This is a genomic window from Pseudomonadota bacterium (assembly GCA_016719885.1).
Taxonomy (GTDB): Bacteria; Pseudomonadota; Gammaproteobacteria.
In genome coordinates this window covers 57,672-113,085 of record JADJYF010000026.1, presented here as the reverse complement: position 1 = coordinate 113,085, position 55,414 = coordinate 57,672, and the positions used below count along the sequence as shown (strand labels likewise).

The 55,414-nt window shown below is 65.8% G+C and carries 58 protein-coding genes (2 of these 58 only partly in view); 22 read left to right on the top strand and 36 right to left on the bottom strand.

Annotation, left to right across the window (positions count from 1 at the left end; translation table 11 throughout):
* From IPM80_21195 to IPM80_21185, 3 genes are all read right to left on the bottom strand, one after another.
* Window positions 1-350 carry the 5' portion of a peroxidase-related enzyme gene (locus tag IPM80_21195; GenBank protein ID MBK8960864.1) on the bottom strand. 223 nt of this gene lie to the left of the window's left edge, so only the first 350 of its 573 coding nucleotides appear in the window; it begins with the start codon at window positions 348-350; its stop codon lies beyond the left edge, outside the window.
* Window positions 351-486: 136 nt separating this feature from the next.
* A complete protein-coding gene (locus IPM80_21190) occupies window positions 487-2,121 on the bottom strand; it encodes an acyl-CoA mutase large subunit family protein (GenBank protein ID MBK8960863.1) in 1,635 nt (544 codons plus the stop codon).
* A gap of 37 nt (window positions 2,122-2,158) precedes the next feature.
* Window positions 2,159-2,587, bottom strand: a complete 429-nt coding sequence (locus tag IPM80_21185; protein MBK8960862.1) for a cobalamin-dependent protein — start codon at window positions 2,585-2,587, stop codon at window positions 2,159-2,161.
* A gap of 348 nt (window positions 2,588-2,935) precedes the next feature.
* Here IPM80_21185 and IPM80_21180 point away from each other — a divergent pair, with 348 nt between their 5' ends.
* Entirely contained in the window at window positions 2,936-3,685 is a 750-nt protein-coding gene (locus tag IPM80_21180) for a type IV pili methyl-accepting chemotaxis transducer N-terminal domain-containing protein (GenBank protein ID MBK8960861.1), read from the top strand.
* Window positions 3,686-3,788: 103 nt separating this feature from the next.
* Here the strand turns inward: IPM80_21180 and IPM80_21175 are convergent, their stop codons facing one another.
* From IPM80_21175 to IPM80_21165, 3 genes are all read right to left on the bottom strand, one after another.
* Window positions 3,789-5,066: an acyl-CoA dehydrogenase gene (locus IPM80_21175; GenBank protein ID MBK8960860.1), complete on the bottom strand. Its 1,278-nt coding sequence runs from the start codon at window positions 5,064-5,066 to the stop codon at window positions 3,789-3,791.
* Window positions 5,067-5,179: 113 nt separating this feature from the next.
* Window positions 5,180-6,532 (bottom strand): phenylacetate--CoA ligase family protein, encoded by a 1,353-nt coding sequence (locus IPM80_21170; GenBank protein MBK8960859.1) that lies wholly within the window; start codon window positions 6,530-6,532, stop codon window positions 5,180-5,182.
* 90 nt (window positions 6,533-6,622) lie between these two features.
* Window positions 6,623-7,468 (bottom strand): nitroreductase family protein, encoded by an 846-nt coding sequence (locus tag IPM80_21165; protein ID MBK8960858.1) that lies wholly within the window; start codon window positions 7,466-7,468, stop codon window positions 6,623-6,625.
* A 244-nt stretch (window positions 7,469-7,712) separates the two neighbouring features.
* Here IPM80_21165 and IPM80_21160 point away from each other — a divergent pair, with 244 nt between their 5' ends.
* Window positions 7,713-8,969: an acyl-CoA/acyl-ACP dehydrogenase gene (locus IPM80_21160; protein MBK8960857.1), complete on the top strand. Its 1,257-nt coding sequence runs from the start codon at window positions 7,713-7,715 to the stop codon at window positions 8,967-8,969.
* 60 nt (window positions 8,970-9,029) lie between these two features.
* Here IPM80_21160 and mog read toward each other — a convergent pair whose 3' ends face one another.
* On the bottom strand, window positions 9,030-9,635 hold the full coding sequence (gene mog / locus IPM80_21155) for a molybdopterin adenylyltransferase (GenBank protein MBK8960856.1): 606 nt from the start codon (window positions 9,633-9,635) through the stop codon (window positions 9,030-9,032).
* 88 nt (window positions 9,636-9,723) lie between these two features.
* Window positions 9,724-10,203 carry a cyclic pyranopterin monophosphate synthase MoaC gene (gene moaC / locus IPM80_21150; protein ID MBK8960855.1) on the bottom strand — a complete coding sequence of 160 codons (480 nt, stop codon included), beginning with the start codon at window positions 10,201-10,203 and terminating at the stop codon, window positions 9,724-9,726.
* A gap of 78 nt (window positions 10,204-10,281) precedes the next feature.
* Here moaC and IPM80_21145 point away from each other — a divergent pair, with 78 nt between their 5' ends.
* From IPM80_21145 to pqqB, 3 genes are read left to right on the top strand one after another with little or no spacing between them, the layout of a single operon-like run.
* Complete coding sequence (locus tag IPM80_21145) at window positions 10,282-10,515, top strand: MoaD/ThiS family protein (GenBank protein MBK8960854.1); 234 nt, start codon at window positions 10,282-10,284, stop codon at window positions 10,513-10,515.
* Window positions 10,516-10,989: a molybdenum cofactor biosynthesis protein MoaE gene (locus tag IPM80_21140; GenBank protein ID MBK8960853.1), complete on the top strand. Its 474-nt coding sequence runs from the start codon at window positions 10,516-10,518 to the stop codon at window positions 10,987-10,989.
* Window positions 10,990-11,001: 12 nt separating this feature from the next.
* A complete protein-coding gene (gene pqqB / locus IPM80_21135) occupies window positions 11,002-11,928 on the top strand; it encodes a pyrroloquinoline quinone biosynthesis protein PqqB (GenBank protein MBK8960852.1) in 927 nt (308 codons plus the stop codon).
* Between the two features lie 73 nt (window positions 11,929-12,001).
* Here the strand turns inward: pqqB and IPM80_21130 are convergent, their stop codons facing one another.
* From IPM80_21130 to IPM80_21110, 5 genes are all read right to left on the bottom strand, one after another.
* Window positions 12,002-13,258: a molybdopterin molybdenumtransferase MoeA gene (locus IPM80_21130; GenBank protein MBK8960851.1), complete on the bottom strand. Its 1,257-nt coding sequence runs from the start codon at window positions 13,256-13,258 to the stop codon at window positions 12,002-12,004.
* Window positions 13,259-13,267: 9 nt separating this feature from the next.
* Window positions 13,268-13,825: a molybdopterin-guanine dinucleotide biosynthesis protein B gene (mobB, locus tag IPM80_21125; GenBank protein MBK8960850.1), complete on the bottom strand. Its 558-nt coding sequence runs from the start codon at window positions 13,823-13,825 to the stop codon at window positions 13,268-13,270.
* Window positions 13,822-14,424 carry a molybdenum cofactor guanylyltransferase gene (gene mobA, locus IPM80_21120; protein ID MBK8960849.1) on the bottom strand — a complete coding sequence of 201 codons (603 nt, stop codon included), beginning with the start codon at window positions 14,422-14,424 and terminating at the stop codon, window positions 13,822-13,824. The genes mobB and mobA overlap by 4 nt, the downstream gene beginning before the upstream one ends.
* Before the next feature lie 191 nt (window positions 14,425-14,615).
* Window positions 14,616-15,626, bottom strand: coding sequence for a GTP 3',8-cyclase MoaA (moaA, locus tag IPM80_21115; protein ID MBK8960848.1), 1,011 nt, complete (start codon window positions 15,624-15,626; stop codon window positions 14,616-14,618).
* Between the two features lie 71 nt (window positions 15,627-15,697).
* Entirely contained in the window at window positions 15,698-16,195 is a 498-nt protein-coding gene (locus IPM80_21110; GenBank protein MBK8960847.1) for a CYTH domain-containing protein, read from the bottom strand.
* Between the two features lie 95 nt (window positions 16,196-16,290).
* On the opposite strand from IPM80_21110, the gene IPM80_21105 reads away from it, so the two are divergent.
* Window positions 16,291-17,529, top strand: coding sequence for an MFS transporter (locus tag IPM80_21105; GenBank protein ID MBK8960846.1), 1,239 nt, complete (start codon window positions 16,291-16,293; stop codon window positions 17,527-17,529).
* On the top strand, window positions 17,526-18,050 hold the full coding sequence (locus IPM80_21100; GenBank protein ID MBK8960845.1) for a metallophosphoesterase family protein: 525 nt from the start codon (window positions 17,526-17,528) through the stop codon (window positions 18,048-18,050). Before IPM80_21105 ends, IPM80_21100 begins: the two co-directional genes overlap by 4 nt.
* 46 nt (window positions 18,051-18,096) lie before the next feature.
* Here the strand turns inward: IPM80_21100 and IPM80_21095 are convergent, their stop codons facing one another.
* The 4 genes from IPM80_21095 to IPM80_21080 form a co-directional block, all read right to left on the bottom strand.
* Window positions 18,097-18,567: a hypothetical protein gene (locus tag IPM80_21095; protein ID MBK8960844.1), complete on the bottom strand. Its 471-nt coding sequence runs from the start codon at window positions 18,565-18,567 to the stop codon at window positions 18,097-18,099.
* Window positions 18,554-19,795, bottom strand: coding sequence for a DUF3300 domain-containing protein (locus tag IPM80_21090; GenBank protein MBK8960843.1), 1,242 nt, complete (start codon window positions 19,793-19,795; stop codon window positions 18,554-18,556). The genes IPM80_21095 and IPM80_21090 overlap by 14 nt, the downstream gene beginning before the upstream one ends.
* Window positions 19,796-19,970: 175 nt before the next feature.
* Window positions 19,971-20,729 carry an acetoacetate decarboxylase family protein gene (locus IPM80_21085; GenBank protein ID MBK8960842.1) on the bottom strand — a complete coding sequence of 253 codons (759 nt, stop codon included), beginning with the start codon at window positions 20,727-20,729 and terminating at the stop codon, window positions 19,971-19,973.
* A 69-nt stretch (window positions 20,730-20,798) separates the two neighbouring features.
* Window positions 20,799-21,827 carry an alpha/beta hydrolase gene (locus IPM80_21080; protein ID MBK8960841.1) on the bottom strand — a complete coding sequence of 343 codons (1,029 nt, stop codon included), beginning with the start codon at window positions 21,825-21,827 and terminating at the stop codon, window positions 20,799-20,801.
* Between the two features lie 221 nt (window positions 21,828-22,048).
* On the opposite strand from IPM80_21080, the gene IPM80_21075 reads away from it, so the two are divergent.
* The 4 genes from IPM80_21075 (at window position 22,049) to IPM80_21060 (ending at window position 25,670) form a co-directional block, all read left to right on the top strand.
* Complete coding sequence (locus IPM80_21075) at window positions 22,049-23,530, top strand: MBOAT family protein (protein MBK8960840.1); 1,482 nt, start codon at window positions 22,049-22,051, stop codon at window positions 23,528-23,530.
* 1 nt (window position 23,531) lies between these two features.
* A complete protein-coding gene (locus tag IPM80_21070; protein ID MBK8960839.1) occupies window positions 23,532-24,560 on the top strand; it encodes a hypothetical protein in 1,029 nt (342 codons plus the stop codon).
* 128 nt (window positions 24,561-24,688) lie between these two features.
* Window positions 24,689-25,183 carry an AmiS/UreI transporter gene (locus IPM80_21065; GenBank protein MBK8960838.1) on the top strand — a complete coding sequence of 165 codons (495 nt, stop codon included), beginning with the start codon at window positions 24,689-24,691 and terminating at the stop codon, window positions 25,181-25,183.
* Between the two features lie 13 nt (window positions 25,184-25,196).
* Window positions 25,197-25,670: a DUF1499 domain-containing protein gene (locus tag IPM80_21060; protein MBK8960837.1), complete on the top strand. Its 474-nt coding sequence runs from the start codon at window positions 25,197-25,199 to the stop codon at window positions 25,668-25,670.
* A gap of 9 nt (window positions 25,671-25,679) precedes the next feature.
* Here the strand turns inward: IPM80_21060 and IPM80_21055 are convergent, their stop codons facing one another.
* The 5 genes from IPM80_21055 to IPM80_21035 form a co-directional block, all read right to left on the bottom strand.
* On the bottom strand, window positions 25,680-26,267 hold the full coding sequence (locus IPM80_21055) for a carbon monoxide dehydrogenase subunit G (GenBank protein MBK8960836.1): 588 nt from the start codon (window positions 26,265-26,267) through the stop codon (window positions 25,680-25,682).
* A 112-nt stretch (window positions 26,268-26,379) separates the two neighbouring features.
* Entirely contained in the window at window positions 26,380-27,312 is a 933-nt protein-coding gene (locus IPM80_21050) for a 3-keto-5-aminohexanoate cleavage protein (protein ID MBK8960835.1), read from the bottom strand.
* 12 nt (window positions 27,313-27,324) lie between these two features.
* Window positions 27,325-29,715 (bottom strand): xanthine dehydrogenase family protein molybdopterin-binding subunit, encoded by a 2,391-nt coding sequence (locus IPM80_21045; protein MBK8960834.1) that lies wholly within the window; start codon window positions 29,713-29,715, stop codon window positions 27,325-27,327.
* Between the two features lie 9 nt (window positions 29,716-29,724).
* Window positions 29,725-30,198, bottom strand: a complete 474-nt coding sequence (locus IPM80_21040) for a (2Fe-2S)-binding protein (protein MBK8960833.1) — start codon at window positions 30,196-30,198, stop codon at window positions 29,725-29,727.
* Window positions 30,199-30,208: 10 nt separating this feature from the next.
* The gene (locus IPM80_21035) at window positions 30,209-31,084 is read right to left on the bottom strand and encodes an FAD binding domain-containing protein (protein ID MBK8960832.1); all 876 of its coding nucleotides are present in this window, start codon (window positions 31,082-31,084) and stop codon (window positions 30,209-30,211) included.
* 175 nt (window positions 31,085-31,259) lie between these two features.
* Here IPM80_21035 and IPM80_21030 point away from each other — a divergent pair, with 175 nt between their 5' ends.
* A complete protein-coding gene (locus tag IPM80_21030) occupies window positions 31,260-32,162 on the top strand; it encodes an SMP-30/gluconolactonase/LRE family protein (GenBank protein ID MBK8960831.1) in 903 nt (300 codons plus the stop codon).
* A gap of 13 nt (window positions 32,163-32,175) precedes the next feature.
* Here the strand turns inward: IPM80_21030 and IPM80_21025 are convergent, their stop codons facing one another.
* From IPM80_21025 to IPM80_21010, 4 genes are read right to left on the bottom strand one after another with little or no spacing between them, the layout of a single operon-like run.
* On the bottom strand, window positions 32,176-33,213 hold the full coding sequence (locus IPM80_21025) for a threonine aldolase (protein MBK8960830.1): 1,038 nt from the start codon (window positions 33,211-33,213) through the stop codon (window positions 32,176-32,178).
* Window positions 33,210-33,656, bottom strand: coding sequence for a hypothetical protein (locus IPM80_21020; GenBank protein MBK8960829.1), 447 nt, complete (start codon window positions 33,654-33,656; stop codon window positions 33,210-33,212). The genes IPM80_21025 and IPM80_21020 overlap by 4 nt, the downstream gene beginning before the upstream one ends.
* 39 nt (window positions 33,657-33,695) lie before the next feature.
* Entirely contained in the window at window positions 33,696-34,346 is a 651-nt protein-coding gene (locus IPM80_21015) for an SUMF1/EgtB/PvdO family nonheme iron enzyme (GenBank protein ID MBK8960828.1), read from the bottom strand.
* Window positions 34,264-35,463: a serine/threonine-protein phosphatase gene (locus tag IPM80_21010; GenBank protein MBK8960827.1), complete on the bottom strand. Its 1,200-nt coding sequence runs from the start codon at window positions 35,461-35,463 to the stop codon at window positions 34,264-34,266. Before IPM80_21010 ends, IPM80_21015 begins: the two co-directional genes overlap by 83 nt.
* A gap of 349 nt (window positions 35,464-35,812) precedes the next feature.
* Here IPM80_21010 and hrpA point away from each other — a divergent pair, with 349 nt between their 5' ends.
* From hrpA to IPM80_20995, 3 genes are all read left to right on the top strand, one after another.
* The gene (hrpA, locus tag IPM80_21005) at window positions 35,813-39,718 is read left to right on the top strand and encodes an ATP-dependent RNA helicase HrpA (protein MBK8960826.1); all 3,906 of its coding nucleotides are present in this window, start codon (window positions 35,813-35,815) and stop codon (window positions 39,716-39,718) included.
* Between the two features lie 105 nt (window positions 39,719-39,823).
* Window positions 39,824-40,483, top strand: coding sequence for a Rieske 2Fe-2S domain-containing protein (locus IPM80_21000; GenBank protein MBK8960825.1), 660 nt, complete (start codon window positions 39,824-39,826; stop codon window positions 40,481-40,483).
* Between the two features lie 12 nt (window positions 40,484-40,495).
* A complete protein-coding gene (locus IPM80_20995; GenBank protein ID MBK8960824.1) occupies window positions 40,496-41,221 on the top strand; it encodes a hypothetical protein in 726 nt (241 codons plus the stop codon).
* Here IPM80_20995 and IPM80_20990 read toward each other — a convergent pair.
* The 4 genes from IPM80_20990 to IPM80_20975 are packed head-to-tail and all read right to left on the bottom strand — an operon-like array spanning window position 41,210 to window position 45,940.
* Window positions 41,210-43,168: a transglutaminase domain-containing protein gene (locus IPM80_20990; GenBank protein MBK8960823.1), complete on the bottom strand. Its 1,959-nt coding sequence runs from the start codon at window positions 43,166-43,168 to the stop codon at window positions 41,210-41,212. The two genes, IPM80_20995 and IPM80_20990, sit on opposite strands and share 12 nt — an antisense overlap.
* Window positions 43,165-44,502 (bottom strand): DUF58 domain-containing protein, encoded by a 1,338-nt coding sequence (locus tag IPM80_20985; GenBank protein MBK8960822.1) that lies wholly within the window; start codon window positions 44,500-44,502, stop codon window positions 43,165-43,167. The genes IPM80_20990 and IPM80_20985 overlap by 4 nt, the downstream gene beginning before the upstream one ends.
* A gap of 17 nt (window positions 44,503-44,519) precedes the next feature.
* Window positions 44,520-45,482 carry a MoxR family ATPase gene (locus tag IPM80_20980; protein ID MBK8960821.1) on the bottom strand — a complete coding sequence of 321 codons (963 nt, stop codon included), beginning with the start codon at window positions 45,480-45,482 and terminating at the stop codon, window positions 44,520-44,522.
* Window positions 45,483-45,502: 20 nt separating this feature from the next.
* Complete coding sequence (locus tag IPM80_20975) at window positions 45,503-45,940, bottom strand: RNA-binding S4 domain-containing protein (GenBank protein MBK8960820.1); 438 nt, start codon at window positions 45,938-45,940, stop codon at window positions 45,503-45,505.
* Between the two features lie 60 nt (window positions 45,941-46,000).
* On the opposite strand from IPM80_20975, the gene moaB reads away from it, so the two are divergent.
* Entirely contained in the window at window positions 46,001-46,522 is a 522-nt protein-coding gene (gene moaB, locus IPM80_20970; protein MBK8960819.1) for a molybdenum cofactor biosynthesis protein B, read from the top strand.
* Between the two features lie 9 nt (window positions 46,523-46,531).
* Here moaB and IPM80_20965 read toward each other — a convergent pair whose 3' ends face one another.
* Entirely contained in the window at window positions 46,532-47,353 is an 822-nt protein-coding gene (locus IPM80_20965; protein ID MBK8960818.1) for an esterase-like activity of phytase family protein, read from the bottom strand.
* A gap of 30 nt (window positions 47,354-47,383) precedes the next feature.
* Here IPM80_20965 and IPM80_20960 point away from each other — a divergent pair, with 30 nt between their 5' ends.
* Together IPM80_20960 and IPM80_20955 are read left to right on the top strand one after the other, a co-directional pair.
* Complete coding sequence (locus IPM80_20960; protein ID MBK8960817.1) at window positions 47,384-48,079, top strand: DUF423 domain-containing protein; 696 nt, start codon at window positions 47,384-47,386, stop codon at window positions 48,077-48,079.
* 19 nt (window positions 48,080-48,098) lie between these two features.
* Window positions 48,099-49,103, top strand: a complete 1,005-nt coding sequence (locus tag IPM80_20955) for a L,D-transpeptidase family protein (GenBank protein MBK8960816.1) — start codon at window positions 48,099-48,101, stop codon at window positions 49,101-49,103.
* A 159-nt stretch (window positions 49,104-49,262) separates the two neighbouring features.
* Here IPM80_20955 and IPM80_20950 read toward each other — a convergent pair whose 3' ends face one another.
* From IPM80_20950 to IPM80_20940, 3 genes are all read right to left on the bottom strand, one after another.
* A complete protein-coding gene (locus IPM80_20950; protein ID MBK8960815.1) occupies window positions 49,263-49,568 on the bottom strand; it encodes a hypothetical protein in 306 nt (101 codons plus the stop codon).
* A gap of 132 nt (window positions 49,569-49,700) precedes the next feature.
* Window positions 49,701-50,186: a hypothetical protein gene (locus IPM80_20945; GenBank protein ID MBK8960814.1), complete on the bottom strand. Its 486-nt coding sequence runs from the start codon at window positions 50,184-50,186 to the stop codon at window positions 49,701-49,703.
* Complete coding sequence (locus IPM80_20940; GenBank protein ID MBK8960813.1) at window positions 50,183-50,758, bottom strand: HNH endonuclease; 576 nt, start codon at window positions 50,756-50,758, stop codon at window positions 50,183-50,185. Before IPM80_20940 ends, IPM80_20945 begins: the two co-directional genes overlap by 4 nt.
* 136 nt (window positions 50,759-50,894) lie before the next feature.
* On the opposite strand from IPM80_20940, the gene mazG reads away from it, so the two are divergent.
* Entirely contained in the window at window positions 50,895-51,674 is a 780-nt protein-coding gene (gene mazG / locus IPM80_20935) for a nucleoside triphosphate pyrophosphohydrolase (protein ID MBK8960812.1), read from the top strand.
* 272 nt (window positions 51,675-51,946) lie between these two features.
* Here mazG and ispA read toward each other — a convergent pair whose 3' ends face one another.
* Together ispA and IPM80_20925 are read right to left on the bottom strand one after the other, a co-directional pair.
* Entirely contained in the window at window positions 51,947-52,840 is an 894-nt protein-coding gene (gene ispA, locus IPM80_20930; protein MBK8960811.1) for a (2E,6E)-farnesyl diphosphate synthase, read from the bottom strand.
* 8 nt (window positions 52,841-52,848) lie between these two features.
* Window positions 52,849-53,052: an exodeoxyribonuclease VII small subunit gene (locus IPM80_20925; GenBank protein MBK8960810.1), complete on the bottom strand. Its 204-nt coding sequence runs from the start codon at window positions 53,050-53,052 to the stop codon at window positions 52,849-52,851.
* A gap of 258 nt (window positions 53,053-53,310) precedes the next feature.
* On the opposite strand from IPM80_20925, the gene IPM80_20920 reads away from it, so the two are divergent.
* From IPM80_20920 to IPM80_20910, 3 genes are all read left to right on the top strand, one after another.
* Complete coding sequence (locus IPM80_20920; protein MBK8960809.1) at window positions 53,311-53,727, top strand: rubrerythrin; 417 nt, start codon at window positions 53,311-53,313, stop codon at window positions 53,725-53,727.
* Window positions 53,728-53,809: 82 nt separating this feature from the next.
* Complete coding sequence (locus IPM80_20915) at window positions 53,810-55,135, top strand: Fe-S oxidoreductase (protein ID MBK8960808.1); 1,326 nt, start codon at window positions 53,810-53,812, stop codon at window positions 55,133-55,135.
* A 9-nt stretch (window positions 55,136-55,144) separates the two neighbouring features.
* Window positions 55,145-55,414 carry the beginning of a DUF3501 family protein gene (locus IPM80_20910; protein ID MBK8960807.1) on the top strand. 312 nt of this gene lie beyond the right edge of the window, so 270 of the gene's 582 nt are visible here — the first part of the coding sequence; the start codon lies at window positions 55,145-55,147; its stop codon lies beyond the right edge, outside the window.

Sequence of the window (55,414 nt, the reverse complement as noted above, 5' to 3'; positions counted from 1 at the left end):
TCGGCCACGCGGTAATTAATCATCAGCAGCTCGCCCAGCATCGGGTCGCCCGACAGTTCGCGCACGCGCGCACCGTGGGTGACCAGGCAGTAGTAACAGCGGTTCACCGATGACACCGCCACCGCGATCATTTCACGCTCGAGCTCGCTCAAGTTCGATGGCTCAAGCATCAGCGCGTGATACATGTCGACGAAAGGCTTCATCTTGCGCGCGTCGCTGGCGTAGGCGCGGAAAACATTCGGGGTGAAGCCAAAGCGCTCCTGGTAGAAGGCGAGGTAGTCGCGCATCTCCTCGCTGAGATCGTCGGCCTGTGGCAGGTCCAGCGCGGAAACATAGGTGGGCTGAGTCATGGTTGCACTCCTTGATGGTGGTTGCGTGTAGTGTCCTGTGCTGCGCGGCCCGCTCACGTCCACAATGGCGCCGCGTAGCGAGTCGAATATTCCGTGCGCGAATGCCGATCCCCGTGGCGCGACCCATAGCGCTCTGTCAGACCGCCAGCACCGGTACGCCCGCGCCCATTTCCTGCTGCAGGGTGGCCACCACTTCGCCATGAGTCATGTCGGCGCTGACCGCCGCCAGCACTTCGGCGTACAGATTGGCGGTCGGGTCGCGCGCCGCGCGCAGCAGCGCCGCTTGCGTGGCAGCGAGCCCGGTCCGCGGGCGCCGCGCCTTCCAGGCGCGGAAAGCCGCCACCCGCGCCACTATGGCGTCGAGGTCCGGGCTATCGCTGGTGGCGGGATGGGGCGGCGCGGTGTCGTCGTCGAGCGCCAGGTTGACACCCACCACCTTGCGCTCACCGCTATCGATGGCGTTCTGAAGGCGTAGCGCCGATGCGCCGATCATGGACTGTACGAGGCCATCCGCAACGGCTTGATGCATGCCGCCGGCAGCCTCGATGCGTGCCATCACAGCGATGATGGCTTCTTCCATCTGGTCGGTCAGACACTCGACATAGTAGGAGCCACCGAGCGGGTCGATGACTTGGTCAAAATGCGCTTCGTCCCTGAGGATGGTTTGCGTATTGAGCGCGAGGCGCGCGCTGCTCGAAGTCGGCGCCTGGAATGCCTCGTCGTAGGCATCGGTGTGCAGCGACTGGCAGCCGCCGAAGATCGCGGCGATCGCTTGCACGGTGACCCGCGTCAGGTTGTTCAAGGGCTGCTCGCGGGTGAGTTCGACACCCGCGGTCTGGGCGTGGAAGCGCATGCGCCAGGAGGCCGGCTGCCGTGCGCCCAGTTGTTCGCGCGTGATACGTGCCCACAGGCGCCGGCCAGCACGGAACTTGGCAATCTCCTCGAAGAAACTCAAGGAGACATCAAAGAAGAACGAGAAACGTGGCAGAAAGCTGTCCGGCACCAGGCCGGCGCTGGCCAGGTCTCGCGCATACTGAATCGCCGAGCTGAGCGCGAACGCCATTGCCTCGGCCGGCGTCGCGCCCGCTTCCTGCATGTGCTGACCGACCACCGACAGCGGGTTCCAACGCGGCGCGCGCGCGTTCATGAACTTGATGTGATCGATCAGCAGACGCCGCGACGCGTCCAGCGACAGACGAAAGAACATGTGATTGGCCGCCGCCAGCGACAGGTAATCGCTTTGATTGGTGGTGCCGGACAGCCGTGCCCAATCGACACCTTGTCGTCGCGCCAGTTCGAGGAGCATGGCCGACAAGGTGAACGGCGCATTGTCGCCGAGACTCAACGAGGTGCGGTCCAGGGCCATGCCCTGCAGGCATTCAGCCAGATCGTCGACGGTGTTCACCGGTGTGCCCGAGCGTCCGATCAGTGGTGCGGGGACCTGGTCGATATCGTAGCCGCGCATGAATGAGTTGCACGGTGACAGGTAGGCGCCAGTGCTGCCGGCGGCGAGCATGGCGTGTTCGCGGCGGTTGTAGTCGGCCGGCAGGCCGAGCCCGACGATTTGCCGCTGACTCCACGGCCGGCCGCGGTACATGCTGGCATGAATGCCGCGGGTCAGTGGAAACTGTCCAGGAAATCCAAGCGAATCGTCGTACCCCGCACGAGGCCCGTCCCGCGGTCCGTACAGCGGTTTGATGGCAATGCCCGACTGGTTGAGACGCGGCGCCTGCGTGCCCGATTGCGCGGCGTAGTCGCGTTCCCAGGCCAGGCGCGCGGCATCAACATCGTCATCGACGACGGCGTGCTCATGCGGTCAGTTCGCCGCGCAGTGGGCGTGCCGCCGCGGCTTGCGCGGCGAGGCGCTGCACGGCATCGACTATCGTCTGGCGAGTGGCCCCCGGATGAAACACCTGGCGGACGCCGAGTTCCAGCAACCGGCGTTCATCCTCCAGTGGCACGATGCCGCCGACGATGACCGGAATATCGGCGGCGCCGGCCGCGGCCAGCGCCTCCAGCAGTTCGGGGATCAGTACGTAGTCGTTGGCAAGCGTCGAAATCCCGATGACATCGATATCTTCATCGATGCTGGCGCGCACCACCTGTTCAATGCGCTGCCACGGACCGGTGTAAACCACTTCCATGCCGGCATCACGCAGGTAAGTGGCGACGATACGGCTGCCGCGGTCATGCCCGTCGAGCCCGATCTTGGCGATGAGGATACGCGCTCGTTGCATGGCCGGCACTCCTGAGTCACCAGTGCCGCGCGTCGGTGACACCCTGGTCAGTCCAAGGGGGCGCGGCGCACACGGCATCGAAACCGATGAGCCATCTTGGGACAGCAAAACGCGCCGCGGCTTGATCCAGTTCAGGGTTGTGTTCTGCGCGCGCTGCGCGCGGCGGCTTGATCTGCGGCAAGTTCTGCCGCCAAGGCGGTCACTAGTCTTGGTCGACAATGCAGAGTCCCACGTCGCGGACGAACGTGGGGACCATCCGCGTCGGAGTTGAGGTGCGCTATGGCTCGAATCTGTCCAGCTGTGCTGTGTATCGCGTTTAGCGTTCTTCTGTGGGCGGCAGGCGACGCCGTGGCCGCGACGCCGGCATCGACCGTCAGCATTCCCGAAGCAGTCAATCTCGCCGGTCGCGAACGCATGCTGTCGCAACGGATGGCCAAGGCTTACCTCATGCGCGGCCAGGGCATCGCAGCGCGCGACGCCGAGACGATACTCGCCGATTCGCTGGCCGTGTTCGAAGCGCAGCTCGCGCGCTTGCAGGCCGGGATGCCCAATGCCGAGATAGCGCGTTCGCTGGCGGCGTTGGACACCGAGTGGCGCCGTATGAAGCCGTTGCTCGTCGTAGCGCCGACTCCAAGCGCTGCCGCGGCGCTCTACGATGCGAATGAAGCGGTGCAAACGGCTGCACACCATTTGACCTTGGCTTACGAGCGCGAGTCGGCCCAACCGCTCGACCATCTCATCAATCTCGCCGGCCGTCAGCGCATGCTTTCGCAGCGCCTCGCGAAGTTCTATTTCTACCGCACCTGGGAGCTGAGTGCCGACGCTGCCGCGATGGAAATGCACCTGTCCCGCGCCCACTTCACGTCGGTCTTGCGGCAGCTTGAGGTATCATCCTTGCTCGGTGCGCCTGTGAAGCAGGCATTGGCGACGCTGCGCGAGGCCTGGGCGCCCTACGAAGCACTGCTCATGGCCGACGCCGGGCTGGTCAGTCTGCGCACCAATGCCACGCGCGTCGCCGAACTGAGCGAGCAGGTACTCGAGGCGACCGAGCAGGTGGTGGCTGCACTCAACGCGCAGCGCGAGTCATCGAACCGCTGACGCGAGCAGCGCATGCCGCGGGGCGAACTCGGTGCGGACCGGGCACGCGCACGCGGCCGGCGCGGGCGCGGCGGCGACCGCCACCCGCACGGCTGCGCGCCGCTCAATCGGTCGACCAGCCGCGTTGCTGAAGATCCGACAGCACACTGCCCAGACGCAGGGTCAACAGATAGTTCTCACCGTCCTCGATCATCGCCGCACGCGCGTCCCGCGTCAGCTTCTCGACCGGATATTCCTTGGTCAGGCCATTGCCGCCAAATAGCTGCAAGGCCTCATGCGCGACTTCGAACGCGATCTGGGTAACGAAGGCTTTGCTGGTCGAGGAAACGGTCGGGTGAGGGCTGGGCGCGGCCCGCAGGTAATGGGCGGCGCGGCGGGTCATGGCGCGCGCCGCTTCGATTTTCTTGTACATCTCCCCCAGTCGATAGCGGACCAGTTGATGTTCGATCAACGGTGCGCCGCCTTGGCGGCGTTCATGGGCATAGTTGAGTGCAAGCTCGAATGCGGCTCGCGCGAGGCCGGTGAAGACCTGCGACATGAACACGCCTGCGACCGACAGTATGGACAGGAATCCGGGCGCACCCGCTTCGCCCTCGCTCACCGCATGATGGCGCGGCACGCGTACCTGGTCGAAGAAGATCGCACCCTGCGGCAGGCTGATCTGTCCGAGTTTCTCCAGCGGCTTGCCGCGCGAAACGCCGGCCAGGTCGAGCGGCACCATCACCACGCACTGGTTGCGCGTGCCGTCCGCACGCAGCACGCCCTGGCCATAGTCGGCCGGACAGCACAACACCGCCAGTTGAGCGATGCTGCCATTGGACACCCAGGCCGAGCTCTGGCCGTCGATGGTGATCTCGTCGGCGCCGAAACGCGCGACGACATTGCCCGCGCCGGGCACGGAGCCGGGATGGCGCTCGACACCGTAGATGTCGACCATATCGCTGCCGTGATCGGGCTGGGTGACCGGCCAGCAGCCGATACGTCCGCTGGCAAGTTCGATGAGCTCCGGGCGACCGACGGCCCGCGCGACCTGCAAGGGAAAGCCCGCCACGCCGAGAGACAGCGCAAGCCCGGCATCGCCCCACGCCAATTCTTCAATCAACAGACATTCCAGCCGCGCCGCCTCGGCCGGAGGCATGTCATCGAGAGTGCCCAGGTCGAGGCCCAGCGTTGCGTACTCACTGTAGACCGTCCACAGGGGCGAGTCGCGGGCGATCACTTGAGCGGCACCCAGGCGGTCGAGTGCACGGCCATGTGGTCGAAGTACATCGCGGGCAAAGCGATGCACACTGTCGACCAGCGCGCGCTCATCGCCTTCAAGCGGTGCGTCGAAGCCGCTGCGTTCCACGTGCGGCGGGCCATAGCTGGTGAGTATTCGCATGGTATTTGCTGCCCTGTCAGGGACGATCGGAGGAGTTCGGCAGGGAATGCACGGTCACGTACGCCTGGTCGCGGTGTGACGGCCGGCGCACGTGCGATGGCAGGCGCATGTGCTCACTGGCCGGCAAGCTCGATGAAGCGCGTCTTGTGCTCGCTGCGTGGCAGTGAATACGGCGCCACCCATTCGATGGCCGGCGTGATCTTCAAGCGCTCTTTCAAGGCCAGCAGCAGCGCGCGTTCAAGCGCGGTGGCGTCGGCCTCGTTACTCGATGCTCCACGCTCGATGCGTAACTTGAGTGGTGGCACCACGCGTGGCGGCGGTTCGTCGAGCAAGATGCGAAATTCGCCGGTCAGGTGTGGAATGAAGCTTGCGATCACCGCATCAATCGCGGCCGGGTAGACGATCACGCCCTTGACCTTGAGCATGTCGTCCACGCGGCCGATGATGCGGTAGCGCAAACCACTGCGACCGCATGGGCAAGTAGAGACCTCGACGCGGTGAATATCGCCAAGGCTCAGGCGCGTCCAACCGAAGCCGCCGCCGATCAAGGTTGTGAACACCGCCTCGCCTTCGGCGCCATCGCGCAGCGTCAGCGGCTCGTGACTGGCGGGGTCGACAAGTTCATAGATCGCCAGGTCGTCACCCACCCAGTGCATGCCTTGATAATCGGGATGCTCGCAGGACACTCCGAGCCCCGCGCCGACATCAAACAGTCGTGCGCCATAGGCGCTCTCGATACGTCGGCGCACCTCGGGGATGCCGGCGCCCGGTTCGCCTCCGCACATCAGTATGCGAATGCCAAGCGCGTCGATACCCGCGCCGAGCACCTCGGGGGCGCGCTCGATCAGATGCTCGGCCAGCGAGGGCGTGCAAGACAGCACATTGCCGCGGAAGAAGCGTGTGGTCTTGAGGATGCGCGCGGCGCCGGGCTCGGCGCCGATCGGGATCTGCATGGTGCCGTCATCGCGGCTGCATTGCAGGATCGGAACGCCGGCAAGAAACATCGAAAGCGCAAAAGCGTGCACCAGGCGGTCGCCCGGGCGCACGCCGCAGCGCCAGCGCACGCGCAGCAGGAACTCACCCCATAGTTGATCGATGTCGACGCGCGTCAATGGATAGGGCTGAGGATCACCGGTGGTGCCCGAGGTCGCCGCCATGGTCACCAGCGCATCGAGCGGCACCGGCAGGGTTTCGTCGAGAAAGCGATAAATGTCGCCATCGCAGTCCGCGACCGCGTCGCGATAGGCGGTCTTGGTGAACGGCGGCAGCGCACGCGCCCAGTCGTCGAGATTGCGGATGTCGGCGCCGCCGCGCACCCCGCGTGCTTCGAGCTGACGCCGAAAATACGGCGCGTGCTCAAACAGTGCATCGACCCGCTGCCGCAGACGCTCGACCTGCAAGACACGCATGCGCTCGCTACCCAGCAGCGGCTCGATGTCCATGTTCCAATAGGGACGGGTGTTCATGGCCAACTTCCTCGCACGAGAACGTCAGTGGATGCGATCGAGCGCTGTGTCATTGCGAGCGCCGCGTCGGCGCGTGCGGCGTGCCTCGCGCTACTCGTCCTGGGCTTCTGCTTCGGCGGCTTTGATCAAGCCGGGGATTTCATCGCCGAACACATCGCTCAAGCCGTATTGCTGCTGCAGATAGCGCAGCTCTTCGCGCCGGAATGCCAGCGGCGCGGTGTCGCACAGCATGCCGGCCGCGCGCAGCTCGTCGACCACGGCGGGACTACGCGGAAACGGGTTGCCGACACGATTGAGCGAGAATTTCTCTTCGAACGGCAGCTTGGGACGTTGACCCCCGGCCAGCGGGTCTTCGGCCGGATAGCCGACGGTCTGCAGCAGGAGGATTTCCATGTTCTCGGTCAGACCCAGCGCCTTGCGCAGTTTCTTGCCGGCGAACGCCGCCAGTACGCAGGTGCCCAGTCCTTCTTCATAGGCGACCAGCGTGGCCTGTGCGATGCCTTGGCCACAATCGGCTTCCGTTATGCCGCGATCGCGGATGCCCTCCATGGCCTTGTCGAAAAACGGGATCAGCACATCGTCGAGATACTTGTGGCTCTTTTCCGGATGAACGCCCAAGGCGCCGGCGTCCACCAGTTCGTGCAGGCGCTGGCCCTGGGCGGGGATGCGATCCCAATTGACCAACCACACGATGATGACCGGCGCGGTACGGAACTGGAAACCGCCGATCGCGGTGCCGACCGGCAGGGCGTCAATCAGGTCCTGTGGGGCGGTGGCGCGTTCAATCACGACCGCATCGAGCGCCTGCACGTTGCCCCAGAACGATGCCAGGCGCGCCGCTTCGAGCATCTTCTGGATCTTCGCGCGTTCGACAGGACGATAGGGCCGCAGGAATCGTACCGAGCGACGGCGGCCGATGACTTCTTTGAGTTCCATGGCGTTCCCTCCAGGGAGATGAGTAAGGATGGCGTGGCACCAATGACGAACCGTCGGCGCCTGACGCTGGTGTCCACCCCGACGGGACCTGCGGAACGCGCGACAATGGCTTCGAGGCTAGGCAGTGCGGCGCTCGATATCATTGACTTTCATCAAGGGCGGGGAGAGCACGACTTCCTAGCATGCAGAGGTTTATCGCCAGTCCGCTCCACTCAACTAGCCTTGGCCGGCTGCAGGAGGCGAGATGACCTACCTAGACTTGAACCTCGATCTAAGCAGCGAAGACCAGGCGGTGCGCGACGCCGCCCATGACTTTGCCGCCGGAGTCATTCGGCCCGCCGGCATCGCGCTTGACCGTCTGTCAGCCGACGCCGTGGTGGCGCCCGATTCACCGCTGTGGCCGGTGCTGCGCCAGGCCTATGAACTCGGCTATCACAAGGCCATGTTTCCCGAAGAAGTTGGCGGGCTCGGCTTGACGCCTTTGCAAGGCCATCTGTTGATGGAAGAACTGTGCTGGGGTAGCGCGGGCCTGGCCGCGGTGCTGCTGCTGGCGGCGTGGCCGTTCGCGAAGCTCATGCATACTGGCAATCAGGACCTGATCAACGAGTTCGTAATACCGTTCTGCGCGTGCAGCGATGCAAGCATGGCGGGCGCCTGGGCGATTACCGAACCCGATCATGGCTCCGATACGCTCAACGTCGGCTCGGCGTCATGGCGGGATCCCGCCATTCGCATGCAATTGCAGGCGCGGCTGGATGGCGACGAATGGGTGCTTGACGGGCAGAAATCCGCGTGGGTGTCGTGCGGACCGACCGCCACCCATGCAATGGTCAATGTCCAGTTGGATGCGGCGCGCGGACCGGACGGCGGTGGGTGCATGCTGCCCCTCGATCTCGTCGGGGTCAGCCGCGGGCGACCGCTGGACAAGCACGGTGCGCGCGATCTGCCGCAGGGCGAATTGTTCTTCGACCAGGTGCGCATTCCTCAGCACTGGATGTTCGTCGGAACGGACACCTATGGCGAATGGGTGGTGGGCAATCTCGGCTTTGGCAATACGGCGGTGGCGGTGCTTGCCTTGGGGCTGGCACGTGCCGGCTTTGAAGAGGCACTCGCCTATGTGAAAAGCCGGGTGCAGGGCGGCAAACCTCTGGCCGAGCATCATGCGGTGCAGGTCCGCATCCATCGCATGTTCACGCAGGTCGAAGCGATTCGCGCCTTCACGCGCGCGGTGTGGATGACCAATGCGCGGGTCTATCCGGCGTTGGCGGAGTACGCCTATGCGGCAAAGACTTTCGCCACGGAAACCGCCAAGCAGGTAATCGACGAGAGCGTGCAACTGCATGGCGCGAACGGCGTGACGCGCGCCTATCTTGTCGAGAAACTGTGGCGCGATGCGCGCACCATGACCATTGCCGATGGAGAAAACTCGATACTCAATCGTATCGGTGGCCAGATCTTGAACGACAGTTTTCCGCGCTCGGTGGTGAATCGCATCGCCTAGCGGGTCAGTGAACAACGCGGCGCGCACCGGCCATCGACGCACGCAAGCGCCGTCCGTGCATCAGCGCGCGGCTTTGTCTCCGGCGTGGCGCTGGGCGGATTTGGGGCGGAACGCAGCACAGATTTCCGCGTCAGTCTCGAGATAGGGGCCATCGAGCAGATCCAGGCAGTAGGGCACCGCGGCGAAGATGCCGGGCAGCGCCGGCGTGCGCTGTGGCAGACCGCCGAGCGTTTCGGCAATGGATTTGGGCTGTCCCGGCAGGTTGATGATGAGCGTACGACCGCGGATCACCGCGACCTGGCGCGAGAGAATGGCGGTCGGTACGAAAGCGAGGCTGATCTGCCGCATCTGCTCACCAAAGCCCGGCATGATGCGATCAGCCACCGCCAAGGTGGCCTCCGGTGTCACGTCGCGCGCGGCGGGGCCGGTTCCGCCAGTGGTGAAGATCAGATCACAGCGTTCCACGTCGCACAGTTCGCGCAACGCGGCGCTGATCTCGAACTGCTCGTCCGGCACCAGGCGCCGGTGCCACACCAGCGGGTTCTTCAGTGCTCGACCGAGCCAGTCTTCCAGGGCCGGGATGCCCAGATCGGTATAAACGCCGTGGGCGGCGCGATCGCTCGCGGACACCAGGCCTATGAGAACTTGGTCGTAAGTCTCGATCATCAGTCGCCAAACCGGGTGCGGAAAATCGCCGCCAAGGTCGTCCACGGAGCGGCGTGGAATTCCTTTCGCGAACGCAGCCGCCAGCGTCTCACGCGTCGCGCACCCAGTTCCCCGAGCGTCCTCCGGACTTGGCATCCAGCCCGACGTCGGTGATCAGCATTCCGCGGTCCACCGCCTTGCACATGTCGTAGATGGTCAAGAGCGCGACCTGGACGGCATTCAGGGCTTCGATTTCCACACCGGTCGGGCCGACGGTTTCAGCCGTGCCTCGGCAGTGCACGGCCGGCGGTTCGTGCTCCAGTCGCAGATCGATCTCGACCTTGCTCAGTTGGATTGGGTGACACAGCGGGATGAGGTCAGGTGTGCGTTTGGCGGCCATGATGCCGGCCACCCGGGCGACCGCCAGCACGTCGCCTTTCTTGTGGGTGCCGGCGGCAATCCGGGCAAGGGTGTCGGCCTGCATGAGGATGCGGCCGCTGGCTGTCGCCTGGCGGCGCGTGGCGGGCTTGTCGCCGACATCGACCATGCGCGCGTGGCCCTGCTGATCGAGGTGGGTCAGTTCGGCCATCGGTCAAGCTCCATGACGCGGCCGGGCACTGGTGTAGAATCCAGTTTCCAGAAATGAGTGCTGTCCGCGGGTTTCAAGATGTCTATCAGAGTTCGATTTTTCGCCAGTCTAGCCGAGTCGGTCGGGCGTCGCGAGGTGGAGTGTCCGTTCGTGCCGGGCATGACGGTCGAGAGCGTGTGGCGCGACGTCAATGGCGACACGCCTTTGCCGGTCGGCGCGCTGGTTGCCATCAATCACGATTACTGCACGCTCGACCAGGCGCTCAACGACCAGGACGAAGTGGCCTATTTCCCGCCGGTCACGGGGGGCTGAATGAGCGTCCGCATCCTGGCCGAGGCCTTCGACCCGCTGGTCGAATTGCGCGCGTTCCAGGATGCCTTGGGCGAGCGCGCGCGCAGCATCGGCGCGCTCGCGACCTTCACCGGTTCGATGCGCGATTTCAACGACGGCGCGCCGGTGGAATCGATGCTGCTCGAACACTATCCCGGCATGACCGATGCCCATCTCGAGCGACTCGCCGACGAGGCGCGGCGCAAATGGCAGCTCGACGATATTCTCATCGTGCATCGCGTCGGTGAAGTGCGACCAGGCGATGCCATCGTGCTGGTCGCGACCTGGTCGGCGCATCGCGCCCACGCGTTCGAGTCCTGTCGCGCGGTGATGGAAGATCTGAAATCCAGCGCACCGTTTTGGAAAAAGGAACAGACCACCGCGGGCGCGCGCTGGGTGGAAACCAATACGCCGGGCAGCAGCGCCGACTTCGCGTCGTCGCCGGCCCACAAGTAGGAGAGCGCCGCCGTGCAGGTCAGGGTCTTGGGTTCGGCGGCGGGCGGCGGCTACCCACAGTGGAATTGCAACCATCCCAACAGCCGTCGCGCGCGCGCCGGTGATGCCGCCGCGCCGCGCCGTACGCAATCCTCGATCGCGGTGAGCGCCGATGGCGTCGACTGGGTGTTGTTCAATGCTTCGCCCGATCTGCGCCAGCAGATCAACGACACCCCTGCGTTGCATCCGCGCGATGCACTGCGCGCCAGCCCGCTCAAGGCGGCGGTGCTGACCAATGCCGATGTCGATCACGTGGCGGGACTGTTGAACCTGCGTGAATCACAACCGCTGCGCATCTATGCCACCGCGCGCGTGCTGTCGGTGCTCGCGGCCAACTCGATTTTCAACGTGCTCAATCCTGCTTTCGTCAGCCGTGAGGCCATGGCGCTCGAGCAGGAATGCGTCCTGACGCGCCCGGACGGCAGCCCGCTCGGTTTCAGCGTGGTGCCATTTTCGGTGCCGGGCAAGGTTGCGCTGTGGCTGGAGGACGTCAATCGCGGCGCCAACTTCGGTACCGTCGAGGAAGACACCATCGCGCTCGAAGTACGCAGCGCCGGGCGTTCGCGCTTCTTCTACGTGCCGGGATGCGCGCACATGACCGACGCCCTCGCGGCGCGTCTGCGCGGCGCGCCGCTGGTGTTCTTCGACGGCACGCTGTTCCGCGATGACGAGATGATTCGCGACGGCGTGGGCGTCAAGACCGGCGCACGCATGGGGCACATGAGCGTGTCAGGTGAGGACGGCACCATTGCCGCGTTCGCGGGGCTCGATGTGAAGCGCAAGGTTTTCATCCACATCAACACCACCAACCCCATCCTGATTGCCGACACCCCGGAGCGCGCGGTGGTCACGGCGGCGGGCTGGGAAGTCGCCTACGACGGCATGCAGCTCACCGTGTAGGTGCGAATTCATTCGCAGCAACACGCACAGCAAGGCAACTCGGCCACGGTTCAGTGTGCGAATGAATTCGCACCTACAACAATCCCTGGAAGGGCTGCACGTCGACCAGGGTTCCGGCTTCCACGCGCGCGGTCTCGACGCCGAGGATGATGAAGCAATCACCGCTCGCCATGGAATTGAGAATGCCCGAGCCCTGGTCGCCGGTCGCCGTCACGCACAATTCGCCGTGTTCGTCACGGCTCAGAATGCCGCGTTGGAATTCCATGCGTCCCGGGCGTTTTTTCAACACGCCGCTGGTGCGCGCCTTGATCAGGAACGGCGGCGTGGGCGTGGTGCCCGCCATCTTGTCCAGCGCCGGCTGCACGAACTGGTAGAACGTGACCATCACCGACACCGGGTTGCCCGGCAAGCCGAAGAAGCGCGCCGCGCCGAGTGCGCCGAAAGCCAGCGGGCGGCCGGGCTTCATGGCGACTTTCCAGAAACGCACTTCGCCGATCGAGGCCAGCACTTCCTTGATGTAGTCGGCTTCGCCCACCGACACGCCGCCGGAGGTAATCACCACGTCGGCCAACTCGGAGGCATCGCGTAGCGCCGCTTCCACCGCCTCGCGCCTGTCGCGCACCACGCCCATGTCGATGATGTCGACTTCGCTGCGCTTCAGCATCGCGTACAGGGTGTAGCGGTTGCTGTCGAAAATCTCGCCCGGCCCGAGCTGCTCGCCGATGGAACGCAGTTCGTCGCCGGTGGAAAAATACGCCACGCGCACGCGCCGCCGCACCGTCACCTCGCCGATGCCGAGCGACGCGATCACGCCGAGATCCGGTGCCTGCAGGCGGCGTCCGCAGGTGAACACTGCTTGTCCGCGTTTCAGATCTTCGCCGGCCTGCCGGACGTTCTGCCAGCGTTTGTGTTGGCCGTCGAGTTCGACACGGTCGCCATCGAGCGCGACATGTTCCTGCATCACCACCGTGTCGGTGCCTGCCGGCATGGCGGCGCCGGTCATGATGCGCACCGCCTGGCCAGCCTGCACGTCGCCGGCGTAGGGGCGTCCGGCGAACGCGCTGCCGATGATGACGAGCTTGGCCGTGCCTTGGGCGGGCAGACTGTCGGCATTGAGCGCGTAGCCGTCCATCGCCGAGTTGGTATGGGCCGGCACGTCGAAGGGCGAGTGCAGGTCTTCGGCCAGTACACGGCCGAGGGCGGCGCGCAGGTTGACCCGCTCATAGCCCGTCACCGGGTTCACATGCGCGAGGATGTGCGCGAGCGCTGCTTCGCAGCTCAGGGAATTCGGATCGAAGTCGTCGTCACAACTGGCGTCGCGTATGACCATGGTCGCACTCTATGTCCTGGCAATGTCGGCGCGCGCAGCCTTGAGGCGCGCGCAATGGTGGCTGATGAAGTTCGCAATCGACGCAACGTCGTCGAGCGCGAATATCGGTGTGGCGGCAACCGGCAACGGCTGCTGGTTGCTGGCCATCGCGATCACGCCGCTGTCGTCGGGCAGCTGCAAGGGGCCGCTCAGATCGTAGCGATGCAGCGCAAGCTTGGGGAAGTCTTCGAATTTGAATCCTTCCACCAGCACCAGGTCGAGGGTGCTGAGCTGCAGATGTCGCACCAGCGACGTGAAATCGTCGCCAGCGGCGGCCGGCGTATCGACCATCAAGGCCCAGCCACCCGGGTAGGCGAGCAGCATCTGCTCGGCGCCGGCCGCGCGCAAGCTATGGCTGTCCTTGCCGGGCTTGTCGATTTCGATGCTGTGATGGGTGTGCTTCACGCAGGCGACGCGCAGGCCGGCCGCGCGCAGTAGAGGCAGCAGCGCGCGCAACAGGGTGGTCTTGCCGGTGCCGCTGCTTGCCATCACGCCGATCACCGGCACGTTATCGATGGTGGTCCTCATGCCGCTTCCAGCCGCTGCGTCGCGGCGGCCAGGTCGGCCGGCGTGTTGATGTTCATGAACGCCGCGCGTTCGGCTTCGTAATCGATTTCGAGCAAGGCGTGGCGCGCGTACCAGGCATCGGTCTTGCGGCCGCCGTCGGCAAGAAAGTCCTCCAGCGACGCTGCCAGCCGGCGCGCGATCACGGCGAACACCGGCTGCAGGCCGTCGGCCGTGCGCGCCACCGCGATGTCCGCGCCCGCGGCGATGACTGCTTGGCCAAGGCGCGTGACGAATTGCGCAGGCAGAAACGGGCTGTCGCAGGGCGCGATGGCCAGCCACGGCGTGTCGATGACCCGCATGGCCGCGGCGATGCCCGCCAACGGACCGGCGGCATCGCCGATGGAATCGTCGACCAGCCGCGCGCAGTGGCGGCGGTAGATGTCGTGATTGCGGTTGACGCTCAACAGCAGGCCGTCGACCTGCGGCGCGAAGCGCGCGATGACGTGGGCCACCAGTGGCCGTCCGGTCAATTCCACCAAGCCCTTGTCGACACCGCCCAGGCGCCGCCCGACGCCGCCCGCCAGGATGCAGCCGCTGATGGCCTCGCCCGCTATGCTCATGCGCCATGCCGCGCAGCGTCGCGCGTGACTTCACGGCTCAATGGCCGCGTCGATTTCGACGCGAAACCGAAGGCGCGCTGCCGGCGCCCACCGCCGGGCAACAACCCCCACGCATCGTGGGTGGCGCCGCGAATGTCGTGCATGGCCGGCCTTGGGTTGCGTGGCGGGCGGGCTGACCGCGGGCGCGGCGCTCAACCGCCGGTGTGGCTCATGTGACGGAAGATCAAGGGCTGTTCGTGCAGATTGAAATCGTGGCCCTTGGGTTTGATGGCCATGCTGTCGACGATGGCCTGTTTGAGTGCGTCAAGATTGCCGGGCTGGCTGCGCAGCACGTGCTTGAGATCCACCGAATGCTCCTGGCCCAGGCACAGCAACAGCCGGCCTTCGGCCGTGAGCCTTACGCGGTTGCAGGTGTCGCAGAAGTTGTGACTGTGGGGCGAAATGAAACCAACCCGCGTGCCGGTCTCGGCCACGCGGTAATACTTGGATGGACCACCGGTGGTGTCGGTGGTGGGCATGAGCGTGAAGCGCTGTTCGAGATCGGCGCGGATCTCGTCGCTGGAATAATAGGCCTCGGCGCGATCGTGATCGCCAATGGTGCCGAGCGGCATCTCCTCGATGAAAGAGATATCCATGCCGCGCGCGGACGCGAACTCGACCAGCGGAATGACTTCGTCGTCGTTGCGGTGCTTGAGAATGACGGCGTTCAACTTGATGTTGTCGAAGCCGGCGGCGAGCGCGGCATCGATACCGCGCAACACCTGGCCAAGATCGCCCACCCGCGTCAGGCGCCGGAAGCGTTCGGCATCCAGTGAATCGAGGCTGATATTGATGCGGCGCACGCCGGCCGCGCGTATGTCGCCGGCCATCGCTTCGAGCTGGGAACCGTTGGTGGTCAAGACCAGCTCCGCGAGGTGCGGCAAGGCGCCCAGGTCGCGAATGAGCTTGATGACGTTGTTGCGTACCAGCGGCTCGCCGCCGGTGAGCCGGATCTTGCGCACGCCGAGTTCAGCGAAGGCGCGTCCGACCAGCGCCAGTTCTTCCAGCGTCAGGATGCGCGCGCGCGGCAGGAACTCCATTTTCTCGTCCATGCAGTACACGCAACGGAAATCGCAGCGGTCGGTCACCGACATGCGTACGTAGTCCACCGTGCGGCCGAAACGGTCGATGAGCTGGCTGGGAAACTGGCTGGGACTGTTCATCGCGATCCGCTGTCACTCTCGATCCTGAGCGATTGTAGCACGCACTTTTGCCGGTAAATTCCGCAAAAAAATCAAGAATTCCGGCGGCCCGAGCAGGCGCCCGACCAAGTGTGATACGGCGCCTCTACGAGGCGCGAGTTGTAGTAGCGCGGGTCGTCCGACACTTCCTCGCCCAGCCATGCGGGCGTCACGAATGCCTCGTCGATGGCGCCGAGTTCGAGCTCGGCCACCACCAGCCCGGCATTGGCGCCATGGAACTCGTCGATCTCCCATTCGTGGCCCGCGTGCGGAACATAGTGCCGGGTCTTTTCCAGGGTGCGGGCGCCGCACAGCGAATTCAACATGATCTCGGCATCGGCGGTCGGCACCAGGTATTCGAACTCGCTGCGGGTGATGCCGAGCGTTGCGCTCTTGATGTTGATGCGCGCGTCGATAGCGGTCATGCGTATGCGTATGGAGCAGTGCTCGGAGCCCGCGAGATAGCCTTGGCGCATGGGCTCGCTGTGGGTGACCGCGTCGCGCCAGCTGGCGTCTCGCAGCAGGAATTTACGTTCGATTTCGACGGCCACCGGTGGTCTCGGCTGGGAAACGGGGCTGGAGATATACAATGGCCACCCATGGGCGGCAAGTCACAACATCGTCATTTTCGGAGCCGCCCACGGCGATGATTGCATCTCTGTTCAATCGGCGCGTGGCGACCGTCGCCGCGTTGGGCTTCTCGTCGGGGCTGCCGCTTGCCCTGAGCGCTGGCACCCTGCAAGCCTGGCTGACGGTGCAGGGCGTCGAGGTCAGTCGCATCGGCGTGTTTTCGCTGGTCGGTTTGCCCTACGTGCTCAAGTTCCTGTGGGCGCCGCTGCTCGATCGTTACCAGCCTGGTTGGCCTGGGCGGCGGCGCGATTGGATGGTGCTGGCGCAACTGTTGCTGGCGGCGCTGCTGTTCATGGCGGGCGCTGGCAACCTCGCGGCAGGCGCGCTGCCGACCCTGGCGCTGGCGGCCGTCGCCATCGCGTTCCTGTCGGCCACCCAGGACGTCGCCATCGATGCCTATCGCACCGAACTGCTGCACGAACGTGAACGCGGTTTCGGCGCCGGCGTGGCCGTGACCGGCTACCGCATCGGCATGCTGCTGGCGAGCGCCGGCGCACTGCTGTTGGCGGACGTGATGGGCTTTGCCAAGGTCTACGAGTTCATGGGCCTGTGCATGCTGATTGGCGCGGCGGCGAGCCTGGCCGGGCCGCCAGTGCCCGAGGTCGCGGCGGCGCCCGGCAATCTGGTCGCGGCGATGCGCGAGCCACTCACGGAATATTTCCGTCGCGACTCGGCGGTGGCGCTGCTGGTGCTGATCTTCCTGTACAAACTCGGCGACGCCTTCGCCGGCGGATTGACCACCAATTTCCTGCTCGGCGAACTCGGTTTCACGCTGACCGACGTCGGCACCATCTACAAGGGGCTGGGCTTGGTCGCATCGGTGGGCGGCGCGTTGTACGGCGGCGCCATGATGCTGCGCCTCGGCCTGTATCGCGCGCTGGTGTTGTTCGCGTGGCTGCAGGCGCTGACCAATCTCGGCTTTGCGCTCTTGGCGATGCTGGGCAAATCCTATGGTGCGATGGTGGCGGTGGTGGCGCTGGAGAACCTGGCGGGTGGCATGGGTACCGCTGCCTACCTTGCCCTGCTGATGTCGATTTGCGATCGCCGCTATACCGCCACCCAGTTCGCGCTGCTGAGCGCGGTGGCGAGCCTCGGACGCGTATTTGCCGGGCCGCCCGCCGGTTACCTGGTGGAAGCGCTGGGCTGGCCGGCATTCTTCATCACGACTTTCGTGCTGGCGCTGCCGGCGCTGGTGATCCTGAAGCGCCAACGTCGCTTGTTGGAGCGCCTCGACAATGCGCAGGGACCGTCGTGAAAGTGGTATGCGCCGAGGCCCTCGGCGCACGTTGCATCGCGCTGCTGTCGGACAGCCACGGCGTGCTGGCGCCGTCGCTGCTCGAGCGACTGACGGGCGTGGATTTGATCGTGCATGCCGGCGATGTCGGTGCGCGCTCGGTGATGTCGGCGCTGGGCGCGATCGCGCCGCTGTATGTGGTGGCGGGCAACAACGACACGCCTGGACAATGGCCGGCGGGCGAGGGCGATGATTGCGCGCATCTGCCGCAGGCGATGTGCATCGAGTTGCGCGGCGGCATGCTCGCGGTGGCGCACGGTCACCAGTTTCCCAGGGTTGCCACTCGGCATGCGCGCCTGCGCGCGGCATTTCCGGCGGCGCGGATGGTCGTTTACGGCCATAGTCACCGCCGCTGCGCGGACTTCGATGCCATGCCCTGGGTCATCAATCCAGGCGCAAGTGGCAAGGCGCGTGCCCACGGCGGCGCCGGCGGATGGCTGCTGCGGGTAACGGCGCGCGACTGGCGCCTCGAGGCTTTGTAGCGCGGACGCGGCACCGCGCTTGCGATGCCACGCCCGCGCGCGTCATTCAGCGGTCGCGATTGCCGCGCCCGCGACCACCGTCGTCATCCCTGCCACCACCTTGCCTGACGGTCGCGGCCCGGTTGTCGTCGCGCCCGCCGGCGCGCGAACCCTGGGACGAACGCGACTCCTGACGGCTGGAGGTGTTGCGTGCCGGTGGCGGCGTGATCTGGAAATGGCGACTCGGCGACATGTTCGGCGAATCGCCACGCGGGGGGGCGACCTGGCGCACGCTGCCGCGTCCATTGTCGTTGTCGCGCTGCATGCGCGTCGGGCCGACCGTGCTCGGCGCCGGTGACGGCCGCCGTTCGATCACTTGCTCGTTGCGTGGCGACATCGGGCGGCTGAAGCGCGTGTCCTGCGGCGGGTCGCTGCGGCGCGGCGCGGCGTCGCGCGACGGGATGGGCGAGATCGGCGTGGTGAAGCGCGATGCCGGCGGCGGATCCGCCGGGCGCACGAGGTTTTCACGTGGCGGCATCGGCCGACTGAAACGCCTGTCCTGCGGCGGATCGCCGAGGCGCTGCGCGTCGCGGCCGCGCGGAGCGTCGCGGTCGCCGACTCCGCGTGTGGGAGGGACCAGCGGTATGGCGCCCGGCCGTCCACCATCGCGGCCTGCACCGGAGCCGCGGCGGTCGTCGTCGCGACCCTGGCCGCCGGCGCCGACCCCCATGGGCCGCGGCCTGCGTCCGTCGCGTGGTTGCCAGTCGCGTTCGCGCGGCGGTCGGGGGACCGACGACATCGCGGCCGTCGCGGCGATCGTCGTCGCGCCAGCGACGGTCGCCGTCGCGATCGTGATCATGGTCATCATTGCCATGCCAGCCATGGTGGCTGCGACGGTAGAAGCGGCCGTCGTGGGGACGGTCGTAGCGCGGGTCGTCGTAGAAGTCGTAGTCGTGCAGATGCACGCGACGGCTGCTCCAGCCGATGGTGAACAGCGTGCTCACGCCCCAGAAGTTGCTGAAGCTGCTGGGGTAGCCCGACGAATAATTGTAGTGGTACACCGGGCACGGGCGCGGGTAATAGCGCAGCACCGGTTCGCTCTGGTAGACGATGACTCGCGTCGGCTCGTATTGCGGTACGTAAATCACCTGCGGATTGGCGGGACGGATCCGGATCGCACCTTGGTCCATTTCCACCACCTGCCGCCCATCGCTGCGCAGGTTGCCGGCGGCCTGGGCCTGGGCGCGGAACTGGCCGATGGCGCTGATGACATCGGCCTGTTGCATGATCACGGCCTGGCCGAGACGCTCGGTCCATTCGAGATCGTGGTTCATCATGTTGACCACGTCCGGGTAATTGAGCAGCGCGACCACGGAATTGTCCCAGCTGTCGTCGGGTGCAAGTGTCGAATTGCTGCGCACCGCGTCGAGATAGCGCGCCGCCTGCACGACCTGCAGCGGGTAGGTGGAGGCGGGCAGGATGATGCCAATCAGGTCGTCAGGATAGAGGGCGATACGGGCCACCAGGTCGGCCAATTGCGGTGGGGCGAGGAATTGTCCGGCCTCGGGTCCGACGTTGCCATAGGCGGTCGGTTGGGCGGCATAGACCGGTGCTTGGTAGTTGGGCGGCGCCGTCTGGTAGTTCTGCGCCAGCGTGGTGTCCTGTGCGCAGGAGATGAGAGGCAGCAGTGCGAGTGAAAGCAACATGCCGGTCAGGCAGCGCACACAGGGCGAAGATCGAAAGCGGATTGAAGTCGACTCGAACACGGGGAGCTCCTTGGCAAGCTGCGCCATTGGCGGCGTCGGTCCCGGCTTGGCTGCGGTGATGCTAGGGGGCCGCGATTAATTCGAACTTAACGTCGGCGCTCGCGACCGGCGTGATGTGCCTTGAGGAAGGGGCAGGGCCGCCATCATGACGGCCCCCGAGCAGGGCGGTCGCCGCTTACAACTCCTTGAGGATGCGGCCGTGGCCGAGCACGGCGTCGAAGGTGCCGGCATAGCAACCGAGCACGTCCCGCACCGGCAGCTTGTACCACGGGTCGACCGCCGATGGCGCGTCGTAGTTGAGCGAACCTGGACCCGTCCAGATGTCGGGAATGCCGTTGGCGCCCATGTGCGGCACGAGTTCCAGCGCGCTGCCGATGAGTTGCGCCAAGGCCGGTCGGCGGGCCTCGGTGGCGCAGGGAATGACCTTGAGTGAAACACTGGGGGTCAGTACGAAGTCCTCGGTGCGCACCGGCGTGACCTTGCGCATCACCGCCGTCAGCAGCCGATTGCCGGTGGGACGTTCCACCAAGCCCATCATCACTTCGCTTTCGTGGCGGACTTCGACCTTGGCGAGTTTCTTGGCGAAGCCCCAGATCTCGCGGCCGCCGATCAGGGGCGCCTCGTTGTCAGTGAACAGGGCGGGGTAATAGCTCACGACCTCGCCGTCGAGACGCGCGCGTATCGAAATCATCGCCTCGTTGTAGGGGCCGAAGGTCGACGCGCCGTAGTGCGCGACGATGACGGTGGCGGTGGCCGGCCCATCGAGTTCCATCTGCTCCGGCAGCCACGCCGCGGCCGCATCTTCGTCGGTGCGGTAGGTGATGAACATCATTTCCATGTGGCGGTAGTAGAACGGCGGCTTCTGCACCGCTTCGCCGGTGACCGGCATGGTGGCGCCGTAGTGATCGAGTTTGAGTTGGCCTTTGCGTGCCATGAAGTGTTCCCCTGGAATTGCTGGTGGCGCGAGTATAAGTGATTCAATTACGACGCTGTTCGCACGTGCTCAGGTCAGGGCGGGAGCGGGCCAACTGTCGGCTACTTCGCTCGCCAGCCAGCGCGCCAGCAGCGCGTTGACTTCGCGCGGTTTTTCCTGCGCGACCCAATGGCCGGCATCCACCACCGCTTCGCGCAAATTCGTGCAGCGCGCGCGCATCGGTTCGGCCAGTCGTGACGTGACGGTGTTGCACACGTAGTCGTAGCGCGCGCCGATGAACAGCACCGGCATGTCGAGCGTCTCGCTGCCGAGCGCGCCATAGGCCGCGTTGGCGGCGTGGTTCATGTAGTACGAGTCCGGACCGAAGAAGCCGTTGCGGCCCAAGGCCTCGGCGTAGACGCGCAAGTCCTCCTCGGTGACAACGTCGGCATCGCGCGGCAGATCGGGCGCGACATCCAGCGGACCGAACCAGCCACCATTGCGCCGCACCTGCGACGTGAACGCCGGCTTGCCGGCATCGGCCGGGTCGCCTTTGCGAAACAGCAGTTTCACCGTCAGGTAGGGATCGGCTTCGAACACCGCACCGGCGCGTTCGAAATTCTCCTGGTAGTAGAGCTGGTAGTCCCATTGGCCGGCCGGGAACTGGTCGAGGGGATAAAGCTCACGGTCGACCAGCGACAGCAGGTGGTCGAAGCCACACTCGATGGTGGCGAACGGAACACACAGGTTGGCCACCGCCACGCAGCGCTCCGGGTGATGACTGGCCAGGCTCCACACCGTCGGACTGCCCCAGTCATGTCCCACCCACACCGCGCGCTCCGCGCCCAGCGCATCCAGCAGTTCGAGCATGTCGGCGACCACTTCGCGCTGCGCGTAGTCTTCGTGACGTCGATAGTTGGAGGACTGTCCGTAGCCACGCATGTCCGGCGCGATGGCGCGATAGCCGAGCCCGCCGAACACCGGCAGCTGGTGACGCCAACTGCGCGACAGCTCGGGCCATCCATGCACGAAGACTAACAGCGGGCCGTCCTCCGGGCCGGCGGCCAGGTAGTGGGTGGTGTGGCGTGCGCTGCGGGCAAAGTGAGAGGTGATTTCCATCGCGATGGCCTGTGTGCGTGAGGTGAGTGATTCTAACCACAAGCCGCCGGCCGCGGCGCCGGCCTGGCAACGGCGGTTGAATGGCCGGCGCGGCTTGGGTCATCATCGGCGGCTGCCGGCGGCGCCTTGCCGATTCAAGTCGTGGCGCCGCCATGCCGCCATTGCGATGTGCGTCCGGCGCATTCTGTCGACCGTGGAGTCCCTGTCCCCCTGGCCCTGTCATGCTGTTCACCACGCTAGCCTTTGCCCTGGTCTACCTGCCGCTGGTCTTGTGCGGCTTTTTTCTGCTCGGGCGTCATTCCCGCAAGCTGGCGGCATGGTGGCTGTTTGCGGCTTCGGTGTTCTTCTACGGCTACTGGATGCCGCGCTTCACGCTGCTGCTGCTGGCTTCGATAGCGGTCAACTACGCGGTGGGGCGCGCCATCGGACTGGCCGCCGAGCGTGGCCAGGCGCGCCGGCTGATGATCGCCGGCGTGGTGTTCAATCTCGCCTTGCTGTCCTATTTCAAGTACGCGAACTTTTTCGTGGACAGCGTCAATGCGCTGCTGGGCAGCGACGTGCAGCTCGGCACCGTGACCTTGCCCATCGGCATCTCGTTCTTCAGCTTCACGCAGATTGCTTTCCTGGCCGATGCCTACCAGAAGAGCGTCAGGGAATACCGGGTGGCACATTACGGGCTGTTCGTGACCTACTTCCCGCACCTGGTCGCCGGCCCGGTCCTGCATCACGCGCAGATGATGCCGCAGTTCGGCGAAGCGTCGACCTATCGCATCAATGCCGCCAACATCGCTGCCGGCCTCGCCATCTTCGCCATGGGACTCGGCAAGAAGATAGTGTTCGCCGACGGCGTGAGTCCCTATGCCGACGCCATCTTCAATGCCGCCCACGACGGCGTCGCGCTGCAGGCGGCCGAGGCGTGGTTGGGAGCGCTGGCCTATACCTTCCAGCTCTATTTCGATTTCTCGGGCTATTCGGACATGGCGGTCGGCCTGTCGCTGCTGTTCAACATCCGCTTGCCGTACAACTTCAATTCACCCTACCAGTCCCTCAATATTTCCGATTTCTGGCGGCGCTGGCACATGAGCCTGTCGACGTTCCTGCGCGACTATCTCTATATCCCGCTGGGCGGCAACCGGCGCGGCGGTGCGCGCCGCTACGTGAACCTCATGCTCACCATGTTGCTCGGCGGCCTGTGGCACGGCGCCAACTGGACCTTCGTCATCTGGGGCGGTTTGCATGGGCTCTACCTCGGCATCAATCATGGTTATCGCGCGCTGATGGGGGAGCGCCTGGCGGGCTTCGAGCGCTGGCCGGTATATCGCGCGCTGGCCTGGGCCCTGACGTTCTGCGCGGTGGTGGTGGCCTGGGTGCTGTTCCGCGCACCTGATTTCGCCACTGCCGCCTGTGTGTTGAAAGGCATGATCGGGCAAGGCGCGGTGCTGCGCGATGCCAGTGATTCCATCGTGTTGTGGAACGCGGGCCTCAGCCCGCCGGGCGCGCTTGCGCATTGCCTGGTATTGGCCGTGATCGCGGTGCTGCTGCCGAACTCCAATTGGCTGGGCGAACGGGCGCTGTCCTGTTACCAGCGGCGCGCCGACCTCCGCTGGCTGGGTCTCGGCGCGGCACTGGTGGCGTGTGGCTTCCTGTTGGTCATCAACGATGCCCGCGACGCGGTCAGTCCGTTCATCTACTTCAACTTCTGACATGTCGCGCAAAATCTCACTCACCCTGTTCGGCATCGCGCTGGCGGTCCTCCTGCTGGAGGCGCTGCTGCGCGTGCTGCCGACCAGCACCTATTCCGACACCGGCTATTACATCGACCCGCTCATCATCACCTATCGGCCCCACCATCAGTTTCGCAGTTCATGGGGCTGGGATTTCAGCGAAGCGGTCTCGCACCGCGCCAACAATCTCGGCTTCCTCAGCGCGCGAGACTTCGTGCCGGACGGCGGCGCGCTGGCCTTGATCGGCGACAGCTTCGTCGACGCCTCGATGCTGCCCGAGGCGGAGCGCGTCGCCGCCCATCTCGAACAGGAATTGGATGGTCGCCCCGTGTACGCCATGGGTGGGCCTGGCTCGAGCCTGCTCGACTATGGTGAGCGCCTGCGCTACGCGTCCGAACACCTCGGCATTCGCGATTTCGTCGTGGTGCTGGAGCGCTTCGATCTGCGCCAAGCCTATTGTGGCTCCGGCAACATCCATGGACCCTGTATCGAGCGCGCTACGGGCAAGGTCATCACCAGCCTGCGGCCGCCGCCGCCGAAGGCGCAGCGCTACCTGCGCCATTCCGCCCTGCTGCAGTACTTGTTAGGTCACCTGCGTTTCGACCCGCTGCAGCGCTTGCGCACGGCGTGGGCGGCGTTGTCGTTCGGCGCCGCGCCGCCACGTTCGCCGCCACGGGAGTTCAGCACCGACGAACTCGAACGAGCGCTGCTGACATTCTTCGAACGCATCGCGCCCTATCGCCAGGGACGCCTGGTGATGGTGTTCGATTGTGACCGCGGTGCGCTCAATCGCGGTGAAACGGGCAGCGATGCGGGCCGCGACATGGCCATGCGCGTGGCACGCGAGCACGGCGCGCTGGTGGTCGATCTCGCGCCCAGCTTCCGAGACTACCTGGCACGCAGCGGCCGCCATCTCGAAGTTTCACCGGTGGACAAGCATTGGAACCGTGCAGCGACGCGCGTGGTTGCCCACGACATCGCCGCGACCTTGAGTCACGGCGCGCCCTGAGCGCCGCGCGCGCCGCCGTGGTGCGCGCGCGAGTATTCGTGTTAGCGTGTCGCCCGGCATCCCGTCATGCCTGGTGCAAACCGGGCGCGGGATCACACACACCAGCGGTATTCGGGGGAGGAATGGCCATGGTCGGAGTAATGCTGCTGTTCGTGGGCGCGGTATTGCTGGTCAACGGCATGGGCGGTCTGGGTCGAGTGGAATTGCGCTCGATGGCGATCATGAATTTCATGGTGGCCGGGCTGGCACTGCTGGCGACGGTGGTGCAATTCGTACGCGCCGAGACCACCGCGCAGTTCTTTGGCGTCGCGCAGTTCTTTCTGTTTACGTTCACTTACCTGTACGTCGCCATCAGCATGTGGTGGGAACTCGACATGCGTGGTTTCGGCTGGTTCTGTTTCTTCGTCGCCTTGACCACCATTCCGTGTGCCATCGTCACCTTCCAGGGCGGCGATATGCGCTTTGGCAGTTTCTGGCTGATCTGGGGCGTACTGTGGTTCATGTTCTACCTGGCGAATGTCCAGGGGCGCGACTTCGGCAAGCTGCTGCCCTATAGCAGCATGACGGTCGGAGTGTTGACGTGCTGGATACCGGGCCTCTTGATCCTGACCGGGCATTGGTAGCGCAATGTCGCGTGTGGCGATGTCGCTGCTGACGGTGCTGGGGGTGGGCGTGACGCTGTTCGCGGTCTTGGGCTGGTGGTCGGCCCGCGCCGCGCCGGCCGCGGCCGGCGTTCGCGACGGGCGCCTGGCGCCCTGCGATGCGGCGCCCCATTGCGTGTGCAGCGAGGGCGACGGCAGCGACGCCTCGCACTGGGTGGAGCCCATCAGCATGCCCGACGTCGATGGTGAGACGCGCTGGCGCGTGATCCGCGAAATGGTGGCGGCCAGCGGCGGACACGTGCAGAGGGAGGACCAGCACTACCTGCACGCCATCTACACCAGTCGCCTGTTTCGTTTCGTCGACGATGTGGAACTGCGCATGGACGGCGCGCGTCTGCAGGTCCGTTCCAGTTCGCGGGTCGGTTATTCCGACCTGGGCGCGAACGCGGCGCGCGTCGCCGATCTGCGTGCGCGATTGATGGTGGCGTTCGCCGGCCTCAAATCCTGAGCGCAGAGGTCAGCGCGCGAGTAGCGCGATCAAGGCTGCCAATACCACGCCACCCGCGATCCACAGCCACAGCTTACCCTGGCCCTGCGCGGATGACGGGGCGGTCGGCGTTTCGACATTCACGGCGCCGGGCGCGGCGTCGGCCGCTGCCATGTCCGGCGGGTTCAGCAGCGTCTCGAACTGCGCGAAGAATTCTCCCGCGAGCTTCTGCGCGGTTTTTTCCACCAGCGAACCGCCCAACTGCGCAAGCTTGCCGCCGATGTCGGCCTTGACGTCGTAATGCAGGATGGTGGCCGCGCCGTCCGCCTCCAGGCGCACCCGCGAACTGATGCGCGCATGGCCGGCCGGGCCGCCCTTGCCCTCGCCGCTCAAGGTATAGGACTCCGGCGCGACGATGTCGGCGATTGCCACCGCGCCGGTGAAGCGCGCTTTCAGGGGCCCGACCTTGGCGCTCACGGTGGCCTTGAAATCGGTGGGCGACAGCGCCTCGATCGCTTCGCAGCCGGGAATGGCCTGGCGCAGGATCTCGACGTCATTCAAGGCCGCGAAGACGCGCTCGCGTGGCGCATTGATACGGATGTGTTCGGTCAGTTGCATGGAAGGATCCGAGGGCGGCGATGACTCACCGCCCCTGTAGGTGCGAATTCATTCGCACATTGAAAGGCACGCGCGGGTGCGGGAAGAAGCGGGTGCGCGAACAAGTTCGCACCTACAGCTTCATCGAATTCGGCCCCTTGAGCTTCAGCATGTCGCGCGCCTCGTCGGGCGTCGCGACTTCCAGCGACAGGCCTTCCAGCACCTTGCGTGCGAGCCGCACCTGCTCGGCGGAGTTCTCGGCCAGGCGGCCGGGCCCCGCCCACAGCGAATCCTCAAGGCCGACGCGCACGTTGCCGCCCATGGCCGCCGCTTGCGAGGCGACCGGGATCTGGTTGCGCCCGGCGCCCAGCACCGACCACACGTACTGGTCACCGAACAGGCGATCGGCGGTGCGCTTCATGTGCATCACGTCTTCGGGATGAGCGCCGATGCCGCCCATGATGCCGAACACGGTCTGCACGAACAGCGGCGGCTTGACCGCGCCTTCTTCCAGGAAGTGGGCGAGGTTGTACAGGTGCGAAGTGTCGTAGCACTCGAATTCGAAACGGATGCCGCGATCGCTGCCGAGGCGGAGGATCGTGGCGATGTCGCGATAGGTGTTCTTGAACACCAGGTCGCGGCTGCCTTCGAGGTGCTCGACTTCCCAGTCGTGCTTGAATTCCTTGAAGCGCTTCAGCATCGGAAACAGGCCGAAATTCATCGAGCCCATGTTGAGCGAAGCTATTTCGGGCTCGATCTCGGTGGCGGGGCGCATGCGCTCCTCGACCGTCATGTAGGGACTGCCGCCGGTGGTGATGTTGATGGCGGCGTTGGTGCGCTCGCAGATCATGGGCAGGAACTGGCGGAACCATTTCGGATCCTGGGTCGGGCGGCCGTTGTCCGGGTCGCGCGCATGCAGGTGCAGGATCGCGGCGCCGGCGTCGGCCGCCTCGATGGCGGCGGTGGCTATCTCGCGCGGCGTGACCGGCAGCGAGGGTGACATGGACGGCGTGTGGATGGCGCCGGTCACGGCGCAGGTGATGATGACCTTACGTTGTTTGGACATGGTGCTTCAATCCTATTTGCGGCTTTCCTGCAGCTTGCGCCATACGAGGTTGGGGCGCAGCGGCAGTTCGTTGATTTCAATGCCGAACGGCGCGAGGGCATCGCACACCGCATTGGTGAGCGCGCCCGGCACCGAGCTCGGACGGCCTTCACCGATGCCGCGCGTGCCTAGCGGCGTGTGCGGGCAGGGCGTCGGCGCATAGGTGATCTCGATATCCGGCACATCGGCGGCGGTGGCGAGCTTGTAGTGCTCGAAGTCGGCGCTCATTTGCTGGCCACGCTCGTCGTAGATGAATTCCTCGAACATGGCGTTGGACAAGCCCTGCACGATGGCGCCGTGCATCTGCCCGTCGACGATGTTGGGATTGATGAGCGTGCCGACGTCTTCCGAAGTGACCCAGCGCTTGATCTCGAAGTCGCCGGTATCGACGTCGACTTCGACGATGCAGCAGTCGGCGTTGAAGCAGATCATCGGCTTGGCCGCTTCGAAGAAGGTCGTGGCGTCGAGGCCGCCGACTTCACCTTCGGGCATGTTGATGGGCCACATGATGATGCGCTCGACCGCCTCGCGGAAGGTCTTCTTCTTGCTGCGATCGCCGATGTAGACCACTTCACCGTCCTTGAACTCGAAGTGCTGCACGCTCGCTTCGATCTGGAAGTCGTGGGCCATGATGCGCGTGATCTTGTCCTTCAGTTCGGCGCAGGCCTTGGCCACCGCGCTGACGAAGTAGGAACCGTTGCGCGCACCGATGCTGCCGGCGCCGAACGGCGTGATGCCGGTATCGCCGGTGGTCACCACCACGTCGGCCGGCGAAATGCCGAACTGCGAGGCGACAACCTGCGCGGCGGTGGTCTCGTGGCCTTGACCGCCAGGCGCGTCGCCGCCGAACACCAGCACCTTGCCGCGCGGGTCGAGCCGCACCGTGGCGGCGCCGTAGCCGGGCTGGTTTTCCATCGGCACCAGCAGTTCCGAGGCCACGCCGGACAGTTCCACGCCGCAGCCGAAGCCGATGCCGAGGTATCGACCTTGCGCGCGCGCCGCCGCCTGCTCGGCGCGGAATGCCGCCAGGTCGACCTGCGCCAACAGGTTGTCCCACACCTTCACGAAGTCGCCGCTGTCGTAGTACTCGTTGGTGACCGAGGTGTAGGGCAGGCTAGGTACCAGGTTCAGGCGCCTGAGCGCGCTCGGCTCCATGCCGATGCGGCGCGCCACCATGTCGACCGCGCGTTCGACCGCGAAGCGCGTCGGGAAATGGCCGAAGGCGCGCGACGGCGTGAGGCTCGCCTTGTTGGTGGTAGCGACCTTTAGACTGATGTCGCCGGCCGCCCAGGTGTAGGCATTGGGCATTTCCACCGCGCCGAGGAAAGGCATGACGAAGCCCCAATACACGCCGGTGGTGCCACAGCCGTTGTCGGCGATGCCTCGATTGCGCAGCGCCAGCAGCTTGCCGTCCTTGCTGGCCGCGACCTCGAGGTAATTGATCTGATCGCGCTCCTGGCCGACGTTCATCAGGCTTTCGTAGCGCGATTCCACCCAGCGCACCGGCTTCTTCAGCGTGCGCGCGGCGTGGGCGATCATGATGTTCTCTCGATAGAACGGTGCTTTCACGCCGAAGCCGCCGCCTTGATCGCGTGGCGCCACCACGCGCACTTGCTCGCCGGGGATGTCGAGGATGTCGATGAGGGCGAGGCGGTCGATGTGGGGGCGTTGCGTGGTGATGTAGGCGGTGAGCCCGTCGCCGTCGTTCCAATCGCACAGCACGCCGCGCGGTTCCATGGGCGTGATGCCGGTGCGATGCACGCGGAAACGTTCCTTCACCACCACGTCGGCGCGCTGGAAGATGGCGTCCACCGCCGCGGCATTGTCGTGCTGCGATTGCTCGGTCTCGCCGCCCGTGAGATTCATGGTGAAGATGTCGTTACCGCCATCCTCTTCATGCACCAGTGGTGATCCCGGCTCCAGGGCGAGCTCGGGATCCAGCACCGGTGTCAGCTCTTCGTAGTCAACCACCACCAGCTCGGCGGCATCGACGGCGGTGTACTTGTCGCGCGCCACGACCAGCGCCACCGGCTCGCCGTGAAATTTCACCTTGCCGATGGCGAGCGGCCAGAAGGTCGGGTAGCGCGCCGGCAGGTTGGGCTGCACGACGGCCTGCGGCATGGGCTTGATGAGGTCCTTGATGGCGTCGCCGGTGAATACCGCCACCACGCCGGTCAGCGCCAGCGCTTCGGAGGCGTCGATGCTCTTGATGCGTGCGTGCGCGTATTCGCTGCGCACGAACACCGCGTGCAACATGCCGGGCAGCACGAGATCGGCCAGGTACTTGCCGTTGCCCGTGATCAGTCGTTGATCTTCCTTGCGCGGCAGCCGCGCGCCCAACCAGTCCTGCGGATTGCTAGCCATGGTGTGTCCTCAGTTCTGTTCGCGCATGGCGCGAGCCGCTTCGCGCACCGCGCGCACGATGTGCACGTAGCCGGTGCAGCGGCACAGGTTGCCGACCAGGCCGCGACGGATTTCATCGTCGCTGGGGTCGGGGTTGTCGCGCAGGAAGTCGCTCATGTTCATGAGGATGCCCGGCGTGCAGAAGCCGCACTGCAGGCTGTGGTTGTCGGTGAATGCCTGCTGCAGGGGCGAGAGCGTGTTGCCGCCCAGGCCTTCGATGGTGGTGATGGCGTGGCCATCGGCCTGCACCGCCAGCATCAGGCAGCTCTTCACTGCTTCGCCGTCGAGATGGATGGTGCAGGCGCCGCACACACCCTCGTAGGTGCAGCCGACATGGGTGCCGGTGAGCGCCAGTTGCTCGCGCAGGAAATCGACCAGCAGCAGGCGCTCGGGAACGTTCTCCTCGTAACGTGTGCCGTTGACGGTGACATTGATGACGGGCATGGCTTTCCCCTTAGGCGCGCGCGCGGTCGAAGGCGCGCTCAGCGACTTCACGGCCGAGGCTGCGGATGAGTTGTTTGCGGTAGTCGGCGTCGGCCGACATGTCGCTGTGGGCGTCGGCGGCATCGGCGATGGCCTGCATGGCGGCGTCGATGGTCGCGATATCGCCGCGGCTGCCGACCAGCTTCGCTTCGCCGAGGTTCGCGCGCTGCGCGCCGTTGGCGAGACCGGCCAGGGCAATGCGCGCGGCGCTGCAGTGGCCGGCGGCATCGAGCGTGACCATGACGGCCACGCCGACCACCGGCAGGGCGTCGGTCACCAAGCCCCATTTCTTGTAGGCACTGCCGGTGCGCGGCGGCGGCGCCGGCCAGCTTACCGACAGCAGGATTTCATTGTCCTGACGCGCGGTTTCGAGCGGGCCCAGGAAGAAATCATCGGCCGCCACGCTGCGACTGCCGCCATCGGCGGCGAGGTTCATGGTGCCACCCAGCGCCAGCACCGCCGTCGGCGTGCAGGCGGCCACGTAGTTCCAGCACACGCTGCCGCCGATGGTGCCGCGATTGCGCACCTGGCGATCGCCCACATGGCTGGCCGCATCGCGCAGGGCGGCGAAGGCATTGCCGAGGCCGGCATGGGCCGCTATCTCGACGTAGCGCGTCATGGCGCCAATCGTCAGCGCGCCGTTGTTCGCGCTCACGCCCTTCAACTCGGCCACGCCCTGCAGGTCCACCACGCATTGCGGGCGCAACATGCGCGACTTGATGGCCTGCATGGCGCTTTGCCCGCCGGCAAGAAAAATGGCTTCGCCTTCATCGTGACGGGCAATGGCGGCGAGCGCCTCCGCGACGGTGCGCGGCCGCACGTATTCCTGGATCCTGGCCGGAAACATCAGAACTCCCCCGAGAGTTGGCGCGGCGTTCGAGCGGAACGCGCAACGCCTGGATTGTAGCACCGCCTTTGCACGCACCAAGCGGCGCGAAAGACTTGCCGCCACGCACGACACGCGCCTCTAATACGGGCCGGTCGCAAGCAGGGCAAAGAAGGGGAGGCGTGTGAAATACAGCATCGAATGTGTGGTGGCGGCGGGCAATCATCTTGGCGAGGGCCCGATCTGGGACGCCGGGCAGGGCGTGCTGTACTGGGTCGACGGCACCGGCAGGCGCGTCGGCAAGCCGTCCATCTGGCGCCTGGATCCGCGCAGCGGCGAGACCCGTCACTGGTCGCTGGACCATGACGTCGGCGCGATGGCACTGCGTCGTGACGGCAATGCCGTACTGGCGCTGGACGATGGCTTCTACTTCTTCGATTTCACGACCGGCAAGCTCGAACTCATCCACGCCATCGAGCCCGAACAGCCGCGCTCACGTCTCAACGACGGCAAGGTCGACAGGCGCGGCCGCTTCTTCGCCGGTGGCATGGATGACAAGGAAGAGCTCAAGATGTGCGGCCTGTGGCGGCTCGACCCGGACTTGTCCGTGACGCGCGTCGACGAGGGCATCATCTGCTCCAACGGCCCGTGCTGGAGTCCGGACGATCGCACCTTCTACTTCGCCGATACCTTTCAGCAGCTGATGTGGGCCTACGACTATGATCTCGCCACCGGCAGCTTGTCGAACAAGCGCGAGTTCGCGAGTTCGAGCGCCGACCCAGGCTTCTACGACGGCAGCACGGTCGATGAAGAGGGCTGCGTGTGGAACGCGATGGTCATCGGCGGCGAGTTGATCCGCTATACGCCGGATGGCGAAGTCGAGCGGCGTATCGGCATGCCGGTCAAGAACATCACCAGCCTGTGTTTCGGCGGCGAACAGCTCGACGAGATCTACGTGACATCGATGGCGCGCGTCAGTCATCCGGCCACCCACGCGCATTTCGCCAAGCAGGTGCAACCACAGTTCGGCGCCGGCAGCCTGTTCCGCATTCGCGGCCTCGGCATCCGCGGTTTCGCCGAGCCGCGTTTCGGCGGCTGACGCAGGGCCGGAATCAGCGCTCGGCGGCGAGCTCGCGCGTGACCGCCGCGGCGAATGCGTCGACGTCGTCCGGGGTGGTGTCGAATGACGTGATCCAGCGCGCCACGGCGTCGCTCTCGCGCCAGGTATAGAAAGGGAAATCCCGCTGCAGGGCCGCCAGCGCGTTGCGCGGCAGCCGCGCAAACAACTGGTTGGTCTCGACCGGGCACACGAATTCGAGGCCGTCGACCGCGGCGAGGGTCGCTGCCAGGCGCGCCGCCATGGCATTGGCGTGGCTGGCCAATTGACGCCATAGCTCGCCTTCGAGATAAGCCTCGAACTGCGCGGCGATGAAGCGCATCTTGGACGCCAGCTGGGTGCTCTGCTTGCGCGCATAGGCCGCCTCTTCGGCCAGCGCCGGGTCGAATACCAGCACCGCCTCGGCGCCCATCAGGCCGTTCTTGGTGCCGCCGAAACTCAGCACGTCGACGCCAACCTCGTACGACAGTGCGGCCAGCGACACCTCGAGCGCTGCTGCCGCGTTGGCGAAGCGCGCGCCGTCGACGTGCACCGCGAGCCCACGGCCATGGGCGAAGTCGCACAGCGTGCGCAATTCATCGACGCTGTAGAGCGTGCCCCATTCGGTCGGTTGGGTGAGCGACAGCACGCGCGGGCGGGCATGGTGCACGCCGCGCGTCGGGCCCAGCGACGGTGTCAGCAGCTCTGGCGTGAGCTTGCCATCAGGGGTGGCGATGGGCGTGAGCTTGCCGCCGCAATAGTGCTCGACCGCCGCGCATTCGCTGTTCAGGATGTGCGCGCTGTCGGCGCACAGGATCGCATCGTAGCGACGCGTGACGGTCGCCAGCGCGACGACATTGGCGCCGGTGCCGCCAAAACACAGCATGGCCTCGGCGCGACCGCCGAAGGCCGTGCGCAGCGCGTCGACCGCCCGCGCGGTCCAGGCGTCATTGCCGTAGGCCGGCGCGTGGCCGTGATTGGCGGCGGCGAGGGCGGCCAGTACGCGTGGATGCACGCCCGCGCCGTTGTCGCTGGCGAAACCGCGCGTCGTCATGTGGCCACCATCGTCAAGGGCGACCAGTTGCGCTGGCGCCGCGCGAGACGCTGGTCGAGATTCTCGGCATCGAAATCGGTGCTGATGCGGGCACACTGCGCGAGCGACAGCGTATCGAAGGTGTTGGCGTTGACCACGGTTCGCGCGCCGTCCTCGAACTCGCAGCGCGTCAAGCTCAGGATGCCGCAGCGGCGACAGAGCAGAAAATCAGCGCTGCCGGTGCCGAAACGGTAGGGCAACACCAAGGATTGATCCGCGATGGTGAGGGTGACCGGCGCCTCGGGATGGGACGTCCACAACGCACCGTGGCGGCTGCAATAGTCGCAACCGCAGGCGCGCAGGGTCGGCGCCTCGGCGAGGCGCCAGTGCAAGGTGTAACGCAGGTTGCGGCAGTGACAACTGCCTTCGATGGCGGCCGGCAGCGCGAGATTGGGGGTAAACACCAGACGCCCCGGCAGCTGGTCAAGGCGCGCGCGTCGGCGTCAGTTACGCCGCACCACGCGCAGGCCCGACTGGTCGTTGCCGCGCTCCACGCGCAGCTTGTCGCGTGCCGAGTTGGTCAGTCGATCCGGTCCCGAACCATAGCCGCCACCGCGCAGCACGCGCACCGCGCAATCGCCACCTTCGAACACGCCACCGTCGCCAGGCGCGCCCTCGTAGCTCGAGTGGAAACAGTCGTAGACCCATTCCTGCGCGTTGCCGGAGGTGTCATGGAGGCCGAAGGCATTGGGCTTGAAGCGCCCGACCGCGGTCGGTTGGCGCGGATCGAGACCGGTATCGCAGGCAAAACAATGCGCATTGCCCCGACCGATGCCGCGCCCCCACCAATAGGGTGTACTGGTGCCGGCGCGCGCCGCGTATTCCCATTGCGCTTCGCTCGGCAGGCTGTATTCCTTGCCGGTCTGCTGCGACAACCACTTGGCGTAGGCCAAGGCGTCGTTCCAGGACAGGAAAGTGATCGGGATATCGTTCTGATCGGCCATCGGGCCGAGTTTCGGCATCTTGGCGCCGGTCGCCTGGGCGAACTTGCGGTAGTCGCCCACCGTCACTTCATGCACGCCGATGGCGAACGGCTTGACCGCGACGCTGTGCTCGGGGCGCTCGTCCGCGGTCAGCGCCAGCGGATTGCCCATGGTGAACGTGCCTGCCGGCACCCAGGTCATGAGCGGGCCCTGGCCGCCACCGCGCAGTGCGTCGCGGAACTGGCCGCGTTTGGACGGCGGCGCCGTTTCCGTGGCGGCCTGCGCCGGCTCGGCGGCGGCACTTGCCGATGGCGGCTTGCTTGCGGTGGTCGCTTCGGCCGGCGCGACGGTGGCCGTTTCGGCCGCCCGGCTCGGCTTCCGCCTCGATGTCGAGCTCGGGTTTGTCGACGGTGGCGACCGGCGTCTTGCCCTGGTTCTGCATCCAGTACCAGTAGCCGCCCCCGCCGAGCGCGAGCAGCGCCAGCACGATGCCGACCACCATGCCCATGGTGCCCCTGCGCGGTTCGTCGTCTTCCACCGTCGGCAGCGACCGTGCGCTGACGCGGGCCGGCGCGGGCTGCGGCGAAATTTCTTCGAGGCGCGGTGCCGGCGCGGCGGCGATCTCAAGCGGCGCCTCGGCTTTCTCGATGACGTCGATGACTATGACGGTGGTGTTGTCCTGGCGCGGTGCGCCGGCATCGTTGACCGCCTGCAGCAAGGCGTCGACGCAGGCCTTGGGCGTCGCCTGCGCCGCGCAGATGTCGATGATCTGTTGCTTGTCCAGCGTATCCAGGCCATCGCTGGAGAGGATCACGCGGTCGCCGCGTTTCAAGGGCAGCGGCGATTCCGGACAGTCGATCTCGGCGATGTCGTCGCCGGTCAGCGCGCTCATCAGCATGTTGCGCGAGAAGCCGGCCTCGGCTTCCACCGGCGTGCCGGCTTCGGCCATGCGATCGAGGAAGCCGCCGTAACTGTGGTCGGCGTTCTTCTTGCTCAGATCGCCGTTGCGCAGCAGGTACAGGTGGCTGTCGCCGACGCTGACCCAGCGCAGTTGACCGCGCTCCAGCACGCACGCGACCAGGGTGCAACCCATGCCCTTGAGCGCGGCGGTTTCGGACACGGTGGCGGTGATCGAGCCGTTGGCCTGCAGCACGGCTTCGTAGAGAACGTTCGAAATGTTCTCGTTGGGGAAATTCTTGGACAGGTGGCGGTTGAAGGTCTGCACCGCCATGTTGCTGGCGACGTTGCCGGCGGCGTGGCCGCCCATGCCGTCAGCCACGATCACCATGGAGCCGGCCGAGTCAGCGTCAGCGTCTCCGAGGTGCGTGATCAGGAACGCGTCTTCCTGATAGTCCCGAGCCCCGTCTATCTGCGATCCTGAGATGTCGAAGCTTAAGACGCTCAAAGGCAGATTCTCTTTTGAGGTTGTGCAGTCACCTTAAGAAGCGCTCGCATGTTAGCAGTGCCATTGGAATTATGAAAGACGGCGCCCCGCCATCAAGGGGCCGCGCGGGGACACCCGAGGGCTGGGTATACTGGGCCGTGTCCGAAGCCTTCCCGACTTGCCCGCCTGTCCGTGTCGCCGGCCGCCGCGCCGCGAACGAACCGAATGCGGGCCGCGCGCGACGCGTCCACCCGTGAACCCGCTTGGCATCGCCAGCGCGGCCGCCACCACCGCACCGCCGTGGCGCGAAGTGTTGCAGGCGCTCGAATCCGAACTCGGCGCCTGCCTGCTCCACGACCAATATCGGCTGGCGGAGCGCATACGTGTGCTGCGGCGCAAGTTGCGCGGTCGGGGGCGCAAGCTGCGCGCGGACTACGTGGAGCGGCGCTTGGGTGAAATACGCACCGATCTCGAGCGTTCGCGCGAGGTTCGCGCGCGGCGTGCGACGCTGCCGCTGCGTCTCGAATTTCCCGCCGGCTTGCCGTTCACCGCCCATGCCGAGGCCATCGCCGAACTGGTGACACGGCACCAGGTCGTGATCGTGAGCGGTGAGACCGGCTGCGGCAAATCCACCCAGCTGCCCAAGCTGTGTCTGCGTCTCGGGCGCGGCGTGGCGGGGCGCATCGGTCATACCCAGCCGCGTCGCATCGCGGCGCGTGCCATCGCCCGGCGCCTGGCCGAAGAGACCGCCACCGTGCCCGGACGCGCGGTCGGTCATTGCGTACGCTTCGACGACAATCTCGAGCCCGTGGCGCGCGTCAAGCTCATGACCGACGGCATCCTGCTGAACGAGATCCACCACGACCCGCGCCTGACCCAGTACGACACCCTCATCATCGACGAGGTGCACGAGCGCTCGCTCAATGTCGATTTCCTGATCGGCTATCTGAAGCAGGTGCTGGCGGTACGGCCGGATCTGAAACTGATCCTGACCTCGGCGACCATCGATGCCGGGGTCTTCGAACGCTTCTTTGACGACGCCGTCAGCTACGTCATTCCCGATCGCTCTTACCCGATCGAGATCCGTTACCGGCCGCCGCCGGCCGAAGACGAAGAGCTCGATGTCGACGACGCCATCGTCGAGGCCATCCGCGAACTCGATGCCGAAGCACGCGGTGACGTGCTGGTGTTCCTGCCCGGCGAACGCGAGATCCGCGAGGCGGCGCAGCGCATCGGCCGCGCCCATTTCGCGGACACCGACATCTTCACGCTCTACGCGCGCCTCGGCGCGGCGCGCCAGGCGCGCATCTTCGAGCCGGGGCCACGGCGCCGCGTGATCCTGGCCACCAACGTCGCCGAGACCTCGTTGACGGTGCCGCGCGTGCGGCACGTGGTCGACACCGGCCTGGCGCGCATCAGCCGCTACAGCCCGCGCCGCAAACTGCAGCAGCTGCCGGTCGAGAAGATTCCGCAGGCCAACGCCGACCAGCGCAGCGGCCGCTGCGGGCGCGAGTCCGCCGGTATCTGCATCAGGCTGTACAGCGAAGAGGATTACCTCGCGCGGCGTCCGCGCATCGAACCCGAGATCCAGCGCACCAACCTGGCGGGCGTGGTATTGAAGCTCAAAGCCATGGGCATCGCCGACGTCGAGAGCTTCGCCTTCGCCGAGGCGCCGTCGATTCGTCTCATCAAGGACGCCTACCTGGTGCTGCAGGAGATCGGTGCGCTCGATGCCGGGCGCGAACTGACCGCGCTCGGCGCGCAGCTCGCACGCTTTCCCATCGACCCGCGCCTGGCGCGCGTGCTGGACGCCGCCAGCAAGCTCGGCTGCCTGACCGAATGCCTGGTGATCGTAGCGGCGCTCAGCATCGCCGATCCGCGCGAGCGACCGCACGAGGCGCGCGACGCGGCCGATCGCGCGCACGCAGCGTTCGCCGACAAGCGCTCGGACTTCATGTGGTTCCTGCGCGCGTGGCCGTTTGCCAAGGAGCTGCGCCTGTCGCCGCCCAAGAAGCAGCAGCGGGTGTGTCGCCGTCGCTTCCTGTCGGCGGCACGCATGGCTGAATGGACGCAGCTCCACGACACCTTGAGCAAGCTCGCCGCCGATGCCGCCTTGCCGCGCAATCCGCTGCCGGCCACCTACAAATGTATCCACACCGCGCTGGCGGCGGGCTTCCTGAGCCAGGTCGGCGAGTGGCAGGTCGATCATTACAGCGGCTGTCGTAGCATGAGCTTCCAGCTTCATCCCTCGTCGGTGCTGGCGCGACGCGCGGCGCCGTGGGTGGTGGCCGCGGAAGTGATCGAGACGCGCGAACGCTACGCGCGCATCGCCGCGCGCATCGAGCCGCAATGGCTGGAGCAGGTGGGGCAGCATCTCATCAAGCGCAATTACGAGGCGCCCCATTGGGACGTGAAGCGCGGCTGCGTGCGCGCCACCGAGATCCTGCGCCTGTATGGCCTGACCATCAGCAACGCGCGGTTGGTCGATTACGTGCGCATCGATGCGCAGGCGGCACGTGGCATCTTCATCGACAGCGGGCTCATGGCCGGCGAACTCGGCGAGGAAGTCGGCTTCCTCGGCTACAACCGCGCACTGCTGGCACGCGTGCGCGCGCTCGAGGAACGCGCGCGGCGACGTGATCTGCTGGTCGGCGCCGAACAGTTGCACGACTTCTACGAGCAGCGCCTGCCGGCCACCATCGCGACGCGGCGCGATCTCCTGGCGTGGCTGCGCGAAGACCCGGCGCGCGGCGCAAGCCTGTGCATGACCGAGGCCGACATCACCACCGAGCAGTTCGCCTCGGTGCAGGCCTGGTTGTTTCCGGAGCAGCTTTCCATAGGCGGTACCGACTGCGCGCTCGCCTATCGCTTCGAGCCCGGCCATGCCCACGACGGCGTGAGCGTGCGATTGCCCTTGGTGCTGTTGACGCGCCTCCGGCCCGATGATGTCGACCGCCTGGTGCCGGGCATGTTGAGCGACAAGGTCGCCGCGCTGCTGCGTGCGCAGCCCAAGGCGCGCCGGCGACTGGTGTCGCCGATCCGCGAATTCGCAATGGCCTGCGTGGAGGCGCTCGCCCATCTCGACGGCCCTTTACCGGTGGCCTTGGCGACTGCGCTGGAACGCATCACCGGGCTGCCTTGGCCGGCAAGCTCCTTCGACGATGCCGTGCTCGAACCACATCAACGCATGCTGCTCATCCTGCTGGACGATCACGGCGAGGTGCGCGAAGAGACGCGCGACGTCGCGCGCCTGCTCGGTGTGCACGGCGCGGATGCCCGGCAGCACAGCGCCGCCGTCGACTGGCACCTGGCCGGCCGCTCGCAGTCCGGCTGGAGCTTCCCCCGCCTGCCGCGCGAAGTGGAAACCGATGCGGGCGGGACACGCCTGCGCGGTTACCCGGCCCTGGTCGACGAACGGGATTGCGTGGCGCTCAAGGTGTTGGATGACGAGGCACAAGCCGAGGCGCTGCATCGTCGCGGCGTGGCGCGCCTGTTGTGCCTGGATGCGGGCAGCGCCGTCCGTCAGTTGACGCGCGGCTTGGCCGAGGCGCGCGAACTCGGCCTTCTGTCAGCGCTGTTCGGCCACCAGCACCCGCCGTTGGCAGCACTGGCGCTGGGTGTGGCGCGGCGCCTGCTGGTGGCGGACGACGCACCGCGCGCGGCCGACGAGTACGCGGCCTTGTTCAGCCGTTTCCAGGCGCGGCTGGCAAGTGACATCCCGAGCCACGCCCATGGCCTGCTCGTTCTCATGCGGCGCGCCGCCAGCATGCGCACGGCCATCGGCAAGGCGCCGCCGGCCGCCCGCGACGATCTCGAGCGGCAGTTGAAGCTGTTGCTCGGGCCGCTCGCCATGGATCACCTCGATGACGCCGGGCTGGCGCGCGTGTCGCGATCGCTGGACGCCATCGCGCGGCGACTGGAGCGCGTCGATTCCAATCCCGGCAAGGACCTGCGCAAGCTCGAAAGCGTCGAGCCGCTGGCGCGACGCTTGCAGGCCCTGCAGGACGCCGCCGGCGAACAAGGTCCGGCGTTGCGCAAGCTTCATCTCATGCTGGAAGACTATCGTGTCAGCGTATTCGCGCCCGAACTCGGTGCGCCGACGCGCATCGTGGCCGACGACATCGCCGCCGCGCTGTCGCTGCTGGAAGGTGGCGCGTGAGCACGCGTGGCCCTGCTCATGGGCAGGCGCGCGCCACGTGCTTAGAATGAGGTCATCGCGATGCGCCCCGGCGCGCCGCAAGACCCGCAACCTCGACGGTGACACATGAGCCGCGCACTCGATTACCTCATGAAGGCGCGCCCGCAAGCGATGGGCGCCTATTTCAAATTCCTGAAAGACAATGGCAGTCGGCTCGATCCCAAGACGCGCGCCTTGATTTCAGTCATCACCAAGGTCGCGGTCGAGACCGAGCTCGGTCTCGTGCAGTACACGCGCAGGGCGCTGGAAGTCGGCGCCAGTCCCGACGAGATCCTTGACGCCTTGATGATGGCATTCCCGGCCTTGGGGCTGAGCCGCATCGTGTGGGCGGTGGATGTTTTGATCGAGCACGGCGTGGAGGGCTTCGCCGAGCTGTCCTTGCACGATGACGAAGCGGCGCCGGTGGCAGCGCCGCGCGGCGAAACGCTGGATGTATGCGCGCTCGACCAGTTGCCGGAGCGTCAGACCGTCAAGCGCAACAGCGGTCGTTATCCCTTGCTGCTGTGGCGCGAGGGCGGTGCGGTGCGGGCCTTCAAGGCTTATTGCTCGCACCAGGGCATGGAACTCATGACCAGCGGCATCAAGGGCGCGCAGGTCACCTGCGCGCAGCACGGTTGGCAGTTCACGCTGCCGGACGGGCGCTGCAGCCGCGGCGACAAATGGGGCTTGAGCGAACTGCCGGTCACGCTGCGCGGCGGGCGCGTGATGGTGCAGTGGCAGGACTGAGGGGTGGCGCCGGTGTTTTCCTTCGACACCTTGCTGCGCGCCGGCGCCGACGAGTTGCTGGCGATCTTTTCCGCGACGCGCTCGGCGGCGACCTTGGACGCCGATCTGCGCCGTGAACAACTTGCACAGCAACTCGGCTTGCGCGTGCCGCAACTGTTGTGTGGGCTGGGCTTCAATGCCGCGGTGCCAGGCCTGGAAGCAGTGCAACGGGCCCTGGGTTTCACGCACTTCGACGCGCTGGTGGCGGCGCGCAATTACGCCTTCATCCACGACGTCTACCGCGCGCTCACCATCAACAACATCGTCGAGATCTATGCCGCGATTGCGCGCTTCCAGGAGCCTGGCACCGACTGGTCGGAACTGGTGCTGACACGCGTGACCAACCTCGAATCGCAGCTCGAGGAAACCATCAATCCCATCCTGATCGGTGGTTACAAGCTCGAGATCCGCGCCATCTACGACAACCGCCTGGCGTCCGCGACGTTCGTGCAGGGCCGCCTGACGCCCAGTCACGCGGTGATGCGCGACATCGCCAATGAAAACGCCCTCATGCTGGAACGCGGCGCGATTGAGCCGCTGGCGTTTCTCGAATGCCCGGGCCTGTCGCTGGACGAGAAGCGGCGCGCGGTGTTCCAGGGCCTCATTCCGCCGCTGGTTGCCGACCATTTCATCCGCCAGCTCGACTCGGTCGAAGAACGGCTGCGCTTCCGCGAAGCGCTGGGCAGTCTAGGGCACTAGCTCGCCGCAATAGGCACGCAGGCTATCTTCGAAGCGCGCCTTGAGTGCCGGCGTGGCCGTGCCATAGCGAACGCTGTAATAGAGCCGTACCAGCTCATTGCGCGGCACGCCGCCGCGGTTCTCCGGCGCGGCGCGCGTCAGGAAACGGGCGACGGTTTCGCCCGGCGCGGGGCGCAGGCCCTGCGCGGCCAGCTGCTCCAGCAGCGGCGCCAGCAATGACACCGGTTCGAGCGGCGCGGCCGCCGCCGCGGCGCGGCGCACGGCCAATGGACTGCGGCGCAGGCGCCAGTACAGCAGCGCCGCGAGTGGCGGCACCAGCCACGCCAATTGATCGGTGAAGTCGCTGAGCTTGGCCTGTGCGAGGCGCTGGTAGCGATACACCAACCACGCGGACAGATCCTGCAAGCTCTGCCAGCCGCTCGCGCGTTCGTCCTCGAGTTCATACCAGGCGGCCGGCGTGGCATCGATGACTTGCCATTGCCCGTCGATGAAGGCCAACGCCCAGGCGTGGGCATGGCGCGCGCGCGCGATGTAGGCGCGCTCGAGGGCACTGTACTCGTCGACCACGTAGCCCACTGCGTAGCGCGCCGGAATACCGGCCGCGCGCAGCAGCAGCACGCTGGCGGTGGCGAAATATTCGCAATGTCCGCGGCGCGTCTTGCGCAGGAAATCCGCCAGCGGCGTGCGCCACGCGAAGGTGTCGGACTGCACGAGGCTGTACTTGAAGTTATCGAGGAAGAAGGCGCGGATGGCCGCGGCACGCTGCGCCGTGTCGAGATGTTCGATACCGATCTCGGCCAGCGTGGTATCGAGCAGCGCCTGGTATTGGCTGGGCACGGCGTTGTCGCCGGGAGTCGGCGCCGGCTCGCCGGCCTGGGGCGGGCCCTGTTCGACGGTATAGCGCAGCGCGCCGGGTGGCGACTCGGCCATCAGGCTGCCGAAGCGGTTGCGCTGCAATTCCGCCAACTCGTCGCTCGCCACCCGGTGCGTGCCGCGCGGCACCGGCAGGAGGCTCAGTTCCCGCGCGTGTTGCAACGCCAGTTCGAGACCTGGGCGTGATGCGGCGGGCGTGTTGTCGAGATCCCACACCGCCGCGCCTTCGCGCTTGTCCAGCGCCGCGAACGGCGCCTGCTGCGCGCTCCAGGCGCCGAAATGGAAGACGTCGTAACTCGCTTCCTGCAACAACAGTGGCACTCTCACCTGCGGTCCGGGCATGACGCGCAGTCGGATCTGATCCGACAGCTTGAGTCGACCGATGGTGCCGATGGCCGTCACCTCGCGATTCGGATCGTTCATCGCCCAAGGAAACTGGTTTACCCAGTACATCACCGAGTTCTCGACCCAGCGTTGCGCGCGCATCACGCCCGACTGGGTCAGCGCCGCGAGCCCGGCGCTCGCGACGAGGCACAGCACCCAGGTGGTCCAGGCGTAGCGGCGCGGTCGCACGGCCAGCAACATGCCGAGCAGCATGGCCGCACAGAACGCGCCGTAGCGCGCGTCATGCGCGGCGCCGGTGCTCGCCGCCAGCAGGCACATGGCGAGGTAATAGGGCGCGATGTCGAGCCGCGCGCGGTAATCACGCTGACGTCGCAGGCTGTAGAACAGCGCGCTCATGGGGATGGTCTGCGCGGTGCTGGCGCGCTGTACCAGCACCAGCGGGAAGAAGCAGTAGGGCGCGACCTTGAGGATCTCGTAGATACCGTGCACCGAGTAGCGCGAGAACTGCACGGCCGTGATGAGGGCGAAGATCACGCTGGTCAGATCGGCCGCGCGGTGAAATTCGCGTTCCGCCATGGCCCATTTCAGCGGGCCACGAAGAATGCCCTCGATGAGCATCGCCATCACCAGCGCGCCCGCCAGGTTGTCGGTCAAAAGACCCCAGCCGAGCAGGGCGAGCGCGAGCCACAGGGGCGGCAGCGGCGTGACGCGATCGGCGGCGACGTTCATGACGTCGTGCCGATTCGAGCTAGGTCGGCGGCCAGTTGCTCCACCCTCAGGCGCTGTACGCCGGCCGGCACGTCGGCGCTGTCCTGTTCAGACGTCACCAGCAGGCACAGTGTCGTCAGCCCATGGGCACGCAGTTCATCGAGCAGGGCGCGCCGCTGGGCATCGAAATGCCCGAACACCAGGATGATGCTGGCCAGTTGGCCGACGCGCGCGCGCAGCAGCGCGGCCACACCCGCGATATCGTCGTGCTCGGCGCCGACCGCTTCGGCGAGGTAAGCCAGCGCACGCATGCTGTCGCCGAGGCCGCGCCCGGCGTTCAGTTCCAGGACTTCGTTGCCGGCAATGACCAGGTCGAGTATCGAATCCTGGGCGCGGTGCTGGCTCAACACCGATGCGGCCACTTCGATGACGGCCTCGAAACGCGCGGGCGCATCGACGCTGCGCGTGTCGACCACCAGCGCATGGCGATCGAAGTACTCATCCTGGTATTGCTTGACGATGAGGGTGCCGGTCTTGGCGAAGCTGCGCCAATGGATGTGGCGGCGCGGGTCGCCCGGCTGGTAGTCGCGCAGCGCCGCGAATTCCTGGGAATCTCCGACCGCGTGGGCGAGGCTGAGTCCGCCGGGTTGATAGCGCCGCTCGGAGGCGAGATGGATCGCCGGCAGGGCGTGGCGACGCGGCAAGGCCAGCAGCTTGTCGGGCAGGATCACATGGTGGCGGGCGCGGCACAGGCCCAGCGGGTCCGGGCGCATGATGCACAGGCTCGCGAAGCGCAACCAGCCGCGTCGCAGCGGTGTCAGTTCAACGCGCACGCGCACGGTCGCGCCAATCGCAATGGACGGCACCGGCACCGCGACCAGCTCGGCGCCGCGATCGCGGCGCCGCAAGGCCACCCAGCGTGGAAAGCCGACGGCGCGGTCGAACCAGTTGCTGTCGCCGCCGTAGGTATCACGCAACGCCTTGAAGCGCGCCAGCGACAGCGAAGGTTGTGCGAGCGTGTCGTGAACCAGCAGGTCCGATTCGACGCGCGGGCCGCGGTTGGTGATTTCCAGCCAGTAATGGCTGACGTGCCCGTTGCTCGCCATGTTCGGCAGGATGCGCCTGACTTCGAGCCGCGGCCGCCAGCGCAGCGTCAGCACGAAGCTCGCCAGCAGCAGCGCGAAGGCCAGTATCGCCAACTGGTAGGCAAGCGTCTGGCCGATGTCGATGCCGAGCACCGCCGCGCTCAAGAGCACGCCGAGCAGCAGGCGGCCGCTGGCGGTAAAACCTTGCTCGAGGGCGCGGCTGGCGCGGGCAGCGAAGGGAAACAGGCGAAACAGGGTGCGCGGCGGCATGGACCTGCGACACCGCGTCAGCGCGGTACCGGGATGGAGTCCAGCAGTTCGGCGATGCAGGTCGCCGCGCTGGCGCCACCGAAGCGCGCCTCGGCACGTACCGCCAGGCGGTGGTTCAACACCAAGGGCGCCAATTCCTGGATGAGGTCCGGCGTGACGAAATCCAGGCCGTCGAACAGCGCCAGGGCCTGCGCGCATTTCAGCAGCGCGATCGAGGCGCGTGGGCTCGCGCCCAGTTCCAACGCCGGCATATGGCGTGTCGCCGCCACCAGCGTGACGAGATAGCGGGACAGCTCGGCGCTGATGGCGATACGCGCGGCGGCGTCCTGGTACGAGAGCACCTCGTCGCGGCTGACGACCGGCGCGGCCTGCGCGCTGGCGAGCCGCGCCTCGTCGCGCGTGATGATCGATATCTCGTCGTCGATGGACACGTAGCCCAGCGCCAGGCGCAGCGCGAAGCGATCCATCTGCGCCTCCGGCAGGGGATAGGTGCCGTGGAATTCGATCGGGTTCTGGGTCGCAATCACGAAATAGGGTCGCGCCAGCGCGAATTGCTGCCCTTCGAGACTCACCTGGCCTTCACCCATCGCTTCGAGCAGCGCCGATTGGGTGCGTGGCGAAGCGCGGTTGATTTCGTCGGCGAGCAGGATGTTGGTGAATATCGGCCCCTTGTGGATGACGAATTCCTGGCTGCGCGGGTTGTATATGGACGCGCCGAGCAGGTCGGTGGGCAGCAGGTCCGGCGTGAACTGGATGCGCTGGAAATCGGCGCCCACCGCGCGTGCCAAGGCCTTGGCGAGCGTGGTCTTGCCCGTGCCTGGATAGTCCTCCAACAGCACGTGGCCGCCGCACAGGAAGGCGGCGAGCAGGTGGCGCACCACGCGTTGCTGTCCGGTCACCACGCTGTTGAGGGCGTGTGCGAGGCGCCGGTGGACGTCGGCGGCAGCGCTCAGTTCGGTGGCCGTGAGGGGGGCGTTCATGGTGGCGTCCTGCGTGGCAGTCAGTCGTACATACGTTTGAGGCGTTCGCGTTCGCGCCTGTCGTGCTTGTCGAGTTTGCCGTCGCGCGGCGCCTCGCGCACCGCACCGAGCACCTGCCGTTCGCGCAGTTGCGCGCGCGCGGCAATGCTCTGTTCGCTTTCCTTGTAGAGCTCCTGGGCAATGGCGGCGCCGACCCGTTGCTCGACCATGCCCAGCACTTCGACCTCGTGTACGTAGGGAGGACGCTGCACGCGCACCTGGTCGCCAGGCTTGACCAGCTTGGCGGCCTTGGCGCGCACGCCGTTGATCTCGATGCGGCCGTTGTCTATCGCTTCGACCGCGAGCCCGCGGGTCTTGAAGAACCGCACGTTGCACAACCAGCGGTCGATACGCTGGCCGGCATCCGCGGCTGGCCGATTTGAGGGCGCATCGTCGTGCGGGTTAGGATGGCTTGGCATGATGGACCGTTGCTTCGCAGCGCTCACTAAATCCTGAAACACTACCGCAGGTCGACAGTCGTGACTACCGAACGCCAATTCCTTCCCCTCGATATCGCGGTGCTGACGATTTCGGACACGCGCGATGAAACGACCGACAAGTCCGGCAAGCTGCTGTGCGATCGCGTGCTCGCCGCCGGGCACCGCGTTCACGACAAGCGCATTTGTCGAGACGACATCTACGCCATCCGCGCCATCGTTTCGCATTGGATCGCGGCCAGCGAGGTCAACGTGGTCTTGACTACCGGCGGCACCGGTGTGACCGGACGTGATGGCACGCCGGAGGCGGTCGCGCCCTTGTTCGACAAGACGCTCGACGGCTTCGGCGAAATGTTTCGCGTGTTGTCCTACGAGGACATCAAGACTTCGACGCTGCAGTCGCGCGCGGTGGCCGGCGTGGCGAACGCCACCTACGTCTTCTGCCTGCCCGGCTCGGGCGGCGCCTGCGCCTTGGGCTGGGACGCGTTGATCGTGCACCAGCTCGACTTCCGCACCCGGCCCTGCAACCTGGTGGAACTCATGCCGCGCCTGCTCGAGCGCTGACCCCCGGGTTCAGAACCGATGCCGGCTGAGCGGTGGCTTGGCGGGTTCGGGCCCGTGCGCGGCGTCGTCGTCGTCCAGTACTTCAAAGTACAGCAACAGGCCGTGTTGCAGCGGGCTGGCGTTGTCGTCGGACACCATGAAATAGCGGTTGCCGGCGTGGCGCGCGACGGACTCGAAATTGTCCATGGCCCAACCGGCGGTCGTATCGAAGCGCGCGAGTTCGCGCTGGCGGACCGCGCCCGCCGGCTGGTCCGGCAGTGTCATGCGACTCAAGGCGATGATCAGCGGCCGGAACGGTGATATGTAGCGGCGTTCGAGCACCAGCAGGTTGTCGTCGGGCAGGGTTTCCAGCCCCACCAGGCCGCTGTATTGCTCATCGAGACTGTGGAATTCAAAGCTCGGGCCGGTAAGGCTCGTCACCGCAATGCCGCGCCCGGTCTGACCCGCCATCGGCAATTCCGGCGCGGTGACGACGCCATGGCGCCGCGTTTCGGTCACGGCTTCGAGCGCGCGATTGGGATGCCGATAGCGCGCGGGGCCACGTAGCTCTTCGGGCAGCGGCAAAGCCCCGAGCAAGTGTCCGTCCAAGGTGTAGCGCTGGATGCGCGGCCGCTGCTCGAACGACACCAGCAATTGTTCCTCGCCGGGCGACGGGCCGGGACGCAGGCTCAATCCTTCAGCGTCGCGCCAGCGCCCTTGCAAGGCATTGCCGGCGGCGTCGCGCAGGGCATGGCTTGCGCAATAGCTGACGCCGACCAGCATGCCGTCATGAAAATGGGGTTCGAAATGCACAAGGAAGCCGAGGTCGGAGACCGCGACCAGGCGTTGCAAGCGTGGACTCCAACTCAATCCCGACAGCCCGTGGACGAGCCGGCCATCGACGCGACGGTCGTCGAGGCGAACGGCGCCGCGCAGTCTGATGCCTTGGAAAAGCGCGCCGTTAGGGTAGTCGGGATGCAAAGCCACGGGCGTCGCGTCGTCGCCATCGCACCCCTGCGCAATGGCTGGCGCCGACGCCATGAGCAGCCATGCGGTGGTCAGCAATATCACCGAGAGCGCGCTGCCAAGCGCTTCATGTTGCGCTGCGCGCAAATTTTTATAGGTTCCAGAAACCATCGCAATTATAATGCGTTAGTGAAAAGCGATTACGCCAGTTCAAGCATGGGCTCGTGGGGCGTGGCGGCTATGCTGACGGGCGGTATCGCCGGCTGCGCAGGGGTGGTGCTCGATGCGCTGTCCGCCCATGCCTTGCAGTCGCGTTTGACATCGCACGACATGAACTCGCTCACGACCGCGGCCCGGTACCTGATGCTGCATGGGCTGCTCTTGATCGTCATTGCGGGCAGGCTGCGACAGGCGGCGGCGTCGCGCGTGCTCAAAGCCGTGGTGCTGTTGGCCGCTACTGGAATCGTTCTGTTTTGCGGCGGTCTGACCGCGAAAGTCCTGACCGGCATGGCGGTGTATGGCGCCGCCGCGCCCTACGGGGGGACTGCGTTCATGGCGGCTTGGTTGGGTTGCGCGCTGCATGCAGTGGCCCGTCCTCGCTCACATTCCTAAATCCCAAGTGACTACGAGTATGAAAACCAGGAATAGAAATGCGCTCGCGAGCGCGATGCTTGCCTTGCTGGTGTCCGGTGCGCCGCTGGCCGGCCACGCTGCCGCGCCCGTGTACCTGATTACGCCCGAGGCGCCGGACGTGGTCGGCGAATTGGGCCAGACCACTTCGGTTTACAAGGACACCATTTCCGATCTCGCTCGAGACTTCGACCAGGGCTACCGCGAGATGCGCCTGGCCAATCCCAAGGTCGATTCGTGGTTGCCGGGTGACGGCACCCCGGTGCTCGTGCCGTCGATGTATGTCATTCCCCAGGCGCCGCGCGATGGCATCGTCATCAACATCGCGGAAATGCGCATGTATTACTTCAACGGCAAGGACGCCAGCGGCGCCAAGCGCGTCATGACTTTCCCGATCAGTATCGGTCGCGAGCAGTGGGTGACGCCCAAGGGCCGCACCACCGTGGTCGGCAAGGTCAAGAACCCGGCATGGCATCCGCCGAAATCGATCCGCAAGGAGCACGCCGAGGAGGGCGACATCCTGCCGGCGGTGGTGCCGCCAGGCCCGGACAATCCACTGGGAACCCATGCCATGATGCTCGGCATCAACGGTTACCTGATTCATGGTACCGACAAACCCTTCGGCATCGGCATGCGCGTCACCCACGGCTGCATTCGCATGTATCCGGAGGACATCGTCACGATGTTCAATGCCACGCCCGTCGGCACGCCCGTGCACATCGTCAACCAGCCGTTCAAGGTTGGCCTTGCCAATGGCAATATCTACCTGGAGGTGCACCCGCATCTCGAGGAAGAGCAGGACAAGGCGGCCGATGAGCAATACTCGAAGGCTGTGAAGTTGATTCTCGAGCGGGTCAAGGGCCAGGACGCCGCCCTGGTGTGGGCGGACATCAAGCACGCACTTGAAAGCCCGACCGGGATCCCGCAGGTGGTGGGCACCGTGCAGCCCAAGATCCGTACGGAAGCGGCGCTTGACGGTGTCGTGCGGCAGGTCGCCGGGAACTGAGTGGGTGACTGGCTGCGCCGGCACAGCGTCGGCGCGGATGTGCCCTGCGGGCTGGGTCCGCGCCCGCGCCCGACATTGTTCAGTTGCGGAGAAATTCCCGGGCCATAAATGAAGAACCCCGCCGAAGCGGGGTTCTCGAACACAAAGTAACGGAGTCCGTTACTTCTTCATGATCTTCTCGAACACGCGGTCGAGGCGATCCTTGTTCTCGTTGCAGCAAGCCTGGGCAGCGTCGGCACCGGCCTTCGCAGCGTCGGCGGTCGCCTGGGCAGCGGTAGCGGCAGCCTTCGCATCCGTCGCGGCCTTCAGCGCGGCAGCGGCGTTGGAAGCGGCGGTCTTCGCATCGGACGCGGCGCTGGTGGCCTTGGCGTCGACGGCAGACAGCTGCTCCGGGGTCACGGTGGAACATGCGCTGGTCAGGCCCAGAACGGCGCAAACCGCCGCAAGCTTCAATACATTGGTCATCGTGGTCTTCCTCCTAACTCGGGGGGCTAGTTTAAGAAACGTTTGTCTCGAAGTGAGATTAACTAAAGCTCTCGATTGCGTGAATGATGAACGAAAAATTCAAATGACGCAATGCAAATTAACGATCTTTTCTCAATCCGTCCTGAAGTGCCGCACGGTACCGCAGTGTGGGTCGCACGCCTTTAGCGTCGCCCTGTGCTCGAACTTAAGGCGCTGCAGCCGGCGGCGGTGCATTACTCCATCCGCGCCCTGGCTGGGGGGGGACTGAAGACGCTGATCGTGGCGCGCCACCAGCAACTGACCCACGGCGCGCTCGAAGCTGTCCATCTTGTGCTCGCCACAGTAGTCAGCGAGCCACGACAGGCTCGTTTCGAGCGATTCGCCGCCGAGAGCATCATAAGTATCCGGCGCGAGCGTATTGACGGCCGTCAAGTAACCCATCAGGTAATCTCGAAACGTCGCAAGCTTGGCGGCATCGGGGCGAGCCTGGGCAAATTGATGGCACGAGCGACCGCCCGCGCCCCAGATTGCGTAGTTGCCTTGATGGTCCGCCGCCGGCGCAAGACCACTCGTCAGGCAGGCAACGATGCCCACCAGTCCGCGAAGCGCTTTATTCATGCGAGATCCGAAATTCGAGGGTGACGATTGAACTGGGATTTGAGGAAGTCCATCTGGTCGGCCAGGATGCGTCGATTGGAGAGTACGAGGAATTCCGCCCAGTTGGGCACATAAGGTATCGCAAGCAGGGGCATGGACGCCTGTTCCGGTGTACGCCCGCCTTTGCGCGTGTTGCAACTGCGACAGGCACTGACGACGTTCGACCAGCGATCGACGCCGCCTCGCGACAGGGGAATGACGTGATCGCGCGTCAATTGGTGGTCGGAAAACTCGCCCCCGCAATAGAGGCACAGGTAGTCATCGCGGCGGAACAACTCATGGTTATTGAGCGGTGGGACATGGCGCCGCGGGTGCTGCCCGCGCTTGGAGTGCTTGATGGCGATGATCGAATGGACGGTGATGGACGAGCGTTCGCCCCGACCCCGTGGGTAACCGCCGCGGAACGTGAAGGCGTTTTGCCCCGCCGTCCAGGCCACCATGTTGCGGCTGTAGAGGCACACGGCATCCTGCCAGGGTATCCAGCGTATCGGCGCGCCGGCGACGTCGAGTCTCAGTATGAGCGGCGTGGACATAACCCTGCGATTGCGTCCTCTGTGGCTGTCATTGGACAACGTGACGGGTTAGATTTTCAGCGCATTGAATAGTTGAATCAAGTACGGCCCGGCCTGCGCTCGCCGTGCCAGCTTCGGGTTTTTGGAGTGCGTGACAATGGCTGATCTGCAACGCCTGCAGCAGTTGATGCGGCGCCTGCGCGCGCCGGTGGGTGGCTGTCCGTGGGATCTGGAGCAGACGTTTGCGTCGCTCGTGCCGCATACCCTCGAAGAAGCCTACGAAGTGGCCGACGCCATTGCGCGCGGCGACTTCGAACATTTGCCCGGCGAATTGGGCGACCTCCTGTTCCAGGTGATTTTCTACAGCCAACTCGGCGAGGAGCGCGCGTTGTTCGCCATGGACGACGTCATCCATGCGCTCGAAAGCAAGTTGGTCACCCGCCATCCGCACGTGTTCGGCGACGTGCAGGCGAGCGACGCGCACGAGGTGGCGCAGGCGTGGGAGGCGCGCAAGGCCAGGGAACGCAGCGCACGGCCAGGCCAGGTCGCGTCGAGTGAACTGGATGACGTGCCGTTGTCGCTGCCGGCGCTCAGCCGCGCGCGCAAGCTGCAAAAACGCGCCGCCCGTGTCGGCTTCGATTGGCCGGACGTCAGCGGCCCGTGGTCGAAGTTGCGCGAGGAAACCGAGGAGTTGGCGCAGGCTGCCACGCGCGGCGAACAGGAGGCGGAATTGGGCGACCTGCTGTTTGCCGCGGTCAACCTTGCCCGCCACCTGGACATCGATCCCGAAGCGGCACTGCGCGGTGCCAACGCCAGGTTCGAGCGACGCTTTCGCCACATCGAGAGCGCCGTGGCGGGCCGCGGACGACAACTGGAAGACTGCGACCTCGGCACCCTGGACGCCCTGTGGGACGAAGCCAAGCAGGCTGGCCTGTAATTCGGCGTCTCAAAAAAGAACGGGTGCCGAAGCACCCGTAATGGACCAAAGGGAGGATCGCGAGGGGAGGTCTTCCCTCGCATGCCATATCCCTAGCAGTTCGCGTGCCAACCGGCGTCGAGGCCATCATCCAGCCACGAAAGCCTGTTCAGGACATGTGGACGACGCAAAACCGCGCAGTCATCGCGGTCGACCGTCACGGAAATCTGGCGCTTCGCGCGCGCCCACGGCTTTTCGACGCGCGCGAGCCCGCGCGAGCTGTCGCTCGCGGCTCAGCGGTCGCGTTTGACGATGAAGTTCGCAATCATGGCCAGGGTTTCGCCGCGTGCGCCGAGCGGCGCGAGGCTGTCGGTCGCCTCGTCACACAAGCGTCGCGCGGTGGCCTTGGCTTCGTCCATGCCCAGCAGATTCGGATAGGTGGGCTTGTCCCGGTCGGCGTCGGAACCCTGGGGCTTGCCGATGACTTCGGTGGCGCCTTCGACATCGAGGATGTCGTCCTGCACCTGGAAGGCGAGGCCAATGCAGGTCGCATAGCGCTCCAGGCGCTGATCGAGATCGGCATCGTCGCTGCCGGTCGCCAGGACGCCGAGTTTGACGCTGGCGCGAATGAGCGCGCCGGTCTTGTGCTTGTGCATGTTCTCGAGCTCGGCGAGCGACAACTTCTTGCCGACCGCGGAGAGGTCCAGCGCCTGGCCGCCCGCCATGCCGAGCGAACCGCTGGCCTGCGCCAGCACCTGCACCATCGCCAGCCGGCAGGCGCTCGGCAGGCTGCGGGCACTGTCGTGCAGGAGGGCTTCGAAGGCCAGGGCCTGCAGGGCATCACCGGCAAGGATGGCGGTGGCCTCGTCGAACTGGCGATGGCAGGTCGGCCGGCCACGACGCAGGTCGTCGTCGTCCATGGCCGGCAGATCGTCGTGAATGAGCGAATAAGCGTGTATGAATTCGACCGCCGCGGCTGGCGCATCGAGCAAGTCCAGCGACACGCCGAGGGCCGCGCCCGTTGCATAGGTCAGCACCGGACGGATGCGCTTGCCCGGCGCCAGGGCGGCATAGCGCATCGCTTCGTGCAGGCGCGTTGGCGGCTGGCTGGCCGGCGGTAGGAATCTGTCGAGGGCGTCGTTCGCGCGCGCCACCAGCGGCGCGATACGTTGTTCTAGGGTAGTCACGGATTGGCTCAGTTCTCGTCGGGTAGGGCAAAGTCCTGCAGGGACTCCTGGTTGTTGTCGGCGGCCAGTTTCAGCACTTTCTGCTCGGCCGCGCGCAACGCGCGCTGACAGGTTCGCGCGAGCTGCATGCCACGTTCGAATTGCTTGATGGAATCCTCCAGCGAGAATTCGCCTTGTTCCATCTTTTCGACCAGCGACTCCAGTTCCGCCATCGCTGCTTCGAAATCGATGGTTGTTTCCACCGGCTCGGTCTTTGCCACGCGCTCACCCGTTTGTCGCTCGCGGCTCGGCGCGTGCGCTTGAATGCAGGAGGCGGCGACTCTACTGAGGCGGCTGGCGAGGGTCAACGCCGCAACGGCTTGACGCTGCTTGGGGCGGGCCTTTAGACTCGGTCCAAGTTTAGACTTAGTCTAACTTGCCCGCTTACATAACAAGCACACACAAGATTCTTCTACGAGGAGGAACCCATCATGTCACTCAAAGGCACCAAGACCGAAGGCAATCTGAAAGCTGCTTTCGCCGGCGAATCGCAGGCCAACCGCCGCTATCTCTATTTCGCACAGAAGGCCGACGTCGAAGGCTACAACGACGTTTCGGCCGTGTTCCGTTCCACCGCGGAAGGCGAAACCGGCCATGCCCATGGCCACCTGGAGTACCTCGAGGCGGTGGGCGATCCGGCCACCGGCAAGCCGATAGGCAGCACCTCCCTGAACCTGCAGGCTGCCATCGCCGGCGAGACCCATGAGTACTCGGACATGTATCCGGGCATGGCCAAGACCGCGCGCGAAGAAGGCTTTGACGAAATCGCCGACTGGTTCGAAACCTTGGCCAAGGCCGAGCGCTCGCATGCCAATCGTTTCCAGAAGGCTCTCGACTCGCTGGGTTGACGGCCGGCGGGTAACCGCTCTGGCAGAAGCCGGGCCCGCGCCCGGCTTCTTTTTCTGACGCAGGCACAGGCAGGTCCTCTCCATGAATGATCGCAGTGGCGAACGGCGCGAAGGCTCCCTCGAAGCTCCCACCCGGCATCCGATTCCGTGGCAGGACGCCTCGTTCTACGACGAAGCGGCGCTCGACAAGGAACTCGAACGGGTTTACGACATCTGCCATGGCTGTCGGCGCTGCGTCAGCCTGTGCAACGCCTTCCCGACGCTGTTCGACCTGGTCGACAACTCCAGCACCATGGAAGTCGACGGCGTGGCCAAGGCCGATTACGGCAAGGTCGTCGACCAGTGTTACCTGTGTGACCTGTGCTACATGACCAAGTGTCCCTACGTGCCGCCCCACGAGTGGAACGTGGATTTTCCGCACCTGATGCTGCGCGCCAAGGCCGTCAAGTTCAAAAAGGAAGGTGCATCACTGCGCGACAAGGTGTTGACCTCGACCGACCTGGTCGGCTCGCTGGCCGGCATTCCGGTGGTTGCCGAAGTCGTGAACGCGGTCAACGCCAACGGCGCCGCGCGCAAGCTCATGCAAAGCGCCATTGGCGTGCATGCCGAGGCGCCGCTGCCCAAGTTCCACAGCAACAACGCGCGCAAGGTGCTGGCCAAGCGGCCGGCCGCCAGCAACACCGACGACCAGATTGCGCTCTATCTCACCTGTTACGGCAATCGCAACGCGCCGCAGACGGTGGCCGACATGGTGGCGGTCTTCGAGCACAACGGCATCGCCGTGAAGCTGGTGGAAAAAGAAGTGTGCTGTGGCATGCCCAAGCTCGAACTGGGCGACCTCGAGACCGTGGCAAAGCACAAGGACATCAACATTCCGCCCTTGCTGAAGCTTGCCGACGCCGGCCTGCGCATCACCGCGCCGATTCCGAGCTGCGTGCTCATGTATCGCCAGGAACTGCCCCTGCTGTTCCCGGACGACGAGCGTGTCAAGAAAGTGCAGGCGGCGTTTGTCGATCCTTACGAGTACCTCATGGCGCGCCATCGCGCCGGCAAGCTGCGCACCGACTTCAAGGGCGGCATCGGCAAGGTTGCGTGGCACGCGCCCTGTCACCAGCGCGTGCAGAACGTGGGCCAGAAGACCCGCGAGATCCTCGAACTGGTGCCCGGCACCGAGGTGGTGGTCATCGACCGCTGCTCGGGGCACGACGGCACCTACGCCGTGAAAGAAGAGAACTACGCCTTCGCGCAGAAGATCTGCCGGCCCATCGTCAAACGTATATCCGATACGAAGGTCGACCATTACGTCAGCGACTGCCCGATGGCGGGCGAACTGATCGAACATGGTGTCGGCAATGGCAGCCATGCGACCTCGGCATTCACCCTGTTGAAGCACGCTTACGGAATCTGACGCCAGACCATGCAAAAGCTGACCCGCGCCGACCTGCTCACACTCGAGGCCTACCACGAACAGCGTGCCGACATGCGGCGCAAGGTGCTGGCGCACAAAGCCCGGCGCAAAGTCTTTATCGGTGCGCACGCCGGCCTTTATTTCGAGGACCGCCTGACCGTGCAGTACCAGATCCAGGAGATGCTGCGCGTCGAGAAGATCTTCGCCGGCGCCGCCATCGAGGAAGAACTCGAGGCCTACAATCCGCTCATTCCCGATGGCGACAACCTGAAAGCCACC

Excerpts from the sequence above, each read along its gene's own strand:
- IPM80_21185 (MBK8960862.1), bottom strand. The coding sequence starts at position 2,587 with ATGCAACGAGCGCGTATCCTCATCGCCAAGATCGGGCTCGACGGGCAT.
- IPM80_21175 (MBK8960860.1), bottom strand. The coding sequence starts at position 5,066 with ATGCGAATACTCACCAGCTATGGCCCGCCGCACGTGGAACGCAGCGGC.
- IPM80_21170 (MBK8960859.1), bottom strand. The coding sequence starts at position 6,532 with ATGAACACCCGTCCCTATTGGAACATGGACATCGAGCCGCTGCTGGGT.
- IPM80_21165 (MBK8960858.1), bottom strand. The coding sequence starts at position 7,468 with ATGGAACTCAAAGAAGTCATCGGCCGCCGTCGCTCGGTACGATTCCTG.
- IPM80_21160 (MBK8960857.1), top strand. The coding sequence starts at position 7,713 with ATGACCTACCTAGACTTGAACCTCGATCTAAGCAGCGAAGACCAGGCG.
- mog (MBK8960856.1), bottom strand. The coding sequence starts at position 9,635 with ATGATCGAGACTTACGACCAAGTTCTCATAGGCCTGGTGTCCGCGAGC.
- moaC (MBK8960855.1), bottom strand. The coding sequence starts at position 10,203 with ATGGCCGAACTGACCCACCTCGATCAGCAGGGCCACGCGCGCATGGTC.
- IPM80_21145 (MBK8960854.1), top strand. The coding sequence starts at position 10,282 with ATGTCTATCAGAGTTCGATTTTTCGCCAGTCTAGCCGAGTCGGTCGGG.
- IPM80_21140 (MBK8960853.1), top strand. The coding sequence starts at position 10,516 with ATGAGCGTCCGCATCCTGGCCGAGGCCTTCGACCCGCTGGTCGAATTG.
- IPM80_21130 (MBK8960851.1), bottom strand. The coding sequence starts at position 13,258 with ATGGTCATACGCGACGCCAGTTGTGACGACGACTTCGATCCGAATTCC.
- mobB (MBK8960850.1), bottom strand. The coding sequence starts at position 13,825 with ATGAGGACCACCATCGATAACGTGCCGGTGATCGGCGTGATGGCAAGC.
- mobA (MBK8960849.1), bottom strand. The coding sequence starts at position 14,424 with ATGAGCATAGCGGGCGAGGCCATCAGCGGCTGCATCCTGGCGGGCGGC.
- moaA (MBK8960848.1), bottom strand. The coding sequence starts at position 15,626 with ATGAACAGTCCCAGCCAGTTTCCCAGCCAGCTCATCGACCGTTTCGGC.
- IPM80_21105 (MBK8960846.1), top strand. The coding sequence starts at position 16,291 with ATGATTGCATCTCTGTTCAATCGGCGCGTGGCGACCGTCGCCGCGTTG.
- IPM80_21095 (MBK8960844.1), bottom strand. The coding sequence starts at position 18,567 with ATGCCGCCACGTGAAAACCTCGTGCGCCCGGCGGATCCGCCGCCGGCA.
- IPM80_21085 (MBK8960842.1), bottom strand. The coding sequence starts at position 20,729 with ATGGCACGCAAAGGCCAACTCAAACTCGATCACTACGGCGCCACCATG.
- IPM80_21080 (MBK8960841.1), bottom strand. The coding sequence starts at position 21,827 with ATGGAAATCACCTCTCACTTTGCCCGCAGCGCACGCCACACCACCCAC.
- IPM80_21075 (MBK8960840.1), top strand. The coding sequence starts at position 22,049 with ATGCTGTTCACCACGCTAGCCTTTGCCCTGGTCTACCTGCCGCTGGTC.
- IPM80_21070 (MBK8960839.1), top strand. The coding sequence starts at position 23,532 with ATGTCGCGCAAAATCTCACTCACCCTGTTCGGCATCGCGCTGGCGGTC.
- IPM80_21065 (MBK8960838.1), top strand. The coding sequence starts at position 24,689 with ATGGTCGGAGTAATGCTGCTGTTCGTGGGCGCGGTATTGCTGGTCAAC.
- IPM80_21055 (MBK8960836.1), bottom strand. The coding sequence starts at position 26,267 with ATGCAACTGACCGAACACATCCGTATCAATGCGCCACGCGAGCGCGTC.
- IPM80_21050 (MBK8960835.1), bottom strand. The coding sequence starts at position 27,312 with ATGTCCAAACAACGTAAGGTCATCATCACCTGCGCCGTGACCGGCGCC.
- IPM80_21045 (MBK8960834.1), bottom strand. The coding sequence starts at position 29,715 with ATGGCTAGCAATCCGCAGGACTGGTTGGGCGCGCGGCTGCCGCGCAAG.
- IPM80_21040 (MBK8960833.1), bottom strand. The coding sequence starts at position 30,198 with ATGCCCGTCATCAATGTCACCGTCAACGGCACACGTTACGAGGAGAAC.
- IPM80_21035 (MBK8960832.1), bottom strand. The coding sequence starts at position 31,084 with ATGTTTCCGGCCAGGATCCAGGAATACGTGCGGCCGCGCACCGTCGCG.
- IPM80_21025 (MBK8960830.1), bottom strand. The coding sequence starts at position 33,213 with ATGACGACGCGCGGTTTCGCCAGCGACAACGGCGCGGGCGTGCATCCA.
- IPM80_21015 (MBK8960828.1), bottom strand. The coding sequence starts at position 34,346 with ATGGGCAATCCGCTGGCGCTGACCGCGGACGAGCGCCCCGAGCACAGC.
- IPM80_21010 (MBK8960827.1), bottom strand. The coding sequence starts at position 35,463 with ATGGTGATCGTGGCTGACGGCATGGGCGGCCACGCCGCCGGCAACGTC.
- IPM80_21000 (MBK8960825.1), top strand. The coding sequence starts at position 39,824 with ATGAGCCGCGCACTCGATTACCTCATGAAGGCGCGCCCGCAAGCGATG.
- IPM80_20990 (MBK8960823.1), bottom strand. The coding sequence starts at position 43,168 with ATGAACGTCGCCGCCGATCGCGTCACGCCGCTGCCGCCCCTGTGGCTC.
- IPM80_20985 (MBK8960822.1), bottom strand. The coding sequence starts at position 44,502 with ATGCCGCCGCGCACCCTGTTTCGCCTGTTTCCCTTCGCTGCCCGCGCC.
- IPM80_20980 (MBK8960821.1), bottom strand. The coding sequence starts at position 45,482 with ATGAACGCCCCCCTCACGGCCACCGAACTGAGCGCTGCCGCCGACGTC.
- IPM80_20975 (MBK8960820.1), bottom strand. The coding sequence starts at position 45,940 with ATGCCAAGCCATCCTAACCCGCACGACGATGCGCCCTCAAATCGGCCA.
- IPM80_20955 (MBK8960816.1), top strand. The coding sequence starts at position 48,099 with ATGAAAACCAGGAATAGAAATGCGCTCGCGAGCGCGATGCTTGCCTTG.
- IPM80_20950 (MBK8960815.1), bottom strand. The coding sequence starts at position 49,568 with ATGACCAATGTATTGAAGCTTGCGGCGGTTTGCGCCGTTCTGGGCCTG.
- IPM80_20945 (MBK8960814.1), bottom strand. The coding sequence starts at position 50,186 with ATGAATAAAGCGCTTCGCGGACTGGTGGGCATCGTTGCCTGCCTGACG.
- IPM80_20940 (MBK8960813.1), bottom strand. The coding sequence starts at position 50,758 with ATGTCCACGCCGCTCATACTGAGACTCGACGTCGCCGGCGCGCCGATA.
- mazG (MBK8960812.1), top strand. The coding sequence starts at position 50,895 with ATGGCTGATCTGCAACGCCTGCAGCAGTTGATGCGGCGCCTGCGCGCG.
- IPM80_20925 (MBK8960810.1), bottom strand. The coding sequence starts at position 53,052 with ATGGCGGAACTGGAGTCGCTGGTCGAAAAGATGGAACAAGGCGAATTC.
- IPM80_20920 (MBK8960809.1), top strand. The coding sequence starts at position 53,311 with ATGTCACTCAAAGGCACCAAGACCGAAGGCAATCTGAAAGCTGCTTTC.
- IPM80_20915 (MBK8960808.1), top strand. The coding sequence starts at position 53,810 with ATGAATGATCGCAGTGGCGAACGGCGCGAAGGCTCCCTCGAAGCTCCC.